The following is a 54591-nucleotide window of genomic DNA, read 5'->3' as shown; positions in this document are numbered from 1 at the left end:
GCGCACGACCGACGAGCGCTCGATCCCGACCGCAAGTTCGACGCCGCGACCGAACAGCGGACGCTCGCGGGCGACGCCGCGACGGGCGCGGGCCGCGATCACGAGTTCAGTTCGCTCCCGCCGCTGCGGGTGCTCGGCCAGTACAGCGACACCTACCTCGTCTGTGAAACCGACGACGGCCTGGTGCTGATCGACCAGCATGCCGCCGACGAGCGGGTAAACTACGAACGCCTGCAGGATGCCGTCGCCGAGGACCCGTCGGCCCAGGCGCTCGCCTCGCCGGTCGAACTCGAACTGACCGCGGCCGAGGCCGAGGCGTTCGCGGCCTATCGCGACGCGCTCGCGCAACTCGGATTCTACGCCGACCGGGTCGACGACCGCACGGTCGCCGTGACCACCGTTCCCGCAGTGTTCGAGGAGACGCTGGACCCGGATCGGTTCCGGGACGTGCTCGCCTCGTTCGTCGAGGGCGACCGCGAGGCGGGTGCCGAGACTGTCGACGCGCTGGCCGACGAGTTCCTCGGCGACCTGGCGTGTTATCCGTCGATCACGGGCAACACCTCGCTGACCGAGGGCTCGGTCATCGATCTGCTCGCCGAACTCGACGACTGCGAGAACCCCTACGCCTGCCCGCACGGCCGGCCGGTGATCGTCCAGTTCGACGAGGGCGAAATCGAGGACCGGTTCGAGCGGGATTACCCGGGCCACGGTGGCTAGCGTGGTCCGCGAACTCGACGGCGCAAGCGCCGGCGGCCAGTTCCTGCGAACGGCGCTCACACTGGCGATTCTCGAGCGCGAGCCCGTTCACATCACGAACGTTCGCGGCGACCGCTCGACGCCCGGACTGCGACACCAGCACCTAGCGGTCCTCGAGACGCTCGCCGAACTCGCGGCTGCCGACGTATCGGGTGCCGAACTCGGATCGGAGACGGTCGAGTTCAGCCCGGGCAGGGAACGGCTCGCGGGCGGCGACTACGCCGTCGACATCGGTACCGCCGGCAGCGTGACGCTGCTGTTCGACGCCGTCCTCCCGCTCGCGACCGAACTCGAGTCGCCGCTGTCATTGACGGCAACCGGCGGGACGGACGTGGCGTGGTCGCCGCCACTCGACTATTTTCGGCGCGTGAAGCTCCCGCTGCTCCGGCAGTTCGGCCTCGCGGCGGCCTGCGAGTGGAGTCGACGCGGCTTCTACCCGGACGGCGGCGGTCAGGCGACGCTCCGCCTCGCGCCCTCGACGCTCGAACCGATCGAGTTGACCGATCGTATACGACCGACCGCGATCCGCGTGCAATCGACGGAAGCCGCCGCGCTGGCCGATCGAAACGTCGCGCGTCGGCAGGCCGAAGGTGCACTCGAACGACTCGACGCGCGCGACCGTGACTGTGACTGTGAACTCGTCGAGCGATCCGCGACGACAGTAGCGAGCGACTGTCCCGGATCGGCCATCGTGCTCAGGATCGACGACGGTGGCCGTGGCGGCGACGAGAGCACCACCTCGCTCGCCGGATTCACCGCCCTTGGCGAGCGCGGCGTGCCAGCCGAGCGCGTCGGCGAGAATGCGGCGGACGCCGCGAACCGGTTTCTCGACGGCACGGCACCTGTCGACCAGCACATGGCGGACCAGTTGCTCGTCTTCCTCGCGATAGCGGGCGGGCGCGTTCGCGTTCCCGCCGTCACCGACCACGTCGAGACGAGTTGCGCCCTCCTCGAATCGTTCAACGTTCCGATCGAGAAGCGCCCCGAGAACGGCGCGGCCGTCATCGCGGTCGACCCGGTCGCACCCGGAATGGCCGCAGACACCTGAGCGCGCTGTCACGCGGCCACGTGACACCGGAACAACTTATACCGGGAGCGTTCGATTGTCCCGATATGGTAGCCACAGACGGTTTCGACCAGCTCGGGAGGGCCGAGCCGTGAGCGAACTCGTCACCTTCGGCGAGACGATGCTCCGGTTCTCCCCGCCCGGCAAGCAGCGACTCGAAAACGCGAGCGAACTCGAGGTTCACGCCGGCGGCGCAGAGAGCAACGTCGCGATCACCGCCCAGCGACTCGGAACGCCCGCGACCTGGCTGTCGAAGGTTCCGGAGACGCCGCTCGGTCGACGCGCCGTCGGCGAACTCAGACAGCATGGCATCGACACGGACGTCGTCTGGAGCCATCGCGGGAGACAGGGGACCTACTACGTCGAGCAAGGCGGCTCCCCGCGCGGGACGAACGTCGTCTACGACCGCGCGGACAGCGCCATCACGACCGCCTCGGCCCACGAGTTCGATCTGGATCGAATCCAGGACGCACAGGTTTTCTTCACGAGCGGGATCACGCCCGCCCTCTCCTCGTCCCTGCGTGATGCGACGGCGAACCTGCTCAAGGCGGCGAGACAGGGCGGGACGACGACCGCCGTGGACTTCAACTACCGGCGCAAGCTCTGGTCGCCCGAGGAGGCCGAGGGAACGATGACGAAGCTGTTCCCGGGCATCGACATCCTCGTGATCGCGGCCCGAGACGCCCGCACCGTCCTCGGCTTCGAGGGCGATCCGCGACAGTTAGCGCACAAACTCGGCTCGCAGTACGACTTCACGACGGTCGTCGTCACCCGCGGCGACGAGGGCGCGATCGCCTGGCACGACAGCGTCGTCCACGATCACGACGCCTACGAGACCGAGACCGTCGACGCGATCGGGACCGGCGATGCGTTCACCGGCGCGTTCATCGCCCGTCGACTCGACGGGGACGACGTGCCGACGGCACTCGAGTACGCGGCCGCAACAGCGGCGCTCAAGCGGACGATTCCGGGCGACGCCGCGCTCGTCACTGCAGAAGAGGTCGAAGCGGTCGTCTCCGAACACGGGCAGGATATCTCTCGGTGATCTCCACTTCCAGCGGGAGATAGCGATCCGGAGACGGCGAGAACGACAGCACCGACGGCGAGTTCAGTCGGCGATCGCGTGCCGGGCTTCGGCGTCGTCACCGGCCTGATTGCGGTGCTCCTCGGCGTCGGCGCACGCGTTCAGGACTAATCGACGACTCAGATTTCGAATTCGAGTCGGCACGCGCCCGACCCGGACGGGCGAACGATTTTATCGAAGAGCGCAGATGGTCGCGCATGGACTGGATCACTCGGCAAGCGACGGCGGCGGCTGCGCCGACCGTTCGCGAAATCGCCCGCGAGAGTTGGCACGCCGCCTACGACGAGTTCCTCGGCTCGGCACAGGTGGAGCGGATGATCGACGAGTGGTACGCACTCGACGAACTCGAGGAGTCGATTGCCACCGCGAGCGACCGGGACGACGAACGCTTCCTGCTGGCCGTGCCCGCCGGCGACGCGCACGCGAGCGACCGCGAGACAGCTGACGCCGTCGGATTCGCTCACGCCGGCAGCCACCCGGACGAGCCCCCAGTCGCGTCCCTGGCCCGACTGTACGCGCGGCCACCCGTCTGGGGCGAGGGCGTCGGAACAGCCCTTCTGGAACGCGTCGAAGCCGACCTGCGGGCGACCTGCGAGCGCCTCCGACTAACCGTTCTCGCGGACAACGATGTCGGCGTCTCGTTTTACGAATCCAGAGGATTCGATCGGGTGGCAACGCAGATGTCGGATCTCGAAGGAGTCGACGGACCTGGTGAACTCGAGGAGTTCGTCTACGAAAAACGGCTGTGAACTCGGAGGTATCGAGTTCGGAGTCGGTTCGGTTTCGGCTGTAGTCTCGGTTTCGGCCTGATCTCGGTCTCGGTCTCGAGTTCGATCTACAGCGTCTTCTCGGCCTCGCTCTCGTCTACAACTTCGATCCCGCGGTTGTTGACCGCCATCGGATCGAGGCTGACTTCCTGGAGGAACTGTTTGTACTCGCGTTCGCACTGTTCGGCGTCTTTTTGTTTGTCGCTCGCGCGGTCGCAGAGTTCGATCAGGTTTTCGGGCACGTCGTTTTGGTAGACGATCCAGTGGTTGATCAGGTCCGAGAGACGACGGATCGGACTGGTGAAGTGGCCGTAGATTTCGAAGTTCAGCGCGTGGTGGCCGCCGAAGGGGTCGTTCATGTACTTCGCGCGCGGCATGACCTTCATCACGGCCCACTGGATCTTATCGAGCTGGCGGCCGGGCGCTTGCTCCAGAGTGGCGTTAACCGCCTTCCGGGGATCATCCCAGGTATCGCCGGGGATCGAAACGCCGTCTAAATCCTGGATCTCGCGGAGGGCTTCGGACCACTCGTCGGGACTGGGCTGGGGGTGGACGCGGTACATCGCCTCGACGCCGCGGTCCCACATCAGCGTGTGCGTCACAGCCTTGTTGGCTTTTAGCATGCACTCCTCGATGATCGTGTGAGCGCGGTCGCGGGAGGGGTTGAGTACCAGCGAGCCGTCTTCCTTGCGCTGTTCGTGCATCCGATCGGCGAGTTCGTGGACGAGTGTGTTTTCCTCGTGCAACGGGGCGTCGGGATCGTCGAGGCGGTTCTCGGCCTGGGAGTAGGTGAGCCGTTCGTCCGACTCGATGACGGACTTGTAGATCTCGATGTTCTCGTAGCCCAGATGCTCCTTGTCCAGGTGCATCTCGACGGTGTGGGCGAGTCGCTCCTCGTTGGGCACGAGCGAGCAAACGGTTTCGGCGAGCACCGGCGGCAGCATGTGGATCGTGTAACCGGGCAGATAGACCGTGTTGCTGCGTTCGACGGCCTCCTCCCACATCGCCGATTCGGGGTGGACGTAGTGGGTCACGTCCGCGATGTGAACCCAGAGGACGTACTCGTCCTCGCGTTCTTCGATCGAGATCGCGTCGTCGAAGTCCTGGGCGTCGATCGGGTCCGTCGTCCAGGTCGTCAGATCGCGTAAATCCGTGCGGTCGTCGATCTCGTCGGAAATTTCGGCCTGAACGTCCTCGGTTCTGGCCTCGGCCTCGTCGAGCACCGCCGACGGGAACTCGTCGCGGATTTCGAACTTCTCGAAGAGTTCGTCGCGCTTGTTGTCGAGATGGCGGGCGAGGTCCTCGGAGATTTCGACGGGACCTTGCCCTTCGGCCGTACCGGCTTCGGCCTGTGCGTCGTCGCTCATGACGTGGCCTACGGACGAGAGGGTGAAAGTCGTGTCGGGATTGACGTCGCGCGAGAATTGCAACAGTGATAGCGACGGCTGCAGTAGCGAAGACGATACAGGGGCATGAGAGGCGAGTTCAGCGCCGGTGTCCTGTCGGCGGCCTTCACGCGGAGTCAGTCACCGCCGGAAGCGTAAAGGAGAACGTCGCTCCCTCGCCGGGTTCGGATTCGACCCAGATGCGCCCGTCGTGTCGCTCGACGATACGCTTACAGAGGGCGAGACCGATGCCGGTTCCGGAGTGCTCCTCGTGGCTGTGGAGCCGTTGGAACACCTCGAAGATCCGCTCTTGATCGTCCAGATCGATTCCGATCCCCTCGTCGTGAACGGAGAGTTTCCATTCTGCACCCTCCGCCGCCTTCTCGGCGGTAATCGTGATCGCCGGGCGTTCCTCGCCGCTGTACTCGATCGCGTTCGATAGCAAATTCTGAAACAGTTGCCGCAGCTGATCGGCATCACCTTGCACCCGAGGCAGCGACTCGGCTTCGATAGTAGCCTCGTGCTCGCCGATCATCATCCGGAGGTCCTGGCGGACGTCTGCGAGCACGTCGTCCAGTTCGGTCGGCGTCAGGGGATTCCCCTCCGTGTCGATGCGGGAGTACTCGAGCAGCGCGTCGATCATGCTCCGCATGCGATCCGCGCCGTCGATGGCGAACTCGAGGAACTCCTCACCGTCCTCGTCGAACGTGTCCCCGTAGCGTTGTTCGATAAGCTGGAGGTAACTCGAGACCATCCGCAGCGGTTCCTGCAAGTCGTGGGAAGCCGCGTAGGCGAACTGCTCGAGGGACTGGTTCGAGGCCTCGAGCTGTGAGATGTAATGGAGCAGATCCTTCGACTGCTCGCGGCGGACGAGCAACGAGTTCAGTCGGCGCACGAGCAGCGACCGGTCGATCGGTGCGTCGACGATGTCGTCGACGAGGTAGGGCGGCTCGCGCTCGTGGAGGTCCGGCAGCGAGGCGTGGTGGTTTCTGTCGGCTCGGCGGATGAGGACGACGGGACAGAAGACGGGATCGCTTCGGTCGACGCGCTCCTGGAGGGCGGTGTGGTACTCGGGAAACGTGTGGTCGTCGACGAGATAGAGGTCGGCCTTGCCGATCGATTGCGTCGTGCGGATCTCGTAGTGATCCTCGAGGAGTTTCCGGAGCGCGGCGCGGTTGCCCGTCTCCTCGATGAGTAACTGGACCGTGCTCGTTGTCGGTTGCTGATCGTGTGGATTCAGCGCCATGCACGATCACCGGTGTGAGAGCCTGGACACACACGACTGGACAGCGTCCGACTGCGACCACAATCGCGGGCGAGTTCCTGTCGTCGTGTCATTCGTATCGGGAGAGATCCGTTGGTCCGCCGGATCGAGGGACGCCCTGAAGAATACCGTGGAGTCCGGTCAGCGGATCGCCGACGCGGATTCCATCGGACGTGATTTCGAACTCGCGGAGGTTGGGCTCGAAGTTGCCGGAGCGTTTCTTCAAGATCCCGATGACTTTCTGGAGGCTGCCGTCCATCTCGACGTAGCTCAGGAACAGGAGATTGTCCGCGACGTAGCTCAGGTTGTTACTCGTCGCGTTCGAGATGCCGGTGATCTGCGAAATTTCGTTCGTCACCAACACCGTTATCCCGCGGTTTTTCAGGTACCGGGTCAGCGCGTGGAGCTTTCTGACCAGATTCTCCTCGTTCCCTTGAATCGAGGTCGTGTAGCCGTCGAGGCCGTCGATCATCACGATGTCGGTTTCCCGCTCGTCGATTTCGTCTTTGACCATGTGGGCGAACTCCTCGCCCGAGAGCGTTCGCGGCTCGATTTCGGTCACCGAAAGGAGACCGTCATCGCGCATCTTGGTGACTGGCATCCCGATCGACTCCGAGCGGTGTTGGTACGTCTCGATGTCCTCTTCGAAGAGATAGACGGCGGAGTTCAGTCCGTTCGCCGCCGCTTGCGTGAGCAATTGTGTGCCGGTCGAGGTCTTGCCGGCACCGGTCGGACCGCTGATGAACGTCACGGTGCGCTGATCGAACCCGCCGCCGGAGAGTTCATCGAGGCCGGGGATACCGAACTCGAGGTGGTTCGATTCGAGGGGGTGTTCGTGGCGGTCGGGGACCAGTTGCGGGAACACTTCGATCCCGTTTCCGCGGATTTCCATCGCGTGGTCGCTCTTTCGCTGCCCGAGCGCTCGGTGTTTTGCGACCTTGATTCGGCGGCCGCCGTCGCCGCGCGTGAGTTCGATGATGCCGTCGCTGAGCGACCGGATTTCGGTATCGTACTCCTGTTCCGTCGAAGGCGTTGCGGTCGTGAGAACGGTGATCTCGCGCTGTTTGAGAAAGCGCATAAACGCGAGAATGCGCTTTCGGAACTGGTAGTCGTTGGCTTCGACGTACCGAAGCTGTGTGATCGGATCGACGACGACCCGATCGGGATCGATTTCGCGGATCGCCTCGTGGATGTCCTGCGTGTAGCGATCCTGTTCGATATCGCTCGGATCGACCAGGTCGTAGGAGTAGTCTTCGGTGAAGAACTCGGAGTCGGGACCCAGATCGAGAAACTCCGCGCCGGAGACATCGATATCGACCGCGTCGCCGTTCATGCGGATCTCGTCTTGGGACTCTTCGCCGTGAATGAAAAGCACCGTTTCGTCGTTGGTCAGCCCCTCCTGAAGAAAGTGCATTCCGAGGAGCGTCTTCCCGGTGCCGGGTTGGCCGTGAACGAGATACATGCGGCCAGGAACGAACCCGCCATGAAGGATATCGTCGAGTCCAGTGACCCCGCTACTCAATGGGGGAGCACGATGTTCCATGTGAGCGTTGAATGCACTTGCCAACCATTAATAACTGGCTTGCGTCACGTTACCGGCCGCTTTATCATGTGGCATGGAAGCAACCAACAACTAGCAGGCGTTACAGCGTGTAGGTCTCGCCGTCGAGTGCCAGTGGCTCCTCGAAGGCCTCGGCTTCCGGATAGAAGTGGGCGAGGTGGACCAGGCGAGTTCGTGTCGCGTTCAGTTCGTCGGCGAGCGCCAGCGCTCCCTCTCGGGTCATGTGTTTCGTCCCGAACGTTCGTGGGACGCCGTCGTCGTTCTCGTGTCTGCCGCCGATCGGATGCGCATCGCAGAGCGCTGCAGGGACGATGGCGTCCGCAAGGAGCAAGTCTGGCTCGGCGAGAACCTCGCGCGAGCGGTCGGGAACGGCGTAACTCGTATCTCCGGACAGTGAAAGTTTCGCACCGGTCTCCGGATCCTCGATGGCGAGTCCGTAACAGATCAGCGGGGGATGGTCCACCGGAACGAGCGTCACGTCGAACCCGCAGATCCGGACGGATTCGAGCGGCGTCGTCGGAACGACCGTGATGGGATCGAGATAGTCGTAGTCGTTGGCCACCGTTTCCGCGACGCTCTCGCCCGTCTGCGGGTCCGTCTCGTTTGCCGCGTACACGTCGAGTGCATCGAGTACGCGAAAGACGTTGCCGAGGCCGTCGAGGTGGTCGAAGTGGATGTGGGTGATGATGGCGGCGTCGGGAAGCGGAACGGACTCGCGAAGGAACTGGTAGCGAAAGTCGGGGCTAAAATCGACGAGCAGCGCCTCGCCGGTGCGCTCGTTCTCGACGTGGACCGAAAAGCGGGTTCGCTCGACACCGCGCTCTCGGGCGGCCTCGCACGTATCACAGTCGCAACCCACGGTCGGCGTGCCGGTGGTATCGCCGGTTCCGAGGAGGGTGACGCGCATCAGCGGTTCCCCTCGGGTGGCACGGATGTGGTCGCGGGCGTGCTTGTCCTTGAGAGCGCGCCGGGACTACAACCGCCGAGGCAACGCGGCGAGTTACCGCTCGTTGCTTTCCGGAGTCGGCGAGATGAACTCGGTCCCCTCCGCGATAGCCCGTTCGATGAACGGATGGTCTTCGTTCGCTTCGAACCGTTCGATCGGCAGAACGTGTACCGTGAGGACGATACCGTGTTCGAGCCCGATGTCGTGTGCGAGTTCAGTGAGTGCGCGCTCGCAGTCCGTCGCCTCGTCTGCTCCTGTCGCCACCTCGTCGTCCTCGATACCGACGAGCAAATCGGCTTCCGTCTGGAGGGTACTGTTACCGCGGACGGCCGGGCCGAACGCGATAAGGCGGCGAATCGACTCGCTGAACTCGGTTCGAACGCGGGCGGCGATGGTTTCGATCGGACCGTCAGTTCGTGCGGATTTCCCGGGCCGTGTGTCTTGTTCGGCCGGTGTCCGTTGGATAGTCTGGATAGTCTGGGCAGTCCGGGACGTTTGGGAAGTCTGAGCAGTCTCGGCGGTCTCGAAAGGCAACCCATCATCGGTCATCGCCTGCACATTCGAAGCCATCGCATAAAGGCTGTTCCCCGCAGCCGTTGGCGACTCTCGGACTCTCACCCGCAGTCGGCGAAACGAATGTCCGACGGCCGGTTAGTGGTCGTGATCGTGGTCGTGGTCGTCGTGGTCGTGGTCATGATCGTGCCCGCCGTCACTCGCCTTTCCGATATCGCCACCCGCGACGAGCGCGTCGTGGTCGCCCTCGATCATGTCCATGTTCTTCAGATTATCCCGCTCTTCGAACTCCTCGACCGCGTTGAGGAGATCCTCCTGGGTCAGCGTCGTCCGGTCCTCGGTCAACGCCTCGAGCACCGCCTCGCGAAGCACCATCCGGAGGTCGCTCCCGGTCAGCCCCTGCGTCGACTCGGCGATGAGTTGCGGATCGAACTCCTCGATGTCCATCGTGCGCGTGATAACCTGGAGGATGTCCGCGCGCATGCCGTAGTCCGGCTTCGGGAAGTTGATGATCTCGTCGAAGCGCCGCCAGGCCGCGTCGTCCAGTTGGTCGGGGTGGTTCGTCGCCCCGATCAACAACACGTCGTCCTCGATCAGCGAAATGTTGTCGATGCTCTTGAGCAACGTGTTGACCGCGCGCTTGAGCGCCGCGTGCTCGTCGCTGCGGCGAGTCTTGGCCACGAAGTCGAACTCGTCGATAAAGAGGATACACGGCGAGAGGCGCTTTGCCACCTCGAAGGTCTTGTCGACGTTTTTGGCCGTCTCGCCCAGGTACTGGGACGTGATCATCGAGAGTTTGACCTCGACGAACGGCAGGTCCATATCCCGCGCGAGCGCCTGTGCAGTCGAGGTCTTGCCGGTCCCCGGCGGGCCGACGAACAGCAACTTGCCGATCTCTCGAAGACCGATCTCGGCGAGGTAATCCCGGTGCTCGATCGCCTTCGAAATCTTGTCGATTTCGGCCTCCTGATCCCCGGTGAGGACCAGGTCGTCGAGCGTCACGTCGACCTCTTCGGGCGCGCGAACGTCGACGAGGTCGAGCATGTCCTCGTCGTCCTCGTCGTCGAAGTACTCCTCGAGGAGACTGTCGATCCAGACCCGATCCGCCTGAATCGGTCGGTTCTGCTCGCGAGCCGCCTCGTGGCTCACCGTCCCGTCGAACGCCTCGTGATCCTCGAAGTGCTTCGCCAGCGTCGGATTCTCTTGCAATCGCTCCGTCTCGACGCGCTCTGCGAACCACGATTCGGCCATCTCCTGCTGAGTGAGCGAAATCGAGCCGGAGAACTCGTCGCGCTCGGTGAACATCAACTCGGAGACGGCATCCCACGGTCGGTCGACGCCCGTCGCCTCGCGCGCGGTACTATTCGTCGCCGAGAGCGGTCGACGAATCCCGGCGTGGCGGCGACCGGCGTTCGCACTCCCGCTCCCGCCAGCGCCGCCGGTACCATCGTCGCCGCTTTCCTCGCCGTCACCGCTCTCATCGACGCCACCGGTCCAGAATACCCGGCGGAACGACGGCGGAAGATCGTTCTCGTCAAGCGTCCTGTCATCCGAATACACGCTCGTCGTGAGCAGAAACTCCACGACATCGAGCGCCGCATTACTCATTCGGTCATCGTATTCACCACACGCTCTTAACAGCGTCGTCACGCAATCGTCACGTACCCGGACACACGACAGTCCCCATCAGAGACTCTCCCCCAGAACGCGACGACCTCTCTCGTCGCAGCGTGCGGCGCTACCGCTCGCCGGGAAACGACCTCACGACAGCCATATCGCCATATCGCCATATCGACTTTCGGCTCTCGGACCACGACACCGGCACAACGACTTTCGTCCCCCGGCCCACACCCATCCGTATGGACGTACTCGTGGGACTCGGCGGCAGCGACGAATCGATCAAAACGCTCCGCCAAACGATCGACCGAACACAGGCCGTCGGCGACGACCTCACCGTCGCCATCCTCGAGAAACCCGAGGCCAAACGCAGTCAGGACGAAATGTACGAGCAGGCCGACACGCTCCTCACCGAGGCCGACATCGACGCCGAACTCGTCCGGCTCGAAGGAGACCCCGGCAGCGCCCTCGTCGACTACACGGAACAGGGCGAGTTCGACCAACTCGTCATCGGCGGCGGCACCCTCAGCCCGATGGGAAAAATTCAACTCGGCCCGATCACCGAGTTCGTCCTGCTGAACTCGCCGACGACGGTCAAACTGGTGCGATAACAATGGAGCCGACGCGAATCTACCCCGACGATCACTCGGGACCGTTTCCGTCGCCACCGACGACGATCGACGACCGAGAGGGCCGCCCGATCGAGATCCGGGCCGCCGACGATCTGACGACTGAACTCGAGGACGTCGTCGCGATGTACGACGAGTTCGATCCGAGCGATCGAGCGCAGGGGATTCCGCCGACGGGAGAAGAGCGGATTCGGGACTGGCTCGAGACGATCGCCGAGGAGAGCGTCAACGTGATTGCGCGCCACGATGGGGCCGTCATTGCCCACGCGACGCTCGTGCCGGACGTAGACGAACCGGCGGCGATCGAAGAGCGAAACGAGATCGAATGGGAACTCGCGATTTTCGTCCTGCAGGCGTACCAGCGGGCGGGGATCGGGACGCAGCTACTGGAGCATCTGCTCGGGCACGCGAGCGACGTGGGTATCGAGCGGGTCTGGTTGACCGTCGAGCGGTGGAACAATCCGGCGATTGCGCTCTACGAGCGGGTCGGATTCGAGGCGACGGGGTCGGAGAGTTTCGAGCAGGAGATGGCAATCGTGCTGGAGGGCGAGGACGGGGACGGGAGCGGATAATCTCTCCTGAAACGTGCGACTCAGACGGAGAGCACCGGCTGGCTCGCGTAGGAAAGGACGTACTCGGCGACTTTTTCGAGCACTTCGGCGGATGCGGTGTCGGTCACGGGTTCGCGCGGCAGGACGATGAAGTCGGCGTCGATATCGTCTGCAGTGTCGAGAACGACGTTCCCCGGGTGTCGCGTCTTCCGGGTCTGTGAGAAGCCGTCGTCGATCGATGTCGAGAGGGGGACGTCGCCATCGGCGGCGATCGACTGGATGTCTTCGAGAAAGCCCTGGCTGCTGTCTGCGACCTCGGTTTCGTCGACGGTGCCGGCGTCCATTCCGCGGATAACCCCCCGACCGAGGATGTACAGGACGTGGACGGAGGCGTCGTAGCGGTTTGCGATGGCGACGGCGTACTCGACGGCGGTCGCGGATTCGTCGCTGCCGTCGACGGGAGCGAGAACGGTATCGACGGCAAACGGCTCGCTGTCGTCCATGCGGGGAGATGTGCGCGCAGTCGACAAAAAGGCTCGGCCCGGTAGCAGGCTGGTAGAACCGATTCGTTTGGCGGGCGATCAGCCGTCTTGCAACTGCTCGATGCGATCGAGTGCGGCCTGTTCGTGTTCCTCGGAGTGGCCTTCGGAAACGGCGTAGAAGACGGCCCCGAGTACGCACCAGAGCAGGACGATCGCCCACTCGTAGGGCCACAGCAGCGCGGATTGACCCCCGGGTAAGTAGAGGTAGACGAAGAAGACGGTCAGTCCCAGTCCGAGGAGCCCGACGGCCGTGCCGCCCGGGACCTCGTACGGGCGGTTCATGTCGGGTTCCCGGAAGCGTAGAACGAGGAAGGAGACGGCGACGAGGAGCCAGGCGACGACGATGCCGAGCCCGCCGGCGTTGACGACCCAGGTGAGCATCTGCTCGCCGAACAGCGGTGCGAGCGCGGAGAGGCCACCGATGAAGAGGATCGCGTTACTCGGCGTGTTGTACTCGGGGTGGATCTTCGCGAACGGTTTCGGGAGCATTCCGCTCTCGGCGAGCGCGAAGATGGCGCGGCTGCCGCCGATGATGAAGGCGTTCCAGCTGGTGAGAATGCCGGCCACACCGGCGAGTGCCATGAGCTGCCCGATCGTCTGACTGTTGAACAAAGCGGCCATTGCTTCGGCAGCCGGGAGCGTACTATCGACGAGTTCAGCGCCGGGAAGGGCGCGGCTGGCACCCCAGATGACGGCGATGTAAAACAGCGTCGCCAGGCCGACGGCGGCGATGACGAGGAGGCCGAGCGAGCGCGGGGAAACGTCGGCTTCTTCGGCCGATTGGGGGATGACATCGAAGCCGACGAACATGAACGGCGTCTGGAGGATGACGGCGAAGATGCCGGCGGTGCCGGCGGTGAACGCGGGGTCGGGGGAGGGAGAGCCGTTGCCGATCGCGCCGGCGATGAGGACGGCACCGGCGAGCGCGATCACGAGGGTCATGATGATCTGGAACTGGACAGCGGGGCGGATGCCGACGTAGTTCAGGGCCGTGATGAAGACGGTGCCGAGAACGCCGACGAGGATCCAGGTGCCGTAGACGGGGTCGCCGGCGACCGACCAGAGTTCGATCGCGTCGAAGCCGGGGACGAGAAAGGCCATCGCGGAGGGCAAGGCGACGGCTTCGAAGGCGACGACGGTGACGTAGCCGAAGACGATCGCCCACGTACAGACGAACGCCCCGAGGGGTCCGAGCGCGCGTAAACTGTAGACGTGTTCGCCGCCGACGAGCGGCATCGCGGAGGCGAGTTCACCGTAGAGGATGGCGACGACGCCGACCATGAGGCCGCCGATGACGAAGGCGACGATCGCGCCGAGGGGGCCGCCCTGGTCGATCCACGTGCCTGAGAGGATGATCCAGCCCCACCCGATCATGGCTCCGAACGCGAGGACTAACGTATCCCGTTTGGACAGCGTACGTGCAAGTCCGGTCTCGGTAGTGTCTGACATACACGTGCTAATACGATCAATTGCATAAAATTCTATCGCTACTGGTGTTATTAGACATCGTTCTACATTCTATGTGGGAAAGAGACCATAGACAATCAAAATCATCAATTCGATCTATCGTGCAGTGAACTTGTTCTGCGTTCATTGCCAGCGAGAGAAACAATTACAGCAGTTGCGCAGACAGAGTAGAAAGAGACCGGTGTCGTCCTCCCGCGGGAGGACGGACACGGGAGGAACCCACAATGAGCGATGACACAGGACGCGATACGGTCGATCTCGACGAAAAGGACGTTCGAATCCTCAAGGCTGTCGCATCGACGGGCGTCACCAGCCCCGACAAGATCCACCAGGAGACTGGCATTCCGAAATCGACGGTCCACTACCGACTCGATCAGTTGCAAGAGGCCGGCGTACTCGAGAACGACCGCTACGACATGAACCTCGAGAAACTGGGGCTGTCGATCACGCTTGTCTCCGAAATCTGGGCGACCTTCGACGAGGGCTATCACCAGACGGTCGGCGAGAAACTCACCGCCATCGAAGGCGTCAACCAGGTCTACTTCACGATGGGCGAGACGGACTTCGTCGTCATCGCCCACGTTCCGAACCGGCAGATGGTCGAGTCGCTCGTCGCCGACTACGAGGCCATCGACGAGATCCGCCGCACGAGTTCGAAGTTCGTCATCACGACGCTCAAAGACGAGCCCCTGGCGGTCAACGACTTCGAGTACGAGACGCTCGTGAACGCGCTCACCGATGCCGAACTCGACGACGATACCGCCGAGTGACCGCAGGGGTGCGAACGGAGAATTGGTCGGGGGCCGTGACTTTATACCGGCCGCCGTCCAACCACCGGCCATGTTCGATACCGTCGTCGTCGCTACGGACGGCTCCGACAGCGTCACGCGGGCCGTCGACGTTGCGCTCGACCTCGCGGACCGGTTTGACGCCAACGTCCACGCCCTCTCGGTCGTCGACGCCAGCGAAGTCGACGCCTCCCCACAGCAACTTCGGGACGAACTCCGGACCGCGCTGGAGACGACCGCCGACGCCGCGCTCGCGACCGTCGAGAACCACGCAGACCACGCGGTCACGACCGCAACTCGGGAGGGACGTCCGGCAGTCGAAATCTGCGAGTACGCCCGCGAGGTCGACGCCGACGTCGTCGCGACCGGCACGCGCGGTCGTCACGGCGAGAACCGACTGTTACTCGGCAGCGTCGCCGAACGAATCGTCCGCACCTCGCCGGTTCCGGTGCTGACGGTGCGACAGCTCGAATCCATGCAACAGCCCGACGAGGACGCGGACGAGTCGACGGCCCCCGTCTGAGCACCCGTCACTGTCACGTCACAATCCGTCTCCGCATCCAGCCCCTGACGGGCCACCGGAGACCAGCGAGTACTTCCCCCTTCACATCCGACTAGTCGCCATGTACGACGAACTCATCGACAGCGGCGACCTCCCGCTCGCCCGCAAGTCGGTCCTGCCGGGCACCGGCTTCTTCCTCCCCGACGAACTCGAGGAGGACATCGAAGACGAACAGATCGAAGCCGTACTCGAGGGAGCCGACGCCGCCGTTATCGCGGACCCCGACGCCGACGGCCTCGCCTGCGTCGCGCTGATTCGAGAAGCCTACGACGACGTGCAGGCCGTCCCGGAACCGGACCCCGGGGGGGATGACGACGGCGAGGTCGCGGACGCGGTCGACGACGCCGACGAAGCAAACATCGCACTCGCCACCGGGGACGCCGACCAACCGCTCGAGGAACCCGAGCCAACACCTCACTCCGTCGCGCTCGTCCCCGCCAGCCCCCACAACGTCGAGGACGCACTCGCCCGCGTCGCCCAGTTCGGCCCCGACGGCATCGACCTCTTCGTCTGCGACCTCTGTCCCGACCGCTACGAGTACGTCGAGGCCGAACTCGATGCCGCGCTCGAAACCGCCGACAGCGTCGCCTGGTACGACCACCACCAGTGGGACGACGAGGTCGCCGCGGCCGTGCGGGAGGCCGGCGCTGAACTCGTCGTCGGCGACTCCGACGAGGAGTGTACCGCCGACGTGGTCTACCGCTCGCTCGAGTTCGAGTTCGACTCGATGTACGAAGAACTCGCGGCGGTGACGCGGGATCACGACCTCTGGCTGCGCGAGGATCCGCGCAGCGACGATCTGGCGGACTATGCTTACTGGACCGATCCGGCGGAGTACGTGGAGGTCGTCCGCGAGTACGGCGTTGACTTGCCCGCGTGGGTCGAGGAGTTCATCGCGGAGCGGCGGATCGAAAAGGAACAACTGATCGAGCAGGCGCTCGGGCGGGCCGAGTTCCGCGAGATCGGCGGCTACACGGTCGGGATCACCTACGGCCGGTGTTCGCAGAACGAGGTAGCCGAGGCGATGCGCGAGGACGGAGCCGATGCGTCGGTGATCGTCAAGCCCGCCGGCTCCGCGTCGATCCGCGGGACGGACGAGTTCGACCGCTGCCACGAGGTTGCGGGGAAGGTAAACGGCGGCGGCCACCCGAAGGCGGCGGGCTGTAAGCCCGATATCTACGACGACATGCTCGATTACGCGACCCACTGGACGTCTCGCGGTGCGGTGACGAAACAGGTGATCCTCGATGCGTTTCGGGCGGTCGTCGCTGAGGAAGCCGACAGGGGAGACGACGAAGACGCGAACCCGGACGAGATCGACGCCGAGTAAACGGAACGAGCAGATACGAACGGAGTTCGTGTGGATCTGCGGCAGTGGCGAGCGTTATGTCTCGCGAGGGTCGAGTTCGCTCGCGTCGAGTTCTTCATCGAGGAATGCGCGTCCAGCGTCAGTAAGCCGATAGAGTCCCTGCGAAATTCGCTCGACGAGCCCGTATTTTTTGAGTGTCGAAAGCCGGACGCTGGCGTGGCTGCGTGAACAGACGCCGAAGTTTTCCACGGCCTGCGGCGTGAGATTGCCTTCGTCGCGCATCGTTTCCATGATGCGTTCGTCGACTGGACGCATCCAGTCGGCCCGTTGTCGTACCACGGTTACAGTGGCTCGATTAATAGCTATATGTCTGCCGATACGTACGATAGCGAGCCTGAATCGTTCGAATATGGATTCTAAGTGTTGTTATACGATTGCGAATCGTTAGGTAACTATTTGTAAGAGTAAGACCAATACTAATTCGATCCGGCCCTTTCAGATCAAAATTCCGACGTGTCCCTAGCACGCCGGGGTCGGGTCATCTCTTCGAGGAATTTCCGACCATGCAAACCGACTCTTCGCGGGGTAAAAGTAATTCCCCAAGAGACCGCGGCACAGTTCGCCGTTTGGACGGCCGAAACACCGACTCGGGGACCGTTTACTCGCGGAAGGCACGACAACGCGAGACGACAACGACACAGCCGAGCGACCGAACCGCCATCGGCATCGATCTCGGCGAACACAACCTCTACACGGCATGTCCAGTATCCGTAACCAATCCAACGGATGCGTATACTGTTCGCGGAACCGCCCTCTGTACCTGTCTCGATGAATTACGGGCACAAACAGCACGCCTGCTCGGAAGCGAGTACGACCGCGACACGATCGCCGCGTACGTCCAGCAGCGCCGTGACGAACTCGTCACCGATATCGACGCCGCCGCTCGCGACATCTGTGAGTACGCACTCACGTGCAAGGATCCGATATTGGTTACCGAAGACACCCACTTCGAACCCGATCTGTGGTTGTGGCTGACTGCCCCAACTGCCCACTGCGGAAGTTCCTGGCTCCTCGCAGCGGCTCATCTCCGCCTTCGAACGATTGCCGCCGAGTACACCCTCGAAGTCCGGACAGTACCCGAAGCCTACTCCTCACAGGAGTGTCACGCCTGCGGCGTTCTCGGAGATCGACACCCGAACGAGACGTTCTGGTGCTCAAATGTGGACTGTCAAATAGACCATATCGATGCAGACTTCAACGCTGCAAAGGTCCTCGCACAACGATACTACGCTGGGAAGCGATGTGCACGTCGGTCTCCTCGCTCGTGAGCGGTGATGTCTCGCCAAGTGAAGCGAACGGTTCGAGAAGACAAACACACGCGATCCGGGAGCCAACCGGCGACACCGACTTCGCAGATTGAGAGCGAGAGGGCAAAGCCGAAACCGGCCTCAGTCTGTGCAACTCCGGTCGTCACTCCTGGGAGAGCACGTACCGCAACACGAGCTGGAGCACGTGGACGAAAACGCCGGCCACGGCGATGTAGACGCCGATCGTTTGCAAGCCGATCGAGGCGTTCCGGTTGTCCCTGACCTGCCAGATTTCGTAGCCGAGCCGAAGCAGAAAGCCCAGGAATACCAGCACGAAGCCGACGAGCAGCAACTCCGGCAGGACGAAGCTCCCGATCGCGATGACGCCGATGCCACCGAGGAACGCGAAGTTGGCGAACTTGCCCCAGTGCTCGAAGGTCGTACTGCGCGCGTAGACGTACCCCGAGATCAGCGCCGTGACGACGGCGACGACGACCGCCGTCAGTCCGAGAATCTGAAGCTGTGCGTCTGCAGGCGCGATCGAGAGGACGCCGGCCCCGAAGACGCCGAACGCGAGTTGCAGGAGGAGCATTCCGACGAACGCGATTCCCGTGTCGCCGTTGGTGACGCCCCGTTCCGCGACGAGCTGGCCGCCGGTGATCGCCGCACCGTAGACGACCACGCCGAGAATCGGCGCGATGCCGAACAGGTAGTCGTTGACGACCGCAAGCGGCGTCGTCACGAAGGCGTACATCAATGCGACGTTGATCGCCATCAGCACGCTCGCACCGCCGATGACGCGCACCTCTCGGCCCGTGAGGCCGAATCCCCGCGCCGTCTCGTGTGGGGTTTCGACGGAACTCATGTGTCGTGCGTACCTCGCCCGCGGGGAAAAGGCTGCACCTTACAGGCGGCCGACGAGCGGACGACAACCGGTCGAGTTCAGCGTCGGTGCCGGCACGACCGACCCGCCAGCCCGACGGTCGCGGCCGAAAGACTGTCGGCACCGCCACGGAAAGACTCGCTATCTGCGATGGCACTCCTAGACGACCTCTCCGGTTACGAGTTCGAGGATCTAATGGTCGACGTGTTCCGTCACCGCGGCTACGAGAACGTCAGCCAGTCGGCACGGACGGCGGACGAAGGACGGGACGTTCTGATGGAGGAGGTCGTCGACGGCCGACGGCGCGCGGTCGTCGTCGAGTGCAAGCACACCGATACCGTCAGCCGCCCCGTCGTCCAAAAACTCCACTCCGCGGTCGCGACCTACGACTACGACGGCCCGAAACGGGGCATGGTCGCGACGACGGGGCGGTTCACCGGCCCGGCCCGAGAGTACGCGCAGGAACTCGGCACCGAGAGCGACGGGGGCGTTGCACTCCTCGACGGCAGCGATCTGCGCGACATCGGCGAGGAGATCGGGATGGACCTCTACAACGGCCGCATCGAAATCCTCTGCGACGAGGCGCTCGCCCCGTTCCCTCCCAACACGGGCCCTGCAGCGCCCGTCTTCGACGTCGTCCGCGAGATCGAGAACATCGATCCCGCCACGATTCCGACGCCCGAGACGAGCGTCACGTTCCAGCCGATGCTCGCCATCTCGGCCAGCACGAGCGCCACCTTCGAAACGTCGGTCGGCGTTATCCACAGTCTGAACGAGACGACCGACCTGGTCGTCCACGCCGCCGACGACAAGCCGCGCGTCGCACACGGCGAGCGCAGCGCCCTCGTCACGAACCGGGCCGCACCGCACATCGATCTCGAGGACCGCCGAACTGAACTCGACGCGACCGTCGCCGCGGTCGAGCGCGAGCGATTCGGCCGAACCGAAACGGCGTACAAGGAGTGGGCGGTCGACCGCCTTCGCCAGGCCCACACGACGACCGTTCACTACACCGGCGACAACAACGTCGACTACGAGAAAACCTGCACGCCCTCGCGATCGGACGTGTCGATCCGGTCGATCGATCCCGTCTACCTCCCGCGAGTGAACTCGCGCGTCGAACTCGGGGAGTACGCGTATCGCTACGCGTTCGACGCAGCCGGGTCGGCACGGTCGACGACCAGGAACGACTTCCGGGAGTGCGTCCACTGCGGGGCGGACGACGTAGACGCGACCTACACGTACTGTGCGAACTGCGGCAGCATCAACTGCGACGACCACATTAAGACGGAGCGAGTCGAGAACGAGCCGGTCTGTACCGGCTGTGCGGTCACCGAACGGTTCGCGCTGCGCCGGAAGTACTTCTACGACGAGGCGAACCGGGAAGCGTTCCGCGAGGAGTACGCGGCGATGGCGGTTCACGAGAAGGCCATGGAGAACGTTCCCCTGGCTGTGGGAAGCGTGCTTGCGCTCTTGGTCGCCTGCATCGTCGTCGCGAGTTCGGTCGGCGTCCTGTGAGTGGGGTCGCCGCGCGGGTCCGGGTTCTCAGGCGTCGGACCAGCACCAGCGGTCGCCGCGTTCGGGGGCGCTCGCATCGAAGCCGTCGGCACGGAGCTCCGCTGCGAAGTCCGCACAGCGGTCGCCGTGATTCACGAGGATCGTCTCATCCCGATAGGACTTGATGAACTCGAGTAAGCCCGCTCGGTCGGCGTGGGCGGAGAAGTCGAACTGTTGGACCCGGGCGCTAACGGGCATCCGTCGGCCGTCGATCTCGGCACTGCCAGTGTCGAGCAGGTCGCGGCCGGGCGTTCCCTCGACCTGGTAGCCGGTCATGGCGATCTTGTTGACGGGATTCGAGCGGATCGCCGGGACGTAGGTCATCGCGGGACCGCCGTGGAGCATCCCGCTGGTCGTTATAATCGCCGTGTTCTGCTCCGCAATGCGCTTGCGCTGGCCGTCGCGGCCAGTGACGAATCGGGCGTGGGATTTCGCCCGCTGAAGCGCGTCTGCGTCGCGGACGAACGTTGGGTGGTGCTGCAGCATCTCCGTGATTCGTTTTCCCATCCCGTCCACGTAGCAGGGAATATCGCGTCGCTCGCAGATCAGTAGCATCTCCTGGGTGCGTCCGATAGCGAAGGCGGGGATCACGACGGTGCCGCCCTCCCAGAGCGTCCGCTCGACGCTTTCGACGAACCGGCTTTCGACCGTCGATCGTTCCTCGTGTTCGACATCGGAATAGGTGCTCTCACAGACCACCACGTCGGCGTCGGGGCGGGCGGTCGTGGCGGACACTAACTGCTGGTCGTCGGTGTGGAAATCACCCGTATAGAGTAGCCGGGTCTCCCCGTCGTCGACGAGCACGTGTGCCGATCCGGGGATGTGGCCAGCGTCGAAAAACGTCACCTCGTGACCGGCAGCCTCGTACGTCTCGCGGTAGCCGTGGGTTTCGGACACCTGCGTGACGCGCTGGATATCGGTCTCAGTGAACGGACACCGAAAGGTGCCGCCGTGGAGTTTCAGCGTATCCCGGGCGAGGGTGAGCGCGAGTTCACGCGTCGGCGGCGTCCAGTGAATCGACGGCCGGGCGTCGCCGCTCAGCAGCGAGGGAACCGCGCCGGCGTGGTCGAGGTGGCCGTGGCTCACGACGACCGCCTCCGGATCGACGTCCTCCGGGAACTGCGGCGGCTGTCCCGACTGTATTCCGTAGTCGAGCAGGAGGCGATCGTTGACGAGAATCGCGCTCCGGCCGACCTCCCGTGCGCCGCCCAGGAACCGAATATTCATTGCGGGCAGCTAGCGAGTCAGGCCGTTTGATACCGTCGGTTAGGTCCAGTTACGGGTACAGCTCCCCTGCTCGTATCGTCCACACCGGGTGGCGAAGTTCCCGACCACGGCACAGCTACAGGTTAGACGTAGTCGACTCCTCGGATGACCGGGCCGTCACGAGCCCGAGCAGATAGACGTCGAGAAGGCAGACCAGTAACACGGCAAGCGGGACTGCAACGTCGGCGTAGGTTACGGCATCGAACTGCAGCGCGGTAACGACGAACGGCTCACCGGGTTCGAACGCACCGGAAACCGTCCGTGCGCTCAAAAATGCGAGTGCGAGCACGTAGAGTCCGAACCAGCTCGCACCGCGTTTCCAGTAGCCCAGATACCAGTGTCCGAGGCCGGCGATAAATACGGACAGCAGGTACGCGGGCCAGTACGGCCGTTTCGACGATTGGTTCTGAATCTGTGGCATCGGTATCGATATCGGTGTGGTTCTCGTCGGAGTCAGTCTCGTCTCTCGTGATTGCTGGCGGTTTCAGTCCCCGATCTCGTTCTCGAGTTCAGTCTCGACATCGGTTTTCCGTCGTGCGGTCACTCCGCATCGTCACGGACAGCCCGTTCCTGCCCGTCGTCCGGCTGTCCCGACCTCCCGCCATCCGTCTCGAACGGAAGGCGTGTCGCCCGATCGAGGCGGGTTCGGAGCCGCTGAACGCCCGACTGCGTCGCAGCCTCGACAGCGATCGCCTCGGCTGCCTCTCGTGCGCGTTCGAGGGTATCAGTATCAGTATCAGTATCAGTATCAGTATCGGTACTCATCGCACGTTCGTCATCGGCGTCCATCTCTCTATCGATTCCCGACGGTTCGGCCCCCGGCCCTGTCGTTGACTCCGGCTCCAGAGACTGACTCACCGGCGGCACCGACTGTGAGACCAACGCTAACGAGGGCCAGACCGACACCTGAGCGGGATCCCCGCTATCGGCGTTTGGCTCCCATGATTCACTGTCCGTGGCGTGGGCTCCATCCGCGTCACGATCGACCCCATCTACCTCCCGCACCCCGTCTCGCTCACTGCCAGAGATGGCGGTGTAGGACACGACAGTGAACTCGTCGGCCACGACGGCCGCTGATCGTCCACGGTCGTGTTGACCCGAGAGTTCTCGGAGCGCGATTTCGAGTGGTCCCTCGTCGTCAGCCGCGACGGAACGGGCGGCGAGCGCAGCGAGAAGCGAGCGACTGTAGGTCGCTACCGAAGTTCTCGTCTCCTCCGGTGCATCGACGGCGGCGGCACCGAGTTCAGCTGCGGTTGCGGCGAGGGTGGATATCGGATGCGCGGACAGGCTGGTGGCAGCGGACGGAGACTGTGGCGGCGTGGGCGTGGAAGGTGTGGCATCTGACCGGGAGCGGGCGCGCGAGGACGGCTGCTGTGATCTGTCGGAGTGGTCCCCCTGGGAGGGTGCGTGAACACCAGACTGTGAACTCGAGCGTGACGCTGTTGGGTGGTCGATAGCGGACGCGGCGTCCTCGCCCGACTGCGGGTCTTGCACGCGATTTTCCACCTGGGTAGGGAGGTGAGAGTCGGTCGAATCGACGAGTGCCAGGAGTTGCCGGGAGAGCGTCGTCGAGGCGGACGTAAGCGTCCGGTACAGATCGAGCGTGCGGGCGTCGGGAATCGGGGCGTCAGCGATCGCTTCGTACGCCCCAGCGTGGAGGTAGTCACTCGCGAGGATAGCAGTATCGCGAGATCGGTCGCCCGCATAGCGGTCACCAGCAAGCAGTTCGAGTCTCAACTGGACATATCCCTCGAAGAGCGAGACGGCGGTCGTCACCGACTCGAGGACGGGATCGGTGGGAGACGAGGAGCCGAGTTCAGCTGCGAGATGACAGAGTGTAACGGGAAGCGAGCGCTCGTGCGGTGGTACTGCATCGGCTACGACGCCCCGCATTGGGGAGGAAAGGTCGGAAAGCAGGTCGTCAGCGGTCCGAATCGGCTCGTCTGTGGAGGGGTGGTCGCTCATAGCTTGCTGGGTACGTGGTGGCTAGTGGGTTGGTCGACCGTCGGTCATTCCGTTGGATCGGTAGTGTCGCGGTCCGGTTCTTGGCCAGTGCTGGTGTCTTGGTTCGGTTCGCGGTCGGTGCTTGTGTCTTGGTTCGGTTCGCGGTCGGTGCTGGTGTCGTCGGTATTGCTTTCCCGCTCGCTCTCTGAAGCGGACTCGATGGAGACGTGAGCGGGAGAGATATCGTCGCGAGATAGTTTGGACGGGAACTCGATATCAGGTGCCAGAATGTCCGCAAAGAGCCGCGTGACCGTGCTGGCACGTACCTGGTCGAGATACCGATCGCGGTCGAGCGTGAGCTGGCGAATGCGTGCGCCGTCGAGGGTTGCGATCAGCAACAGCGCGATCTCTTCCGTATCGTGGTCGACGAACTGTCCCGCCTCGATTCCGTCCGCAAGGATTTCCTCGATCGTCTCTCGAAGGTGGTCGTCACTCCGGCGGAGTTGCTCCAGGTACTGCTCGTTGTGCGGCGCCTGGGTCCGGAGTTCGAGCATGGCCGTGTGAAATGACTGGCGTTCGTTGTCGACGTCGGGTGACCCGTAGAGGAACCAGTCGACGATCATCGCGAGCCGATCGACGGGCGGCTGGCCTGCCGTCTGGGTGACGCGTTCGTCGAACCACTCGGTCAGGTAGCCGATAAAGTCGGCGATGAGGTCCTCCTTTGAGTCGTAGTGATAGAACAAAAGGGACTTGCTCTTGTCCGTTCTGTCGGCGATGTGCTGGGCCGTGAGATCGGTGTAGCCGTGCTCGCACAGCGCCTCGTAAGTTGCGGTCATGATCGCGTCACGAACGTCGGTCTCGGTCACTACTGACCTTTTGGTCAGGAACGCATAAAAGTCGTTTCGTTCCCTCCCACTGTCACGTCCGATACCGCCGGATACTGAACCGTTCGTAGCCGCCAAAGGCGAGTTCGAGCGAGCCGATCCACCAGTTCCATCGGTCGGGGACCGTTCCCGACGGCGCATCGCCGAGTTCAGCCACGACGACGGCAGTAGTCACCGCTGCGCCAACGTCGGCCTCGTACTGGCCCGCTTCCGCCAGATCGATCGCCTGTCGGACGACGACCCGAACCTCCGGTTCCGTCGCGCTGAACTCGTCGTGGAGGCGGTTTTCGAGTTGGTCCGGATCGAGTTGCATGGGCAGTGTAGGGGTTCGAGACATCTACATTTTGGTTGCGCATCGGAGCTTGCCGCGATCGTTGATATCTAACCGTGACCGTGTTGTGTCGACGGTTCTGTGTGGTGGGCGTCGCTGCGTGACCCGTCCCTGTGAGCGAGTCAGCGCGTTCCGGTTGACGGTGCGGTGCCGTCGATTCCGCTCGCACACGCGGGCTCGATCACCGCTATCCCGACGCGATGTGGCTTATGTTTCGATGTGTTTTTGAGCACTGACCGTTTTTTCCCGTGCATGGCAAGTTTCACTGTTGTCGTTGGCGACCCCGACTCCGGGTCGTCCTACCAGCTCGAGGCAGCAGAACAGGATGCAAACCGATTCGTTGGGAAGGCCATCGGCGAGGAAGTCGACGGCAGCGCCGTCGGCCTCGACGGCTACACGCTCGAAATCACGGGCGGCTCCGACGACGCCGGGAGACCGCTCAACGGAGAGGTCGCCGGTGCGAACCTAACGGAAGTCCTGATGGAGGGCCGACAGACGGGTTTCCGCCCGTCCCGTGACGGCGAACGCCGTCGGATTACCGTCCGCGGTAGCGAGGTTTCGGACGCCGTCGCACAGATCAATGCCGCAATCGTCGGCCGCGGCAGCACCGACATCGACGACCTCCTCGGCGACGACGCCGACGAGTAACGACCCGCCGACATTTTTCCGCCAATGGCAGATCGAATTGCGAGCGACCATCCGTCAGTACAGACGGTTCGGTCGACGTGTACGGAGACCACAACGGGCGTCCAACTGGAACTTCCCGCCGACGAACAGGACGCGTTCACGGCGGACGAAGTCGTCAGAATCGTCCTCGACGGCGACGAACTGTTCGCCCGTATCGAGCGCGCGCTAGTCGACGACACCCTCATTGTTACCGGCATCTACGAGACGCCGTCGCTCGCCCGCGACCCGAGCGGCGGCACCGATCGACTCGCCGAGTGGGCCGATAACCACAGCATCGATCCCGGCAGTTCAGTGCTAGTGGATATCGTCGAACCGGACTACCTCTACGGGCTCCGCGAACCCGGCGCAACGGCGTACTACGACGCGTACGAACCGCCAAGCGAGAGCCTCTCGTCTATCGCGGAGAATCTCGACGAATAGCGGACGAGAAAAGACGCACTCGAAAACGAATCACGGACCTCAGTACCGCGCCAGGAACGCGGAGAGCAACAACCCGAACGCCAGTTGTTGGATCATCGTCTCTTCGACCATCGACTGAACGGTCGCGTCCTCGGCGATCGAGTACTCTTTGGTCCGTACCTTCTGCTGCAATGTGAGATACCCCGCCTCCTCCAGGGCGTGTAACGCCGGATACACCGTCCCCGGACTCAACGTCGTATCGAAGTACCGCGACAGATCCGACAGGAGTTCGTCCCCGTGGGTGCCATCGTGGAGTGTGATGAGCACCAGCAGGATCTCATCGAGGTTCTCTTTGATCAGTTCGTCAGTGAACTCGATATCCTCGGTCGGCAAGACTGAAAGCGCCTGTGCCAGTAGGTCGTCGAGTTCACGCTCGACATCGTCAGGTAGGCCGTTGGTTGTGGCGGGAGACGGCGATTGCCCCCCTGCCGTCTCGGCCGCGGCCGTCTTCGAGAGTGCTTCGAAGACGGACTCAGTATTCTGTGTATTCTCACGCATGCACGATCACCCATTTGTGAATGGTATCGCCCGTCACCCAGCCACGCACTGCCGAGAACGGCGAATACCAGTCACGTCGAGTGAAGGTCTGGGTCTACCGGTGTATAAACGACAGGGAACCGACCATACAGAATACAGATAAATCAAGAAATCTGAATTAACATAATAACTGTCTGTTGTCTCCGATAGTGTGGATATAATATTCTATAGAGAGTAGTGTAGTGTATGTTTAGTTATATTCCGAATAGGACTACATACAAGCTTATTTTGGTGGGTTAGTTTTATTTTGATAAGTGTTATGGCCGTCAAGGGAGTAATTACCGCTGACAACCAATGTAGCCACGATACCCCGCGCATCTGGAAGCTACAGCGTTCGTGCTGAATCGACATTCGTACGCTACTAGACAGATCGGAAAAATGAGCCGAGAGTTCGGGTCCGACTCCCTAGTAACGGTCGCAGTATCGCGACTGCGTTGCAGAGTTTTCCCTGCAGTCTCAATCGACTGGTAGTTTTCGAACTGCACACCACACCATGTCGACTGACAACGGCGGCCTTTTCCACGTCCAGAGCCAATTGATGGGCATGACGACCGCACGCGAGGAGTTCCTGGCCGGTGACCGGCCCGACGATATCGCACTGTTTCTGGCCGACTCGTACGTCTCGGACGACCGACTCGAATCGTTCGGCCAGGCGGTCGATAACGGCGTTCTACTCGTCGTCGACGGGGAACGCGGCCGGAACGCGTTCCAGGCAGCGACCGGAAAGCAGGCCATGGAGTTCGCCCAGTCCGCAATGAGTGTCGAAGGGGTCATCGACGGCGATCTCACGGACGGACAGTGTCCGGACGACGGAGCGAATGATGAACCCGAAGCGGAGACCACCGCCTCCGGCGACACCCACGATCCGCAGTTCATTTTCGCTTTCGCCGAGGAGCAAAACGACGACGTTGGCGGCATCTACGCCGAGGGGGATGTCGTCCACGCCTACGCACAGTGTACCTGTGGAACAGCTTACTCCGACCGCTGGGCGCTGCAGAACTAACTCGCCGTCCCTTTTTCCGTTTCACCGCGAACGACTGAATCGCCGCGCTAGACAGTCGATTGAACTCGTGACTCGGAACACGATGCAATCGGCGTTCCGAATCCGGGAGTTGCTCTGGTGCCTCGTTCAGCGAATCCGCCACGTAGGCGTTCGCGTATCGCTTGAGGAGAGCCTCGTCGCCCTGCACGACGAGTTCATACGTCTCCCCGAGATCCGCGAGGGATATCCTGGTCGTATAGGATTCGTGGAGGCAGATGCTGGAATCATTAAGCGGGGACACGAGCCCTCAAAAGCGGTAGCAGTGCTGCGTTCACACGCAGCCGTCGTCTCCGATCCGTTTCAACCCGTTGAAAATTACTCGACAGTCACCGTTGGCTGAGGGTCCGTCTGACGTAAGAACTATACTGGCGGCCCCGGTGGGTAACGCCAATGGGACTTATGAGCAAAATTCTCGGCGGCAGCCAGTCCCGGACCGCCGAGGACTACGTCGAACTGAATCTCGACGACGTTTCGGCGAGTTCAGCCGACGCGGCGGCGATGCAGGTTCACATCGCGGAAGTCGGCAGTCAGGCTGATGCGATCGATATCAAGGACGCGATCTACGACGGCGATATCGTGATTGCGGACATCACCCGACTGCGCACCGAGGATAGTACGGTCGAACACATCGTCGACGAACTCCGGCAGGTCGCACAGGAGGTCGACGGCGACATCGTCCGCAAGGGCGACGATCAGATGATCATCACGCCGACCGGCGTGCGCATTAGTCGCGAGAAGTTGGGACAGCAGTTGTAATCGGTGTCTCTATCTCCGTCGCGATCGATTTCTGTACTGGACTGAACTGGACCCACTTTTACTGCCCGCTTTGTCACCCGCACCCGATACAGCGTCGTGACCGTCGGTAGTGCTTTGCCGCTCGAACACATCACCGAAACGCATGGATGTCATCCACACGGCGCTCTGGGTCTCCGATCTCGACCGAACGCGCGAGTTCTACTGCGACGGCCTCGGGCTGACCGAGAACTGGTCGTTCACGACCGACGACGGCGTCGAAAACGTCTACATCGGCGGCGAGAACGCGGAGTTCCAGTTCAAGTACGATCCCGAGGGCGGCCCCGATATCGACTCGGGAACGATGGCCCACGTCGCCGTCGGCGTCGAGAGCGCGGACGATACCTTCGAACGCCTGCTCGAACGAGCGGACCCGGCCGTGCAGGCGGAGCCGGAGACGATGGCCCATATCGACCGCCGCGTCGCGTTCGTCGAAGACCCGAACGGTTACGTCGTTGAACTCGTCGAGCGACTGGATCGGTGACGATTCGGCCGGTAGCCGCCGTCTGAGCGAGGGTCGCGGCAGCGAATCAGACACGGTATGTCCCCACAAACCATTGTGAGAACCACTCAACGGCCATAAATCGGCCAGTACACCGGATAGCAGCAGATCTGACCGGTAAGAAGGAGAAAACGATAATACTTTTCCATGGGCGACGGAAATTCCAGGGTATGGCAGACGACCTTAAAAAAGGGCTCGAGGGTGTGCTGGTCGCAGAGTCTGACCTGAGCTCGATCGACGGTGACGCGGGACGGCTGATCTACCGCGGCTACACGATCGAGGACCTCGCCCGTGGCGCATCCTACGAGGAAGTCCTCTACCTCCTCTGGCATGGCCACCTCCCGAACGCGGACGAACTCGCGTCGTTCACCGATGCGCTGACCGAGGAGCGGACGGTTAGCGACGACGTGCTCTCGACGATGGAACGCCTCGCCGACGCCGAGGAACGGCCGATGGCCGCGCTCCGAACCGCCGTCTCGATGTTCTCGGCGACCGAACCCGAGTCGGACGCCGATCCCGAGGATCTCGATGCGACGCTCCGGCAGGGGCGGCGCATCACCGCCAAAATCCCGACCGCACTCGCCGCCTTCGAACGCTATCGCCTCGGTGACGAGCCAGTCGATCCCCGCCCCGACCTGGGACTGGCTGCCAACTTCCTCTACATGCTTACGGGCGAGGAACCGGACGACATCGCCGCCGAAACGTTCGACCAGGCGCTCATCCTGCACGCCGACCACGGCCTGAACGCCTCCACCTTCACGTCGATGGTGATCGGTTCGACGATGGCCGACATCTACAGCGCCGTCACCGGCGGCGTCAGCGCGCTCTCCGGCCCGCTCCACGGCGGCGCGAATCAGGACGTCATGGAAGTGCTGATCGAAATCGACGAGAGCGACCTCGATCACCGCGAATGGATCGAACAGGCCACCGAGGAAGGCCGTCGGATTCCTGGCTTCGGCCACCGCGTCTACAACGTCAAGGACCCCCGAGCGAAGATCCTCGCAGAACGCAGCGAAGAACTCGCCGAAAACGGCGAATCCAAGTGGTACAACTACACCACGACCATCGAACAGTACCTCACCGAGGAGAAGGGCTTAGTCGAGAAGGGAATCGCCCCGAACGTCGACTTCTATTCGGGCTCGGTCTACTACCAGCTCGGCATCCCGATCGACATGTACACCCCGATCTTCGCCATGAGTCGCGCCGGAGGCTGGATCGCACACGTCCTCGAATACCAGGAAGATAACCGCCTCATCCGCCCACGTGCCCGCTACACCGGTCCGGACACACGGGAGTTCGTCCCGATCGACGACCGATAACGGGCATCGCGTTCGACCGATCGATCGGTCTTTTTTGGCGAGCATCGAGCACCGATGCAGTGAATTGCACTTCCCTACAGGGAGAGAGACGTATCATGCTCGAAATAGTACACCTCCTTTCAGCCACAGATGACAGCCGTCCGCCGGATGTCTGACACCCCATCTTTCCCGCCGCAGTCCGGCGATTTCACTTTCACTTTGGAGGGGTGGGTTTTATGGTTCCTGCGTTCCCGTCTACACTCGCACGTCACACGCCGTGCATTCCCTGTTCCCTGTCGTGTTGCCGGACCGGCAACACGCTCCTGTCCTGTCGGGGTGGGGGTGGGGCCACCCGCTCGAGTCTTCCCCGACAGTCTTACAGTAGTTGCCCGATAGTCACGCATATGCTCGATCTTACTGCCGTTCTCGAGGCTATCGACCGAGTCCGTGAAACATCCCGACACACACCACTGGAATATTCACACACCTATTCGTCGATGACCGGTGCCGACGTCCACCTGAAACTCGAGACCTTCCAGCGCACTGGCTCGTTCAAGATCCGCGGTGCGACGAACCGCGTCGCGACGCTCTCGGACGCCGAGAAAGACGCCGGTGTCGTTACCGCGAGCGCGGGGAATCACGCCCAGGGCGTCGCCCTCGCCGCGACGCGCTCCGGCGTCGATTCGACGATCGTCATGCCCGAGCACGCCCCCATCTCGAAGGTCAAGGCGACCCGCAATTACGGTGCCGAGGTCGTCCTCGCCGGCACCGACTACAACGAGGCCGCCCAGCGCGCACACGAACTCGAACGCGAGGAGGATCGGACCTATGTCCACGCCTTCGACGACGAGTTCGTCATGGCGGGCCAGGGAACGATCGGCCTCGAGATTCTGGAGGACTGTCCGGACGTCGACACCGTGGTCGTCCCGATCGGCGGCGGGGGACTCATCAGCGGCGTCGCGACCGCAATCAAGGAGCGCAACCCGGACGCCCGCGTTATCGGCGTCCAGGCGGACGGTGCCTCGAGCGCGGCGAAATCGCTCGAGAAGGGAGAGCGGATCGCGCTCGACGGCGTCGACACGATCGCCGACGGAATCGCGACGCGGAGCGTCGGCGAGAAGCCGTTTCGCCACATTCAGGAGTACGTCGACGAGGTCGTCACCGTCTCGGATCCCGAAATCGCCGTCGCGACGGTCTACCTGTTGGAACGGTCGAAGACGCTGGTCGAAGGCGCTGGCGCGGTCCCGCTCGCCGCCCTGCTGTTCGAGAAGTTCGACTACGACGAGGGCGAAACCGTCGTCCCGGTCCTCTCCGGGGGGAACATCGACCTCAACACGCTCACCAACGTCATCGTCCGCGGCCTCGTCGAAACCGGTCGCTACCTGAAGATTCGGACCGTCCTCAAGGACCAACCCGGCGCGCTCGAACAACTGCTCGAAATCTTCACCGAGTACCAGGTCAACATCTACGCGATCCACCACGACCGCACCTCGCGGGAGGTCGAGATGAGCGATACCGAAGTCGAAATCGAACTCGAGATGCGCGGTCCGGACCACGTCGACGCGTTCCTCGAGGCGCTTCGCGAGGAGGGGTACCCGGTCGATACGCTGGCATAACCAGGCCGCTCATCGCGGAGTGAAGCCGTTTCGCTTGCATTTAAGGCCGGTCGGAGAGAGGTGGTGCCTATGAAACGGATCATCGAAACCGACGCGGCACCCGCCGCCGTGGGCGCGTACAGCCAGGCGACGACCAACGACTCGCTGCTGTTTACGGCCGGCCAGATTCCGCTTACGACGGACGGCGAAGTGCTCGACGACGAACCGATCGAAACGCAGGCCGAGCAGGCGCTCGACAACCTCGTCGCGGTACTCGAGGCCGAGGGCGCGGCTCCCTCGGATATCCTCAAGGTCACGGTCTTCCTCGACGACATCGAGTCGTTCGACGCGATGAACGAGACGTACGCGAGTTACTTCGACGACGAGCCGCCGGCCCGGAGCGCGATCGAGGTCGCCGCGCTGCCGAAGGGCGTCGGGATCGAAGTCGAAGCGATTGTGTCGCTCGAGTGACCGGCCAGCGACTCAGTCAGACTCCAGTGAGCGCATGAATCCACGGCTCAAATCAGCCTTCCTGTGGGGTGCGGTCGGCGCGATGGCGTTTCTGACCCTCCTCCAGGGGTACGCCCTGGTCGTCGAGCCGCTGGTGTCGATCGGCGCGGGAGTCGTCATCGCCGTCTGCGTCGGAACCGCGGCGGGTATCGGCGCCTACGTTCTGGAGCACCGTCTCGCAGCGCGGGCGACGGCAAGGTCGGACCCCAACTCGTCGTCCGACGGTAAAAGTAAGAGTTAAACGACGGACGTGGTTACGGATAAGTGAGCCAGGATGGCCGAACGGTAAGGCGCACGCCTGGAAAGCGTGTTCCCTTTGGGATTCAGGGTTCAAATCCCTGTCCTGGCGCTTTCCATTACGTTCTCTCCGAGGGTGTTTGACTCCGAGCGGAGCCACCCGTCAGCCCCACGTCTCGCACGTGTGTCGCTGCGTCGGATACCGGTGCATACGGACCGCTGACAGTCGGTTCCAGCGCATCCGCGCCCGTCTTGGGGTGGCCGGGAAACCGGTACAGCCGACCGTCCGAAGCCTCACCGCTCGAGTTCAGCGGGCGCGTCCGTTGCGATCCAGCAGTTGGCTTCGTCGCGGTCTCTGATCTCGAATAGTCCGTCTTGCCTGACCACGGTTTCGTAGCGGCCGCCCTCGGTCTCGGTTGCGGTCATCCTGTCGCGAACTCCGCCGAGGATCCCTATCGTAACGATGGCCCTACGACCGGCGCTCGTGATGGTAAGGAGGACATACGCGGAACGAAGACCGTCTTTCGCTCGCGATTGTCCCGCACGCAACAGTATCGCACTCGCGAGCGGACAACGCTTTAGCCGTGCCACGCGATGGGGACAGTATGTGCGGTCGCTATACACTCACCCTCGAGCGAGATGAACTCGAGGATCGATTCGGGGCACGGTTCGCGCCCGGGGCCGACGCGACGGCCGACTCGAGTTCGGGTTCGAAAGCCGAGTCGTTCACCCCGCGGTACAACATGGCTCCGAGCCAACAGCTGCCGGTCATCACGAGTGACGCGCCGGAGACGATCCAGCGCTTCGAGTGGGGATTGGTTCCCTCGTGGGCGGACGACGATGCCGGTGGGATCATCAACGCGCGTGCGGAGACGGTGGCCGAGAAGCCGAGTTTCCGGGATGCGTACCGACAGCGGATTCCTGGTGGCGAAACGGCGGAATCCGGAGTCGGGTCCGACGCCGGTTCCGAACCCGAACCCGAACCCGAGACGCCGGCTGCAGGTCGCTGTCTCGTGCCGGCAGACGGGTTCTACGAATGGGTCGAGACCGACGACGGCAAACAGCCTTACAGGGTCGCGTTCGAGGACGACCGGCCGTTCGCTCTGGCCGGCTTGTGGGTCCGCCGCGAGCCGGAGCAGGGGGCCGAGACGACCCAGGCCGGCCTCGACGCGTTCGGCGGCGGCACAGCTGACGCGCCCGAACGCGGTCCGCTCGAGACGTTCACCATCATCACGACCGAACCGAACGAACTCGTGGCGGATCTGCACCACCGGATGGCCGCGATTCTCGATCCGGCTGACGAACGGCGGTGGCTTTCGGACGACGACCCGTCGGACGTTCTCCAGCCCTATCCGGCCGAAGAAATGCACGCCTATCCGGTCTCAACCGCGGTCAACGACCCGAGTGTCGAGTCACCGTCGCTCGTCGAATCGACGCGAGCGTGACTCGGTTATACTTAAATATGGAGGGGTTTTTCGTTCCGTGACCCATCCTCGTGCGTGAACGAGTTCATCGCTGTGGATCGATCACCGGCGCGCACTACTGTGGTTTTCTCGGCTTCGGGTGGGTCTCGTTCGACAGTTGAAATGCGTCGATAGCGATGGATTTATGTAGAATCACAATCAATGGTTCGTCTGACTATGAGCCAGCGAATGCAGCAGGGACAGCCGATGATCGTCATGAGCGAGGACTCCCAGCGCGTCAAGGACAAGGACGCGCAGGATTACAACATCAGCGCCGCTCGCGCGGTCGCTGAATCCGTCAAATCGACACTCGGCCCGAAAGGGATGGACAAGATGCTCGTCGACTCGATGGGGTCGGTCACCATCACCAACGACGGCGTCACCATCCTTCAGGAGATGGACATCGACAACCCGACGGCCGAGATGATCATCGAGGTCGCCGAAACGCAGGAAGACGAGGCTGGAGACGGCACCACGACCGCCGTCTCGATCGCCGGTGAACTCCTGAAAAACGCCGAGGACCTCATCGAGCAGGACATCCACCCGACGGCGATCATCAAGGGCTTCCACATGGCGAGCGAGCAGGCCCGCGAGGAGATCAACGACATCGCGACCGAAGTCGACACCGAGGACGAGGACCTCCTGCGCTCGGTCGCCGAAACCTCGATGACCGGCAAGGGCACCGAGGTCAACAAGGAACACCTCGCCGAACTCATCGTCGAGGCCATCCGCCAGGTCACCGTCGAGGACGACGAGGGCAACAACGTCGTCGACCTCGAGTTCCTGAACATCGAGACCCAGACCGGTCACAGCACCGGCGAATCCGACCTCCTCGAGGGCGGCATCGTCGACAAGGACCCGGTCCACGACAACATGCCCACCGAGGCTCAGGACGCCGACATCCTGCTGCTGAACGAGCCCATCGAGGTCGAAGAGACCGACATCGACACCGAAGTATCGGTTACGGACCCCGATCAGCTCCAGCAGTTCCTCGACCGCGAAGAGAAACAGCTCCAGGAGAAAGTCGAGCAGATCGCCGACCTCGGTGCCGACGTCGTCCTCTGCCAGAAGGGCATCGACGACCTCGCACAGCACTACCTCGCCAAGGAAGGTATCCTCGCCGTCCGCCGCGCGAAAAAGAGCGACCTCGAGTTCCTCTCGGAGGTCGTCAACGCGGCCATCGTCTCCGACCTCGGCAGCGCGACCGCCGCGGACCTCGGCCACGGAGACCTTACCCGCGACGATGAAGACGAACTGTTCTACGTCGAGGGCGAGGACGCCCACGGCGTCACCCTCCTGCTGCGCGGCTCGACCGACCACGTCGTCGACGAACTCGAACGCGGCGTCAACGACGCGCTCGACGTCGTCGCACAGACCGTCTCCGACGGCCGAGTCCTGGCCGGCGGCGGCGCAATCGAAGTCGAACTCGCCTCGCGCCTGCGCGACTACGCTGACTCCGTCTCCGGTCGCGAACAGCTCGCCGTCGAGGCCTTCGCCGACTCGCTCGAACTCGTCCCGCGCGTGCTTGCCGAGAACGCCGGACTGGACTCCATCGACACGCTCGTCGACCTGCGTGCGGCCCACGACGAGGGCGACGTCGAAGCCGGTCTGAACGTCTTCACGGGCGATATCGAAGACACCAACGAGACCGGCGTCGTCGAGCCGGCCCACGCCAAAGAGCAGGCAGTCACGTCCGCCGCCGAAGCGGCGAACCTCGTGCTCAAAATCGACGACATCATCTCCGCCGGCGACCTCTCGACCGACAAGGGAGACGACGAAGGCGGCGCACCGGGTGCCGGCGGCATGGGCGGTATGGGCGGCGGCATGGGCGGCATGATGTAAGTCAGGCCGCGATACTCACTGCCAAAACCCTACCCGCACTCGCAACCGAACTCGACCCGCGTTTCGACCACGCATTATCCGGTCCCGACGTGACATTCACATTTTCGTCCGTACTCCGTACTCCGTCCTGACTGAAGCACACGCTTTGGACTCTTGGGACCCTTTGACCCCTGCAGAGCGAAACCAGACCAGACTACGATAACTACCGAACCGACAACCCCGATCCGTCTTCGGCCTCGCTGAACTCGAGTTCGATTTCGAGTTCGCGCTCGCGCTGTTTCGTGAACTCGATTTCGACTTCGATTGGTTCGCGGTAGTCGAAGGGAATTTCCCAGTCCGAGCCGGCGACGGTGACGGTCGTCTCTGCCTCGAGTTGATCCGCGAGGTCGCGAAGGAACGTGGCGGTCTCCTGTCGGGACAGGTAGATTTCCCGTTCGAAAAAGCCGTCCGTAATCGTTCGGGAGTCGCGGTCAGTGTCGTCGGGGACGTTGACGCGGTCGCTCATACGAACGGAGTACGACGACGACGGGTATAAACCTGGACCGACGTACACGAAATCCGGTAAGTACGAGTTCCGTACCGGCACAACGCTTCTGTGGGCACGCATCAAATGTGAACGTATGTCACTCATCGAGGCGATGGGCAACGGCACTCGACTCGAGATCCTGCGGGAACTCTCTCGGGAACCGAAGTACGTCTCGGAACTGACGGACGCGATCGGGATGGACGGCAAGACGGCGGCACACCACCTCTCGACGTTAGAGGAGGCCGAACTGGTCGATTGGTATATGCGGGGGAATCGGAAGTACTATCAGCTCACGGCGGCCGTGGAGTTGCAACTCGCGCCGCCACCGGAACGGACGTTCGTCCTGCAGGCCGATCCGATCAGCGAGACGGATCACTCCAGTTCACAGCCGTAGGTATCGACGGGTGCTACCGCTCGTCTCGGCAGTGTCTCACCGCCGTGTATAGAATTCCACTGAACTCGTCTATACGGGCTGATAGCTATATGCGCTCTTTCGTCGTGGAATAGGTATGATCGAGGCCGCGCTCGAAGAGCTTATCGAGTCACAGGGGGAGTGGATGGCGTACGTGGTACTACTTCTGGGGGCCATCGTACTGACGTATAGCGTCGAAAAGCTCATCAGCTATCTCACGCGCGCGGCGCTCGGTCTGGGCGTCTCGATCTTCGCACTGGCGATCGTCTTTACGGGCATCGAGTTCGACGACACGGCGATCGCACTGGTGTTCGGGGCGGGAGAACTCGAGCAGGTGGCACTGGGAACGGCGCTCGGGACTGCGCTGGCGATTACGGGGATTACGCTCGCCGGTGCGGCGATCTATCGGCCGTTCCCGGCCGAGATTCCGCGGGATTATCTGCTGTTGCTCGCCGTGTCGCCGCTCGTACTGGTCCCGTTTCTGTTCGTGGAGACGTTAACCGTCGTTCACGGAGTGGCGCTTGTCGGCATCTTCATCGTGTGTTTCGGGTATATCGTGTCCCGAGAGTTCCAGCGCGACGTGCCGGTCTTTCGGGACTCGGAGATCGCAGAGCGCATCGAAGCGGACGGTGGCGTCGCCATAGACGAACTCAAGATCTCGGATGTCAATATCAGGACCGTCTTGGAGGAGATTCCGGAGGATCGGTACGTCGCCGACCGGGCGTACGAGGGGCTGTTCTGGCTCGGACTGGCGATCGTGTCGCTCGTCGGTATCGTCGCAGGGGCGATCCTGCTCGAGACGAGTTCGGAAGTGATCGTCGAGGCGTGGGGGATCGAGGAGACGGTGTTCGGTGCGACCGTCCTGACGCTGGTGTTGACGTTCGAGAACCTCCTGTTGACGATCGAGCCGGTCCGGCGGGGCATTCCGGAGATCGGGATCGGTCACATCGTTGGGAGCGTGATCTTCTCCGTGACGGCGAACGTCGGCGTCATCATGTTCGTCGGAGACGTGGTGATCCCGCGCGCCGTGATCGTCTTTCACCTCCCGGCGGTGATTGCACTGACCGGACTCGCCGCGTATTTCGTTTCGACCGGACGACTCCGCCGGTGGCACGGATACACGCTCGTCGGCCTCTACGTCGCCTACTGGCTCGTCGCGCTGCTCGTCTTCGGCGGGATTCCGGCTCCGGGCTAAGGACGTTTCACGTCGTCTCGAAACGTCTTGCATCGTCTCGAATCGGCTCGCGTCGTCTTGCATCGGCTCGCGGCATCTCACATCGTCTTACAACAGCTCGCAGTATCTCGAATCGGCTCGCAGCGCGTAACCGATTTGCTCACAGACCACCGCTTTCGGACCGGCGTTTCGAATTAAGTGTCTCCCCACGTTTAGACGCGTATGGTCGCCCAGGAAGCAGCCTTCCTCGGTCTATTCCTTCTCGGGGTGGTGACGGTCATCTACTCCGTCGAGGTGTTCATCGACGCCGTCGCCCGAAGCGCGGTCTCGCTCGGCGTCTCCGGGTTCTTCCTCGCGGTCGTTCTCGCCGGTGTCGACCTCGAAAACGGCGTTCTCGGCGTTACGGCAGCCGCGGTCTCCCTGCCCGATCTCGCACTCGGAACCGTCTTCGGTGAGGCGCTGTTCGTCCTCGCCGTCGCCGTCGGTATCGCCGGGCTGCTCGTCCCGTTCCGCATGGACGTTCCGACCGTCTATCTCGCGCTCCTCGTTCTCGCCCCGCTCCCGGCGTTCGTGTTCTCGCTCGGCGGAACGATCGATCGAATCGACGGCGTCGCGCTAACGTTGCTGTTCGTCCCGTTGCTGGTCGGCATCTACTGGTACGAGCGCCGATCCGAGACGACGTACCTGCTCGCGGACGAACTCGAGGACGTTATCACTTACACGGACGAACCGAACGGCCGAACCCCACCGACGGAATCGACCGACGGCGAGACACCCGTCGAGTACGACGGCTCCGGCGACGAAGCGGACGGTCACTCTCCCGTACCCCAGGACACTACCGATGACCGACCGCCGGTGATCGCCGACGAGCAGTCGGAAGCGGGCGAGGCACACGACGGGCGAGACTTCGATCTCGACGAGTTCATCCTCACTCCGACCCTCGACGAGCGCAGTGGCGCGTTCGCCCTCGGCGTCGCCGTCGTCGCGACCGTCGGTCTGACCGCGGGTTCGCTGCTCACCGTCCTCAGCGCCGAGGCCATCTTCGTCGCGTTCGGCATCTCCGAACTCGCCTTCGGCGCGACGGTCCTGAGTTTCGTCGCCTCGATCGAAGAACTCGCACTCACCGTCGAGCCCGTTCGGCGAGGCCGCCCTGAACTCGCGGTCGGGAACATCGTCGGGAGCACAGTCTTCTATGTGACCGCAAACGCGGGCCTCATTGCCGCTCTTCACTCGGTCGAGACGACGGGCGCTGTGATGACAGTTCACTGGCCGGTCTTTCTGGTCTGTTTGTTCATCGTAACGAGCATGCTGGCGCGTGGCCGCGTAACCCGTCTCGGCGGTGCAGTGTTGCTCGTCATTTACGGCGGCTACTGGGCCCTAAATTACACGTTATGAATTATGACCGCGAATACACACGAGAACGATCACAGTTGGAGCGGACTGATACGGACTGCTGTAAGTCATTACCGGCGCAACCGCGCCCGTCCTGCGGTTGCGCCGGTAAATCGTTACAGCAGACCGTCTGAGACAACGCTGTCGAGTCCGCCGACGGTCACGCCGATGATGACCAGTAGCCGAGCCACTTGTCCGGGTGAGCGGCCCGAACGGTTCGTTAGGAGCGGTCGACGTCGAGTTCGAACTGCTCGTTCTCGGAGACGGCGTTGAGGACGACGCTCGTGTTCGAGGCTTTGATGTCCGGATCTGTCAGTAGCTCCTTGATCTGGTCGTTCATGCCGTCCGTGTCTTTGAACTTGCCGATAGCGATCACGTCGTAGTCGCCGGTGACTTCGTAGACGCTGATCATCTGGCGGTGGTCACGGAGCGTGTCTGTAATGTCCGGGAGCGCGTTCCCTTCGACCTGGAGCTGGATGACGGCGGTAACGTCGTAGCCGACCGCATCGTAATCGATTCGAGGGGTGTAGCCCTCGATGACGCCCTGGTCCTCCAGATCCGAGAGGTGGTTCGAGACGGTCGTCACGGAGACGTCGAGTTCTTCGGCGAGGCTGCGGAGGCTCGCGCGCCCGTCGCCCAGAAGGGCATTTACTAATTTTGCATCGAGATTTTCGTACGTCATCACGTCCATCCACTCAGCCTGGCCTTTAGAAATTTACGAATATACAATTCCGACGGAGTGATCGAAGATTTGCTTAGAGCAGTAGGGTTTTAGTCGGCGAGTTACTTGGCTACCACGACGAGAAAGATGACAAGCGGAAACATTACGAGTGCTGAACAGGAGGTTCTCGACGAGATCGAGGCGAACAATATCGACTTTCTTCGTCTCCAGTTTACTGATATTCTTGGAACGGTAAAGAACGTCTCGGTCCCTGCGCGTCAGGCCGAGAAGGCATTTACCGAGGGCATCTACTTCGACGGTTCTTCGATCGAGGGGTTTGTCAGGATTCAGGAATCGGACATGCGACTGACGCCCGATCCGGAGACGTTCGCAATCTTGCCGTGGCGCGATCGCGACGAGGGCGCATCCGCCCGGCTGATCTGCGATGTCGTGAACACCTCGACGGGCGAGCCGTTCGAGGGCGATCCGCGCTACGTGCTCAAGCGGGCTCTCGACCGCGCCGAGGAGATGGGGTACACGGTCAACGCCGCGCCGGAACCGGAGTTCTTCCTGTTCGAGGAGGACGAGGTGGGTCGCGCGACGACGACGACCAACGACGCGGGCGGCTACTTCGACCTCGCGCCGAAGGACCTCGCGAGCGACGTGCGCCGGGACATCATTTACGGCCTCGAGAGCATGGGCTTCGAGGTCGAGGCCAGCCACCACGAGGTCGCGGAGGGCCAGCACGAGATTAACTTCGAATACGACGACGCGCTGACGACGGCGGACAACGTCGCCACCTTCCGCACTGTCGTTCGCGCCATCGCCGCCCAGCACGATTACCACGCGACGTTCATGCCCAAGCCGATCCCGAAGATCAACGGCTCGGGGATGCACACTCACCTCTCGCTCTTTACGGAGGACGGCGAGAACGCGTTCCACGACGGCGACGACGAGTTCGACCTGAGCGACGAGGCTCGCGCCTTCACCGCCGGCATCCTCGAACACGCGCCGGCGATCACGGCGGTCGCGAACCCGACGGTCAACAGCTACAAGCGGCTGGTTCCGGGCTACGAAGCGCCGGTCTACGTCGCCTGGTCCGACCGCAATCGCTCGTCGTTGATCCGCAAGCCGGCCGCGCGCGTTCCCGCCGCCTCGCGCGTCGAACTGCGCTCGCCGGACCCCTCGTGTAATCCGTACCTCGCCATCGCAACGATGATTCACGCGGGCCTCAACGGGATCGAGCAGGACCTCGAGTGTCCCGATCCGGTTCGGGAGAACATCTACGAGTTCGACGAGGAAACGCGCGAGGAGTACGGCATCACGACGCTGCCGTCGAACCTCGGCGAGGCCGTCGACGCCTTGGAAGCGGACGAGGCTATCGTCGACGCACTCGGCGACCACGTCAGTTCGAAGTTCGTCGACGCAAAGCGCCAAGAGTTCGAAGAGTACCTGGTCGACGTCTCCCAGTGGGAACTCGATCGGTACCTCGAAACGTTCTAATCAGCCGATACCGAGCCGTTTTCTACAGCGTTTCCCGCCGATCGGGCGCGTTTCTCTCGCCGTTTTGTGCGATCGGTCCGTTTCGGTCCGTTTTCAACGTTCGAAATCGCCTTCCGACAGAATCAGGACCGCCACTGCCCGATCCGATTTCGCAACCGGCCCGGCAAGCCAAGCAGCGAAACGCCCGCGCCGATCAGGACCATGAGGATGTAGACGCCGAGCGTCGACGTCCAGACGACAAACATCGCGAGGATCGCCCACCCGCCGTCGAGGAACCGAAACGCGGCGATCGCCATGAGCGTCCCGTAGAGCAAGACGAGATACGGCCCCCAGCCGTGTGCGTGGCTGTGTCGAACGCGACTGCGAACGTACCGCTTGAGTTCGCCTTCGAGGGAGTCGCGCTCGACGGTTCGGCGTTCGACGTTCGACTCGAAGGTATCGACGCGGTCGCGCAGGCGCTCGATCTCCTCGCGGAGCGCTTCGGGGTCGTCCGATCGGTCTCGCGTTCGAGCGCTCGCGCGACCCCGCCCGGCGCGACTGAACTCGTCAGTCGGTCCGTCCGGTCCGTCGCTCGCGGTCGTTTCGGTCGGGTCCGAGCGGTCCGCCGGCGTCCCCTCGTCGGCCCCCGTGGCGTCGTCGGTCATCGCTTCTGGTCGAATCTGTCGAGCGCCGGGACTTTGTAGCTGCCGATCCACTTCACGGTCGGCGAGGACCGCGTTACAGACCGCCCCGAAGACGAGTATAATCGCCCCGGCGTACAGCCAGATGAGGACGAGAAAGACAGCTCCGAGGGCCCCATACAGTGCGTAGCCGCCGGCGAACTCGACGTACAGCGAGAAGGCGTGACTCAGCACATACCAGCCGACCGCGGCGAGAAGCGCTCCCGGCGTCGCCTCGCGAACGTCGACGCCCGCGTCGGGAAACACGACGTACAGCGGGAGAAACGTGACGAACAGGCCGAGCACGATAAACAGCGGCCCGATGACGCGAAGCAGTGGGACGAACTCGACCAGTACTTCGAGCGTGCCGACCAGCGTGAGCCCGACCGCGATCACGAGCAGGACGACCATGGCGTCCCAGAACGTATCCAGAAACGACTTCGACGCCACCGTTCCGTACACCGCCGAGAACGCCCGATCGAGTCCGCGGAACACACGACTCGAGCCCCAGAGCACGCCAAGCGCCCCGACGACGGTCGCGCTCTGGCGACCCGTCTCGTCGACGATCGTTTCGGCGAGCAACTCTTGGGCCGCCGGCGTGAGAACGTCGTTCGCTGCGGTCGTTATTCGGTTCGCGAGCGTTTCTCCACCCAGCGTCGCGGCGACGCCGAGTGCGAGCAACATCAGCGGGACGAGCGAGATGAACGCGTAGAAGGCGACGCCGGCCGACAGCAGCGTCAATTGTTGGGTCCGTGCGAGGCTGACGATCCGTCTCGCCGTCTCGAGTTCAGCTTCCCTGCGATCGAGCACGTGCGTCTAGACGCGGGGAGCGACCAAATACGGGTGGGGCGCGGCTTCAGGGCCTCACTCGATCACTCGAGGCTCGCCGCCGTCGCCTCGCGGATCTCCCCGACGCTCGCGTCCGTCTTGAACGTCGTGCCGCCGTAGTGGGCCCGGGAGGCGGCATAGCCCGCGTCCCGCAGGTCGGTCAGGAACTCGTCCATCGCGTTCGCGGGGAGTCCCCAGTTGCGACAGAGTTTGTGCTGGTCGTAGTGGGTCGGCTCGTCGAGTTCAGTTTCGAGCGTCGTGCACAAATCCCGCGCCTTCTCGGCCGTACCGAACGCGTCGGGGACTTCGTCGCGAACCGCGGCGACGAACTCCGAATCGCAGACCGAGCCGAGCCAGACGGGTCCCGCGGTGAGCATACGATTCCCGCCGCAGTGGGGGCACTCCTCGATCGGATCTGCGTGCAGCCCGAACTCGTGTTCGCGGTAGAGGCAGTCCTCGCAGTGGGAGATGTGGCCGAGGGTGTCGATCGCGGCGTCGGCGGCGGTGGCCTTGTGCTCGAGTTCGAGGTAGGTTCGGACGTAGTGGCTGGTCGCGTGGGTGAGGACGGGTTCGACGCCGACGTCGAAGCGGGCGGCGCTGCGGGCGAGCGCGGAGAGGAGGATGCGGACGCCCATTTCGGCGTGGTAGTCGGTGTTTCGGGGTACTGCGGAGTACGACCGGACGCCGCTGTTGAAGTGTGCGCCACACAGCGGGGCGGTGTCGGTCGCGGTGACACAGACCAGGTCGCGGCAGTTCGCGAACGCGGCGTCGGCGAAGGGCATCGGCGTTCCGTAGGGGTCGAGGTCGATCACGTCGAAGACCTGCTCGTGCATGAGGGCGTTGACGTTGCGGTGTTCGACGGTCGCTCGTGACTCGCAGTCGTTGCGAGCGAGATTCGCCCGTGCGAGTTCGACCGCGTCCTCGTTGACGTCACAGCAGGTCACGTCCCAGCCGTCTGCGGCGGCTCGAACACCGCGGATTCCGCTGGCGGTCATCGCGTCGAGATAGGTTTCTGCGCGGTCCTCCCGCTCGCGGTAGGCTCGCAACGTCGCGATCGTCAGATCTCGATTCAGTTCTTGGCGCGGGTTGTAGAACACCGACTCCTCGATACCGTCCGTCTGCTCTCCGGGGACCTCGAGTTCGAGTTCACCCTCGGTGACGCGCATAGTGATTCTCGTCGGTAGCGGACGAAAAGCGACGTGGTCTGGCCTGCCGGTGTCCGTGGCGCGCGGACAACCAAACCGACTTTACAGTCCGGGACACAGTCACGACTGTGCCGGATGCGACGCCCGTCGAGCGCTGGCAGGCCCGACTCGAGGAAACCAGCGAGTTGACGCCCGAACTCGTCGATCAAATTTCGCGTCTCCACGGTGATCGCGGCGTCCGGGCGATCGAGGCCGTCGGCGAGAACCGGGTCAAGACCTACCGCGACTTTACGATCGTCGTCGGCTACGACGACGAGTACATCGTCGAGGACGGCGGCTGTACCTGCAAGGATAGCGAGTTCAATCTCGATGCCGACGACCCGACCGACCTCTGCTGGCACGTTCTCGCGGTTGCGATCGCTCGACGGGTGGGTCACGTCGACTATCACGATATGTGGTATTCGGACGTTCGAGAGCTGCTGTGACTGTGAGTGGGACTGTGGCTGTCCGCTGTCTGCGACCGTGACTGTGAACGTGTGAGAAGCGGGCTGGGGCGGAGTGGGGTGATTTTCCGCGGCGCAGCGTCAGTGGAGACCGAAAAAGAGCTGGACATACAGAACCGAGAAGATCACCAGCACACCGCTGACGATGACCGTCGTCGCCGTTTCGACCGGAAACGGGTCGCCGTCAGCCATTTCCGCTGGCGGCTCTCGAGTGAGTCGAACGGCTCCAAACACCAGCGTCGCAACGGCGACGGCAAGGGCCACGAGCCCGGACATCATCTCCGGTTGAACCGTCGAAAGCAACGGCCCGATCCAGCCGAGCGCCAGCAGGCAGAATCCGACGTTCATCCACTGCCACCAGCCGATCTCTCTGCCCGCGAGCCGTACCGATTCGCGCCACCCGGCGACGAACAGTGAACTCGTCCCAAGGAGGACCAGTACGGCTCCGACGACTGACAGCGGCGCGAGTGGCGCGCCCTCGGGGTGGATCGGTCTGTCGGCCCTCTCATCGACGCCCGGTCCGGGTCCGGGCCCAGTTCCGGTTCCGAGTTCAGGCAGCGGCATGAGACCCCGCTCGACCGCGAGCAAGTCGCCGGTGATGGTGACGCCGAAGACGACGAACAAGACGAGTCCGAGCACGAGGCTGACCTGGCGCTGGAGCCGACTCATGTTGTCGTGTCGTACGCGCGTGAGAAACAAAAGCGATCAGCCATCGTGAGCGCGCCGCCATCGCCTGTCGCCGGGACCGCTCACCGAACAATTATCACCGCTGTCATATAATTGCGGGCCCATGGACGGATTTGGGCCCGCCGTGGACGGGTACGTCGACGTTGCCGACCAACTCCCGCGATACATCTCCACGCGAGCAGCCGTACATTTCGAAGCTGAGCGCGCCGAGAAACGGTCGACTCCCGCGCTACGTTCGAGGAGCGGCGCAACCGGCTACGAACGCTGTTTCGGTCGCGTCTCGGCGGCCTTCCCGACCGCGTCACCGAGCCGACGGTCCGGACGGCTGAACTCGTCCGACGGGACGGCTACCGCATCGAGTCGGTCATGTTCGAGAGCCGACCGAATTTCCACGTCACGGCGAACTGCTACGTTCCGGCCGGCGACGGGCCGCATCCGGCGGTGCGCTTTCTCTGTGGCCACCACGACGCCGCCAAGGCGCCGACGGAGACGGTGTCGACCGGGTCGTGACGCGCGATTTGGGCCCGAGTTTCGCCGAGATGGCCACCAGCCGGCTGCCGCCGTTTCAGCCACAGCTCACCGCGGTCGATATGCTCGGGGCGTGCGATACGCCGCAGGTGGTGGCGGCGCTCGAGCGGTACGGCGTTCGAGTGCAGCAGGAGTCGCGGTGAGACCGCGATCGATCGCTTCGAGTCTCCAGTCCCAGGATTCCCTCTGAGCGAAAACAGCCGCGCTGGTGAATGTTCCTACGAGTCGGTATCGGTGTCGGCGTCAGCGCAAATCTCCACGAAATTCCGTAGAATCTGTAACCCCGTCTCGCCGCTCTTCTCGGGGTGGAACTGCGTCCCGAAGACGGTGCCCGCCTCGTTGGCAACGATCGACGGGAACTCGCGCTCGTAGTCGGTGCTCGCGAGCGCGCTGAACTCGTCGTCCGGTACCGCGTAGTAGGAGTGGACGAAATAGGCGTACTCCCCGTCGATACCCTCGACGAGCGGGTGATCGCGCTCGACGGCGAGTTCGTTCCAGCCCATGTGCGGGACTTTCTGTCCGTCGTCGAATCGGACGTTGGTTCCGGGGATGAGGTCGAGTCCTTCGACGGCGGCCTCGCCGTCGGTTGCGCCCTCCTCGCTCGCGGTCAGGAGCATCTGCATGCCGAGGCAGATGCCAAACAGCGGCTGACCGCGCTCGGCGACCGCGAGGAGGTCCTCGCGGATCGGGGCGGCGTTCTCGACGCCCTCGCGGAACGCGCCGACGCCGGGTAACACGACGCCGTCAGCGTCTTCGAACGCATCCGGATCGTCGGTGATCTCGACGTCGGCACCCGCCCGTTCTAACCCGCGCGTGACGCTTCGCAGGTTCCCCAGTCCGTAGTCGACGACGACGACGGAGGCCAGGGACTGCTCGGTGTCAGCAGCAAGGGTGCTCATACCTGAACTCAACGCGGCGCGTTGAAGTGTATTGCCATTCGCGCAATGTTCGACGCACGATTCGCGGCTCTCGGCTTATAACTCGCAACTCTTCCCCCGCAACTCCGGAAAACACAGCCATTAGGCTTCCCGACAACGATGCTCCCGTATGGCAGATACCGACACTGATGCCGCCGACGCAGACCCGGAAGCCGTCGTCCGCGACTACTACGACGCCGTCGACGCCGAACGCTACGACGAACTCGTCTCGCTCTTCACCGACGACGTTCGATACGAACGCCCCGGCCAGGGCGCGATCACCGGTCGCGAGGAGCTCCGCGAGTTCTATCTGACCGGTCGCCCCCTCGAAGACGGCAGCCACGAAATCCACGACGTCCTCGTCGACGGGACCACTGCAGCGGTTCGGGGTACGTTCTCCGGCGTGCAGGACGGCGAGCGCGTCGAGTTCGACTTCGCCGACGTTCACGAACTCGAGGAGGGGCAAATCGCCCGGCGGTATACGTTTACGGATCGGGACGAAGTCTAGAGCCGTTAGAAGCCGTCGAGTCGCGTCTGTCCACCGGCGCTGCCGTCGACACCGGCGAGGTCGGCGGCGCGTTCGAGCGCCGATTCGAACGTCTCCTCCTGGCTCCGATCGTACAGCGTCGCCGCCGGATGGACGCAGATCAGCAGCCGGCGGGGCGTGCCGCCGAGACGAATCTCCTCGACGGAGCCGGCCTCTTTCGTGACGGCAACCGAGCGGTCGAGCAGGTGTTCGCTCGGGACCTTCCCGAGCGTGACGATTACGTCTGGGTCGAGCAGGTCGATTTCTTGCTCGAGGTAACCTCGACAGTTCTCGAGTTCGTCCGTATTGGGATCGCGGTTCTCAGGCGGGCGACAGCGAACGCAGTTTGTGATGCGAACCGAGTCGCGATCGAGGCCGACGATTCGGAGCTGGTCGTCGAGGACGGAGCCGCTGCGGCCGACGAACGGTTCGCCTTGGCTGTCCTCCTGTGCACCTGGTCCCTCGCCGACGAACAGGATATCGGCATCCTCGGGGCCGGTGCCGTTGACGATTTGGCTGCGTGAGTCGACGAGTGCTGGACAGCGCGTACACTCGGTGACACAGAAGTCCTCCATCTCTCCCATGGGTGTGGGTCCGCGGGCCACCTACTACGTCTTTCGGGTCGCAGCTGCTGTCTCGGTAGCCGAACGCTCGCTCACCGTGGTCACGTCAGCCGCCGACTCTCGCCGCGGCTCCTCGAGGTCGCCGGCCTGTGCGCACTCGCTAACGGCTCGCGGTGACTCATACGGTCTGCTGTAACGATTTGCCGGCGCAACCACAGGACGGGCGCGGTTGCGTCGGAAATGACTGACAGCAGTCCGTATCACTCCTGTCACTTACTCGGCCCGGACCGCATCGACGTACGAATCGCCGGCCCGCGCCGCAAGCCGCGCGACGCGAAGCGGCTCTGGACGCCCGCCGTCCGGCGTAAACGCCCGAAGAACGGAGACGGCCTCGTCGCGATCGCATCCCAGATACCGCGCGTAGACCGTCTCACCGTTGACCGTCAGTTCGGTTCGCGCCGGCAACCGCCGATAGACCGCGAGCCGCTGCCGAAGTTCGGGACCCGAAAACGCGTCACGAAGCCCCGATTCGAGTCCTGAACTCGACTCGAACGTGACGGCGATCACTGGACGAGCCGCGGCCTCGTGAATCCGTTCGAGGTCGAAAAAATTGTACCAGGCCGGGGCGATGGCACCGAGCAGGACGTATTGCACGTCGGGACGACACGCCGTCTCGAGGAGCGAGCCGACGCTATCGGTTGCATCGGTTCCGCCGACGCGACAGTGCTCGTAGGCCAGCCCGTCGACGACGCAGTCGGCCCGAACGACGGCACCTGCGAGCGTACTTCGATCGCGGTCGCTCGTCGAATCGTGACTGTGGTCCCTGCGATACGACTCGGCGATTCCCAGTGCTCGTCCCCCGGGTTTCATCGGCACTGACTGAAATCGAGTTCAGCGTTAGCCGTCGTCGTCCTCGTCTTTGATCTCCTTGAGGCGGTCGAGAAGTTCGTCACTGGACGCGCCGTTTTCGAACTCGATCGTTCCGTCGTGGCTGTTCTCTCCGGATTTGACAGCGTCATCGTCGTCAAAATCAGCATCCACTTCCTGTTGCTCGGATTCGTCGTAGCTCCCGAATCCCATACAGTATCTACTTGGACCTACCGGTTCAAAAGTTCCGGGGGTACACGTTTATATTCGTTTATGAATTCTCGGATATCGAGGGGTATACCGGGAGGAACGGCGAATAAGCCATTTCAGCGGGAAGACGACAGGCGACCGCGGACGGCACGATTTTGATGCCGGGTCTCGACTGGGCACACATGGAGGTCCACCACGTTACGGAAGCCGCAGAAACGTTCACGTGTAACGCGTTCCTCGTCGTCGGCGACCGAACGACGCTCGTCGATGCAGGTGCCTGGGACGGCGTCGTCGACGAGATTCGCACGTACACGGACGATGTCGATACTGTCGTGATGACCCATCAACACGGCGACCACGTCAGTGAACTCGAGGCCGTCTGCGATGCCTTCGACCCCGAGGTGTACGCCTACGATCACCATCCCGAACGGGACTATTCGATTGATGACGGGGAGACCGTTCAGATCGGTGACGACGAGTTCACCGTCGTCTACACGCCGGGTCACGCTGACGACCACGTGTCGTTCGTCTCGGAGACGGCGCTGTTTTCGGGCGACGTGGTCGTCCACGACGACGGCGCGTTCGACTACGGAAGTTTCGGGCGCACCGACATGGCGGGACAGTCCCGCGAGCAACTCATCGAGAGCATCGACCGGCTCCTCGATCGACTACCGGATGGCGTCGAGTACATGTACGCGGGCCACGGCGACGTTTTCCAGGGTGACGTTCGCGATGTCGTCGAGACGGCACTCGACCGAGCGGAGAAACGCGAGCCGAAGTATCCGGACGAGTGACGCTGGCAGTACCTACCGCTGGCACTCCACACCGCTCGTCGCACGCGTTTTGCGGGACGAGCATCCCTCGATAGCGGGAAAATCGACGGTCAGTCGTCAGTCGTCGTCCGAAACCGCCGCTGGATCGGCGCGCGATTCCGGAGACTGGCCAAACCAGTCGTCAGCGTTGGCAGCGACGTATTCTTTGCCACCCCAGCCGAAGGCGATGCCGATCGCCAGGGCGATACCAAGCGCGGCGGCGAACGCAAACGCCTGGCCGAACGTATAGAGGATCGCCACGTTCAGCCCCATCGTATCGAGACCGATAACCGCGGCTACGAAGCAAACGAGTGCCTTCGTCACACCGCCAGCGAGGGGCGCAACTCTGCTCTCCTGAACCGCCTCCGCCTCGCGGACGATCGTCGCAATCGGGTCGGCAATGACGAACCCGACGACGAGGATGGCGAAGCCGGCGACGACCGTCGGCGCGAAGCCGACGATGAACTCGATCCAGTTGCTCACGGACGACAGACCGAGATACGTCGCGGCGGCGAAGGCCGCGAGAAGGACGACGTAGTACTTGGCAAGTGTTCCTGCAGCGTTCGAGACCGCCGTTGACTCGTCGGCAAAGAGTTCACCGAACGGCGTTTCGCGAACGCGGGCGTCGAGTTCGATTCGCTGGCCGAGCCGACGAACGATCGGCTGTAGTTTGCGTCCGGCGAAGACGCCGACGGCGATGAAGATGGCGGCGACGAACGCGGCCATGAGAAACGCGAACGCATCGACAGTGACGGCCTCGAGTTCGGTTTGGAGCGCGTCGACGACGAGCGGCGTCATTAGCGATCACCGTACTGACTGCGGTATTTATCTTCACAGACACTCACGAAATGTGATGTGTACATAGTAGCAAGTTAGTCATAGATAAATTAAATTCTTCGATACGAGCGAGCAGAAAGATGGGGCTGAGCTACCCATAAACTAAAGCGAGACACTATCGGGTGCGAGAGAACGCGGAGAGAGACGGTCAGATTATGCTGCGCGCGGTTCCTTGGCCTTCGGTCGAAGGTTCTTGTAGCCGCACTTGCGGCAGCGGTCGGATTCCGGTGCGTTTCGTGCGTTACAGCGCATGCAGATCAGTTTCTGGAGCATCCGATCTTCGGCCGCGTCGAAACTTGGCATGTCGCTCCGTTTGCTCGTGGTGCATATAACCGCTGTGGTCCTGTCGTGGCGTCGTATCTGCTGTCGCATGGAGCAGGCATTGACCTATGTCACCTCCTCGCCAGATGAGGGGTCGTCGTCGGCCAGATAATCGTCCTGCACCGCGACGACGTCGCTCGAGTTCACACATTCGCTGTATCGGCGCAGCGGCTCTTCGTTGAGCGTCAGGAAGGTGTCGCCCCAGCGGAAGGGTTCGAGAAGGTCCTCGGCCCGGCTTCGGTCACCGAAGATACAGCACGCGCCGGCGAGTGCCTCGACAGTTGTGAGCTGAAACGGCCGGCCGTAGTTGATCGGATTTGCGGCGACGAGAAAGGGAAGGGCCCGGTGGACGCCGTTCATCTTGAAGGAGGCTGCTTCGGCGGACTCCCAGGAGCAGTCGAGGGCGACCAGTGTCCCGAGGCCGTCCTCGGCGTCGGCCGGCGAGAGTGCCCGGTCGGCGTGGGGGTTGAGGACGACGCCGTAGGGAACCTGCCCCATCGTGCGGTGAAGCGTCGCCTCGTCGAACTGCTCGAGGCGGCGGGCGGTGCACTTCTCCGGGTCGTCGTCGCCCTCGTAGTAGATGTGACACTCCACGTGCGTGTCAATGCAGGGGTGAACCAAAAGCGCCGCGACCGACATCGGTGCTGAGGCCGACGCCGATGCTGACGCCGACGCCACTGCTGACGCCGACGCCACTGCTGACGCCGACACTACCGCCGGCGACGCCGTTCGCCGCACTGATCGCCCGATACCGGCTTACGCTTCGTGGATCGTCTCCCCGCGGTTGAGTCGCGCGGCGATCGTAAACGTCTGTTCGGCCTCCCGGCGGGTCGGGAAGTGGGCAGCCATATAGCGGGCGGTCGCGATCAGCGGGACTCGCCGACGCTGCTCACGGCCGGGAACGAACTCGTCGTCACCGTCGCTGTCGTCGTCGCCGTCACCGTCCTCGCCACCCTCGCTGTCGTCTACCAACGCGGGGACCGACGACGATTCGACGAGTTCAGCCTGCCGGAACGCCGCCTCGACGTTCTGGAGCGTGTGGAAACCGGCGTCCTCGCGCAGCAGGCCGTGGCCGAGCGTCCGCTTCAGGTCGGCAGCGTCGCCGCCGCAGTCGAAGAACTCGGCGACCAGCCGTCCCGCTCTATCTACCTCTCCCTCGGCGTCGAACGTCTCGAGCAGGTCGTCGAGTACGGCATCGGGATCGCGGCCGGTGTCGTTCTCACCCACCGTCGGAATCGGCGCGGGCGGCGTGTTGAGGAACCGATCCAGGTAAACCGAGAGCGCGCCGTCGAAGACGCCGCGATAGAGTTCGATCGCGTCCGTTCGGCGCGCGAACCCGTAGACCGCGTTGGCGTAACTGAACGTGTGGTGGACGGTATTCCAGTCGTTGAACTCGTTTGCGGTGCCGAACTGGGCGACGCGCGTCGCGGCGGCGTGGGCAACCTCGGCGGCGAGATGTTCGGGCGTCGCCCCCTGTCTGATTGCATCGGCGAGCGCGTCGACGATGGCCTCGGGGTCGTCGCCGAGGAGCGTTTCCTGGAGGTCGGCGGGTGGGCTCCACGAGCGGTCGTCGCCCGCTGCCGCGAGTTCTTCGAGGTCGCTCGTCTCGGTAACGCTCCCGCCGTAGGCGTCTTCGAGCAGGGAAATGAGATCGACGGGTTGTCGCCAGGACGACTGTTCGTCGCTGCGCGAGGCGGTGACGAGCGGTTCGACGAGGCTCGCGAGCGTCGTATCGGCGTGGTCCCAGCCCGTGTGCTCGAGGCTCTCGAAGGCCTTGTTTGCGAAATCGAGGACGTGGCCGGTCGTGAGGTAGGGGTGGTCGGTCGCGCCGGCGACGACCAGTTCGGCGACCTCGGCGTTCGAATAGCCTGCCGCGACGGCGGTGCGGAGGCAGCGCTCGGCTCCGTCGGCGTCTCGAACCTCGATGCAGTCCCGAAACCAGGATTTCAGGCGGTCGAAGGTGACCTCTGTCGTGTCGAAGGCGGGCTGATCGAAACTCGGTGGTTCGCCCGCGCAGTCGTCTGCAACGTGGCGAACCCCGGTGTACAGCGCCCGCTTTCGGTCGTCGGGGTCGATGTCGTCGATCAGGTTCGCCATACAGCCGAGAATCGTGAGTCCGGGTCCCCAGCCCGAGTCCCGATATTGGGTCCCGAACGCGAGCGTCGTCGCCACCGGTTCCTGGTAGTCGACATCGGCGTCGACCAATCCGATCGCGGACTTTGCGGTGACGAGTCGCAGGTTCTCCTCGAGCCCCGTTTCGAGGCGGTCGGCCCAGTGCTCCGCGGGCGGCAACTCGTGTGTCGGCTTCGGATTCACGTAGACCGTGCCGTCTCTGACCGCGACGGGATAGGTCTGTACGTCGTCCGCCCAGGGATCGAACGTATCGCCGCAGGAGAGTTCGAATCGCGCGTGGTGCCAGTGACAGGTGAGGATGCCGTCGTCGACCGTGCCCTCGACCAGCGGGAACCCCATGTGCGGACAGCGGTTGTTTACGGCTCGGATCTCGCCTTCGTGGTGGAAGATGGCCAGCGGCGTGCCGTCGATACTCGCCAGTTCGCGACCTGCCTCCTCGAGTTCATCGAGTGCGACGACGGGACTGAACTCGTCGTCCGGTCCGTCGCCGTCTTCGTCGGTTGTTGCCATACCGAACACGTCGACGCAGAACCGTGTAAACGTTCGCTGAACGTCGTTTTGGTAGCCTATCTGATGCTATCGTCTTTCTCGGGAGAACGTAGCCGAGTTCGGCCGTTCGAGATCCGGTGAGAAGTGCGGAACGTAGTCATCGCGTTCACTCTTCGGCCGTCTGGTGTAACCCGAATACACACTCCGAACTGAACATGACGAGCGCCATCGTGAGAGCCTGAACGAGGGCGAACTCGGCACTCAACAGTAGATTGACGACGAGAACGCCGGTGCCTGCCGACAGCCCTAAGAAGGCTGCATACGACACACGAGAGAGCCTCTTCGCCCATTCATCAGCGTGATTGTAGAGCCCTTCACAACGTTCATAGTAACGATGGGTTTGATATTGGAAAATATGCGACGGGTGAGCACGCACGTACCGAATCAACTGCCTTAGTTTGAGGCGGGGATTCTACACGAGAAAACCGGTTCTGTTGAAACTCCGTTGTTATCAGGATTAGGGGGCTGTCCGTTAGGTACAGACGGCACATAGAGCAGAAAGCCAACGGACGCATATACTAGTGCGTTTCTCGGACATAGACTTCTTGTGCTTGAATAGCAATTGCAAATATGATGGAGGCTCCGCAGTTCTACATCCGTTTGAGGAGTGGGCACAGGCCAAGTCTCGCAGTGGGTTTGCTCTCCTCGTCGGTGTAGGGTCAGCGGTAGGACTGCTTGTTGTCAGCCCGCTATTCAACGATATCGGGATTCTAAATGCTGTTTCGTTGGGTATTATGATGACTGTGGTGTACTACGCATGTGACCCGTTGAACAAAGGATGAAGCGCTACATTTGTACACCGACGGACCGGCTGTTTCAGTAGTGGGTTTGTCCCACCAATAGGATTTCAACAGAACCGGAAACCAACTCATCAGCACGGTTAGGCATAGAACTG

Annotated in this window: 64 protein-coding genes and 1 tRNA gene (2 of these 65 running past the window's edge); 33 read left to right on the top strand and 32 right to left on the bottom strand. The window is 63.1% G+C overall.

Translation table 11 applies throughout. The features are described from left to right. From mutL to SM755_RS07540, 4 genes are all read left to right on the top strand, one after another. On the top strand, positions 1–717 hold the end of the coding sequence (mutL, locus tag SM755_RS07555; RefSeq protein WP_323172130.1) for a DNA mismatch repair endonuclease MutL. Its footprint begins 1485 nt before the window's first position; 717 of the gene's 2202 nt are visible here — the last part of the coding sequence; its start codon lies beyond the left edge, outside the window; the stop codon is at positions 715–717. Next, complete coding sequence (gene rtcA / locus SM755_RS07550) at positions 710–1804, top strand: RNA 3'-terminal phosphate cyclase (RefSeq protein ID WP_323172129.1); 1095 nt, start codon at positions 710–712, stop codon at positions 1802–1804. The genes mutL and rtcA overlap by 8 nt, the downstream gene beginning before the upstream one ends. A gap of 109 nt (positions 1805–1913) precedes the next feature. Continuing rightward, entirely contained in the window at positions 1914–2867 is a 954-nt protein-coding gene (gene kdgK1, locus SM755_RS07545) for a bifunctional 2-dehydro-3-deoxygluconokinase/2-dehydro-3-deoxygalactonokinase (RefSeq protein WP_323172128.1), read from the top strand. A gap of 236 nt (positions 2868–3103) precedes the next feature. Next, positions 3104–3655: a GNAT family N-acetyltransferase gene (locus SM755_RS07540; RefSeq protein ID WP_323172127.1), complete on the top strand. Its 552-nt coding sequence runs from the start codon at positions 3104–3106 to the stop codon at positions 3653–3655. 86 nt (positions 3656–3741) lie between these two features. On the opposite strand, the gene SM755_RS07535 is transcribed toward SM755_RS07540, so the two are convergent. From SM755_RS07535 to SM755_RS07510, 6 genes are all read right to left on the bottom strand, one after another. Next, entirely contained in the window at positions 3742–5040 is a 1299-nt protein-coding gene (locus SM755_RS07535) for a ribonuclease R family protein (protein WP_323172126.1), read from the bottom strand. Positions 5041–5185: 145 nt separating this feature from the next. Next, on the bottom strand, positions 5186–6304 hold the full coding sequence (locus SM755_RS07530) for an ATP-binding protein (protein WP_323172125.1): 1119 nt from the start codon (positions 6302–6304) through the stop codon (positions 5186–5188). A gap of 88 nt (positions 6305–6392) precedes the next feature. Beyond that, positions 6393–7865 (bottom strand): ATPase domain-containing protein, encoded by a 1473-nt coding sequence (locus tag SM755_RS07525; protein WP_323172124.1) that lies wholly within the window; start codon positions 7863–7865, stop codon positions 6393–6395. Between the two features lie 100 nt (positions 7866–7965). After that, the gene (locus tag SM755_RS07520; protein WP_323172123.1) at positions 7966–8790 is read right to left on the bottom strand and encodes an MBL fold metallo-hydrolase; all 825 of its coding nucleotides are present in this window, start codon (positions 8788–8790) and stop codon (positions 7966–7968) included. A gap of 93 nt (positions 8791–8883) precedes the next feature. Next, on the bottom strand, positions 8884–9378 hold the full coding sequence (locus tag SM755_RS07515; RefSeq protein WP_323172122.1) for a hypothetical protein: 495 nt from the start codon (positions 9376–9378) through the stop codon (positions 8884–8886). 102 nt (positions 9379–9480) lie between these two features. Further along, positions 9481–10950, bottom strand: a complete 1470-nt coding sequence (locus SM755_RS07510) for an ATP-binding protein (RefSeq protein WP_323172121.1) — start codon at positions 10948–10950, stop codon at positions 9481–9483. Between the two features lie 251 nt (positions 10951–11201). Here SM755_RS07510 and SM755_RS07505 point away from each other — a divergent pair, with 251 nt between their 5' ends. Both SM755_RS07505 and SM755_RS07500 read left to right on the top strand, forming a co-directional pair. Beyond that, a complete protein-coding gene (locus SM755_RS07505) occupies positions 11202–11570 on the top strand; it encodes a universal stress protein (protein ID WP_006665769.1) in 369 nt (122 codons plus the stop codon). A gap of 2 nt (positions 11571–11572) precedes the next feature. Beyond that, positions 11573–12160: a GNAT family N-acetyltransferase gene (locus SM755_RS07500; protein ID WP_323172120.1), complete on the top strand. Its 588-nt coding sequence runs from the start codon at positions 11573–11575 to the stop codon at positions 12158–12160. Between the two features lie 20 nt (positions 12161–12180). Here the strand turns inward: SM755_RS07500 and SM755_RS07495 are convergent, their stop codons facing one another. Both SM755_RS07495 and SM755_RS07490 read right to left on the bottom strand, forming a co-directional pair. Next, a complete protein-coding gene (locus tag SM755_RS07495; RefSeq protein WP_006665767.1) occupies positions 12181–12642 on the bottom strand; it encodes a universal stress protein in 462 nt (153 codons plus the stop codon). A gap of 78 nt (positions 12643–12720) precedes the next feature. After that, positions 12721–14130, bottom strand: a complete 1410-nt coding sequence (locus SM755_RS07490) for an APC family permease (protein ID WP_323172119.1) — start codon at positions 14128–14130, stop codon at positions 12721–12723. 242 nt (positions 14131–14372) lie between these two features. Between SM755_RS07490 and SM755_RS07485 the strand changes: the two genes are divergently transcribed. The 3 genes from SM755_RS07485 to SM755_RS07475 all read left to right on the top strand — a co-directional run bounded on the left by SM755_RS07485 (position 14373) and on the right by SM755_RS07475 (position 16828). Continuing rightward, entirely contained in the window at positions 14373–14918 is a 546-nt protein-coding gene (locus SM755_RS07485) for an Lrp/AsnC family transcriptional regulator (RefSeq protein WP_006665765.1), read from the top strand. A 70-nt stretch (positions 14919–14988) separates the two neighbouring features. Then, complete coding sequence (locus tag SM755_RS07480; protein WP_323172118.1) at positions 14989–15459, top strand: universal stress protein; 471 nt, start codon at positions 14989–14991, stop codon at positions 15457–15459. A 100-nt stretch (positions 15460–15559) separates the two neighbouring features. Beyond that, entirely contained in the window at positions 15560–16828 is a 1269-nt protein-coding gene (locus SM755_RS07475) for a phosphohydrolase (protein WP_323172117.1), read from the top strand. Between the two features lie 54 nt (positions 16829–16882). Here SM755_RS07475 and SM755_RS07470 read toward each other — a convergent pair whose 3' ends face one another. Continuing rightward, positions 16883–17122 (bottom strand): ArsR family transcriptional regulator, encoded by a 240-nt coding sequence (locus SM755_RS07470; RefSeq protein ID WP_323172593.1) that lies wholly within the window; start codon positions 17120–17122, stop codon positions 16883–16885. Between the two features lie 311 nt (positions 17123–17433). Here SM755_RS07470 and SM755_RS07465 point away from each other — a divergent pair, with 311 nt between their 5' ends. Beyond that, on the top strand, positions 17434–18135 hold the full coding sequence (locus SM755_RS07465; RefSeq protein ID WP_323172116.1) for a zinc ribbon domain-containing protein: 702 nt from the start codon (positions 17434–17436) through the stop codon (positions 18133–18135). Between the two features lie 142 nt (positions 18136–18277). Here the strand turns inward: SM755_RS07465 and SM755_RS07460 are convergent, their stop codons facing one another. Continuing rightward, positions 18278–18979, bottom strand: coding sequence for a hypothetical protein (locus tag SM755_RS07460; RefSeq protein ID WP_323172115.1), 702 nt, complete (start codon positions 18977–18979; stop codon positions 18278–18280). A 168-nt stretch (positions 18980–19147) separates the two neighbouring features. Here SM755_RS07460 and SM755_RS07455 point away from each other — a divergent pair, with 168 nt between their 5' ends. Then, entirely contained in the window at positions 19148–20515 is a 1368-nt protein-coding gene (locus tag SM755_RS07455; protein WP_323172114.1) for a restriction endonuclease, read from the top strand. 27 nt (positions 20516–20542) lie between these two features. Here the strand turns inward: SM755_RS07455 and SM755_RS07450 are convergent, their stop codons facing one another. The 5 genes from SM755_RS07450 to SM755_RS07430 all read right to left on the bottom strand — a co-directional run bounded on the left by SM755_RS07450 (position 20543) and on the right by SM755_RS07430 (position 24961). Further along, entirely contained in the window at positions 20543–21781 is a 1239-nt protein-coding gene (locus SM755_RS07450) for an MBL fold metallo-hydrolase (protein ID WP_323172113.1), read from the bottom strand. 115 nt (positions 21782–21896) lie between these two features. Further along, a complete protein-coding gene (locus tag SM755_RS07445) occupies positions 21897–22241 on the bottom strand; it encodes a hypothetical protein (protein ID WP_323172112.1) in 345 nt (114 codons plus the stop codon). Between the two features lie 119 nt (positions 22242–22360). Then, positions 22361–23785, bottom strand: coding sequence for a hypothetical protein (locus SM755_RS07440; protein ID WP_323172111.1), 1425 nt, complete (start codon positions 23783–23785; stop codon positions 22361–22363). A 44-nt stretch (positions 23786–23829) separates the two neighbouring features. Continuing rightward, a complete protein-coding gene (locus SM755_RS07435; protein WP_323172110.1) occupies positions 23830–24630 on the bottom strand; it encodes a TetR/AcrR family transcriptional regulator in 801 nt (266 codons plus the stop codon). A 52-nt stretch (positions 24631–24682) separates the two neighbouring features. Further along, complete coding sequence (locus SM755_RS07430; protein WP_323172109.1) at positions 24683–24961, bottom strand: hypothetical protein; 279 nt, start codon at positions 24959–24961, stop codon at positions 24683–24685. 270 nt (positions 24962–25231) lie between these two features. On the opposite strand from SM755_RS07430, the gene SM755_RS07425 reads away from it, so the two are divergent. Beyond that, positions 25232–25627, top strand: a complete 396-nt coding sequence (locus SM755_RS07425; protein WP_323172108.1) for a 30S ribosomal protein S6e — start codon at positions 25232–25234, stop codon at positions 25625–25627. Positions 25628–25651: 24 nt separating this feature from the next. Further along, on the top strand, positions 25652–26086 hold the full coding sequence (locus tag SM755_RS07420; protein ID WP_323172107.1) for a hypothetical protein: 435 nt from the start codon (positions 25652–25654) through the stop codon (positions 26084–26086). A gap of 39 nt (positions 26087–26125) precedes the next feature. On the opposite strand, the gene SM755_RS07415 is transcribed toward SM755_RS07420, so the two are convergent. Then, entirely contained in the window at positions 26126–26623 is a 498-nt protein-coding gene (locus tag SM755_RS07415) for a helix-turn-helix transcriptional regulator (RefSeq protein ID WP_323172106.1), read from the bottom strand. A 583-nt stretch (positions 26624–27206) separates the two neighbouring features. On the opposite strand from SM755_RS07415, the gene SM755_RS07410 reads away from it, so the two are divergent. The 9 genes from SM755_RS07410 to SM755_RS07370 all read left to right on the top strand — a co-directional run bounded on the left by SM755_RS07410 (position 27207) and on the right by SM755_RS07370 (position 32750). Further along, on the top strand, positions 27207–27665 hold the full coding sequence (locus SM755_RS07410) for a DUF5807 family protein (protein ID WP_049903686.1): 459 nt from the start codon (positions 27207–27209) through the stop codon (positions 27663–27665). An 82-nt stretch (positions 27666–27747) separates the two neighbouring features. Then, positions 27748–28044, top strand: coding sequence for a hypothetical protein (locus SM755_RS07405; RefSeq protein ID WP_323172105.1), 297 nt, complete (start codon positions 27748–27750; stop codon positions 28042–28044). Between the two features lie 50 nt (positions 28045–28094). Next, positions 28095–28460 (top strand): cell division protein SepF, encoded by a 366-nt coding sequence (sepF, locus tag SM755_RS07400; protein ID WP_323172104.1) that lies wholly within the window; start codon positions 28095–28097, stop codon positions 28458–28460. A gap of 142 nt (positions 28461–28602) precedes the next feature. Then, complete coding sequence (locus tag SM755_RS07395) at positions 28603–28980, top strand: VOC family protein (protein WP_323172103.1); 378 nt, start codon at positions 28603–28605, stop codon at positions 28978–28980. Between the two features lie 188 nt (positions 28981–29168). Beyond that, entirely contained in the window at positions 29169–30317 is a 1149-nt protein-coding gene (gene citZ / locus SM755_RS07390; protein ID WP_323172102.1) for a citrate synthase, read from the top strand. Positions 30318–30700: 383 nt separating this feature from the next. After that, entirely contained in the window at positions 30701–31912 is a 1212-nt protein-coding gene (gene ilvA, locus SM755_RS07385) for a threonine ammonia-lyase (RefSeq protein ID WP_323172101.1), read from the top strand. A 69-nt stretch (positions 31913–31981) separates the two neighbouring features. Continuing rightward, positions 31982–32362 carry a Rid family detoxifying hydrolase gene (locus SM755_RS07380; protein WP_323172100.1) on the top strand — a complete coding sequence of 127 codons (381 nt, stop codon included), beginning with the start codon at positions 31982–31984 and terminating at the stop codon, positions 32360–32362. 34 nt (positions 32363–32396) lie between these two features. Further along, the gene (locus SM755_RS07375) at positions 32397–32642 is read left to right on the top strand and encodes a hypothetical protein (RefSeq protein WP_323172099.1); all 246 of its coding nucleotides are present in this window, start codon (positions 32397–32399) and stop codon (positions 32640–32642) included. Between the two features lie 27 nt (positions 32643–32669). Further along, positions 32670–32750 (top strand) — tRNA-Ser (locus SM755_RS07370). Positions 32751–32932: 182 nt separating this feature from the next. On the opposite strand, the gene SM755_RS07365 is transcribed toward SM755_RS07370, so the two are convergent. Further along, entirely contained in the window at positions 32933–33064 is a 132-nt protein-coding gene (locus SM755_RS07365; RefSeq protein WP_006107914.1) for a hypothetical protein, read from the bottom strand. Positions 33065–33243: 179 nt separating this feature from the next. Between SM755_RS07365 and SM755_RS07360 the strand changes: the two genes are divergently transcribed. Further along, positions 33244–34083: an SOS response-associated peptidase gene (locus tag SM755_RS07360; protein WP_323172098.1), complete on the top strand. Its 840-nt coding sequence runs from the start codon at positions 33244–33246 to the stop codon at positions 34081–34083. 207 nt (positions 34084–34290) lie between these two features. After that, positions 34291–35943, top strand: coding sequence for a thermosome subunit beta (gene thsB, locus SM755_RS07355; RefSeq protein ID WP_006665736.1), 1653 nt, complete (start codon positions 34291–34293; stop codon positions 35941–35943). Positions 35944–36145: 202 nt separating this feature from the next. On the opposite strand, the gene SM755_RS07350 is transcribed toward thsB, so the two are convergent. Beyond that, a complete protein-coding gene (locus tag SM755_RS07350; RefSeq protein ID WP_323172097.1) occupies positions 36146–36448 on the bottom strand; it encodes an amphi-Trp domain-containing protein in 303 nt (100 codons plus the stop codon). A 115-nt stretch (positions 36449–36563) separates the two neighbouring features. On the opposite strand from SM755_RS07350, the gene SM755_RS07345 reads away from it, so the two are divergent. From SM755_RS07345 to SM755_RS07335, 3 genes are all read left to right on the top strand, one after another. Beyond that, positions 36564–36863 carry a winged helix-turn-helix domain-containing protein gene (locus tag SM755_RS07345; RefSeq protein WP_323172096.1) on the top strand — a complete coding sequence of 100 codons (300 nt, stop codon included), beginning with the start codon at positions 36564–36566 and terminating at the stop codon, positions 36861–36863. Positions 36864–36978: 115 nt separating this feature from the next. Then, on the top strand, positions 36979–38076 hold the full coding sequence (locus SM755_RS07340) for a sodium:proton exchanger (RefSeq protein ID WP_323172095.1): 1098 nt from the start codon (positions 36979–36981) through the stop codon (positions 38074–38076). Between the two features lie 201 nt (positions 38077–38277). Further along, complete coding sequence (locus SM755_RS07335; RefSeq protein WP_323172094.1) at positions 38278–39450, top strand: sodium:calcium antiporter; 1173 nt, start codon at positions 38278–38280, stop codon at positions 39448–39450. A 217-nt stretch (positions 39451–39667) separates the two neighbouring features. Here SM755_RS07335 and lrp read toward each other — a convergent pair whose 3' ends face one another. Beyond that, complete coding sequence (gene lrp / locus SM755_RS07330; RefSeq protein WP_006107903.1) at positions 39668–40129, bottom strand: HTH-type transcriptional regulator Lrp; 462 nt, start codon at positions 40127–40129, stop codon at positions 39668–39670. A 126-nt stretch (positions 40130–40255) separates the two neighbouring features. Here lrp and glnA point away from each other — a divergent pair, with 126 nt between their 5' ends. Beyond that, positions 40256–41611: a type I glutamate--ammonia ligase gene (gene glnA, locus SM755_RS07325; protein ID WP_323172093.1), complete on the top strand. Its 1356-nt coding sequence runs from the start codon at positions 40256–40258 to the stop codon at positions 41609–41611. A 122-nt stretch (positions 41612–41733) separates the two neighbouring features. Here the strand turns inward: glnA and SM755_RS07320 are convergent, their stop codons facing one another. Both SM755_RS07320 and SM755_RS07315 read right to left on the bottom strand, forming a co-directional pair. After that, positions 41734–43080 carry a YihY/virulence factor BrkB family protein gene (locus SM755_RS07320; protein ID WP_323172092.1) on the bottom strand — a complete coding sequence of 449 codons (1347 nt, stop codon included), beginning with the start codon at positions 43078–43080 and terminating at the stop codon, positions 41734–41736. 62 nt (positions 43081–43142) lie between these two features. Next, positions 43143–44264 carry a tRNA (guanine(26)-N(2))-dimethyltransferase gene (locus tag SM755_RS07315; protein ID WP_323172091.1) on the bottom strand — a complete coding sequence of 374 codons (1122 nt, stop codon included), beginning with the start codon at positions 44262–44264 and terminating at the stop codon, positions 43143–43145. Positions 44265–44371: 107 nt separating this feature from the next. On the opposite strand from SM755_RS07315, the gene SM755_RS07310 reads away from it, so the two are divergent. Beyond that, entirely contained in the window at positions 44372–44728 is a 357-nt protein-coding gene (locus tag SM755_RS07310; RefSeq protein ID WP_006665727.1) for a zinc finger SWIM domain-containing protein, read from the top strand. 99 nt (positions 44729–44827) lie between these two features. Here SM755_RS07310 and SM755_RS07305 read toward each other — a convergent pair whose 3' ends face one another. Then, positions 44828–45415, bottom strand: coding sequence for a hypothetical protein (locus tag SM755_RS07305; protein ID WP_323172090.1), 588 nt, complete (start codon positions 45413–45415; stop codon positions 44828–44830). Positions 45416–45799: 384 nt separating this feature from the next. Between SM755_RS07305 and SM755_RS07300 the strand changes: the two genes are divergently transcribed. Together SM755_RS07300 and SM755_RS07295 are read left to right on the top strand one after the other, a co-directional pair. Then, positions 45800–45943 (top strand): hypothetical protein, encoded by a 144-nt coding sequence (locus tag SM755_RS07300; protein WP_323172089.1) that lies wholly within the window; start codon positions 45800–45802, stop codon positions 45941–45943. Beyond that, positions 45940–46104, top strand: a complete 165-nt coding sequence (locus tag SM755_RS07295) for a hypothetical protein (RefSeq protein WP_323172088.1) — start codon at positions 45940–45942, stop codon at positions 46102–46104. The genes SM755_RS07300 and SM755_RS07295 overlap by 4 nt, the downstream gene beginning before the upstream one ends. A gap of 75 nt (positions 46105–46179) precedes the next feature. Here the strand turns inward: SM755_RS07295 and hisH are convergent, their stop codons facing one another. After that, positions 46180–46860, bottom strand: a complete 681-nt coding sequence (hisH, locus tag SM755_RS07290; protein WP_323172087.1) for an imidazole glycerol phosphate synthase subunit HisH — start codon at positions 46858–46860, stop codon at positions 46180–46182. Positions 46861–47008: 148 nt separating this feature from the next. Here hisH and SM755_RS07285 point away from each other — a divergent pair, with 148 nt between their 5' ends. Next, positions 47009–47386 carry a nuclear transport factor 2 family protein gene (locus SM755_RS07285; protein ID WP_323172086.1) on the top strand — a complete coding sequence of 126 codons (378 nt, stop codon included), beginning with the start codon at positions 47009–47011 and terminating at the stop codon, positions 47384–47386. A gap of 5 nt (positions 47387–47391) precedes the next feature. Here SM755_RS07285 and SM755_RS07280 read toward each other — a convergent pair whose 3' ends face one another. From SM755_RS07280 to SM755_RS07270, 3 genes are all read right to left on the bottom strand, one after another. Beyond that, the gene (locus tag SM755_RS07280) at positions 47392–47988 is read right to left on the bottom strand and encodes a uracil-DNA glycosylase (protein WP_323172085.1); all 597 of its coding nucleotides are present in this window, start codon (positions 47986–47988) and stop codon (positions 47392–47394) included. A gap of 252 nt (positions 47989–48240) precedes the next feature. Continuing rightward, the gene (locus SM755_RS07275) at positions 48241–48837 is read right to left on the bottom strand and encodes a DUF99 family protein (protein WP_323172084.1); all 597 of its coding nucleotides are present in this window, start codon (positions 48835–48837) and stop codon (positions 48241–48243) included. Between the two features lie 27 nt (positions 48838–48864). After that, entirely contained in the window at positions 48865–49047 is a 183-nt protein-coding gene (locus SM755_RS07270; protein WP_006665720.1) for a DUF5786 family protein, read from the bottom strand. Positions 49048–49226: 179 nt separating this feature from the next. On the opposite strand from SM755_RS07270, the gene SM755_RS07265 reads away from it, so the two are divergent. Then, the gene (locus SM755_RS07265) at positions 49227–49838 is read left to right on the top strand and encodes an MBL fold metallo-hydrolase (RefSeq protein ID WP_323172083.1); all 612 of its coding nucleotides are present in this window, start codon (positions 49227–49229) and stop codon (positions 49836–49838) included. A 96-nt stretch (positions 49839–49934) separates the two neighbouring features. Here SM755_RS07265 and SM755_RS07260 read toward each other — a convergent pair whose 3' ends face one another. The 6 genes from SM755_RS07260 to SM755_RS07235 form a co-directional block, all read right to left on the bottom strand. Beyond that, on the bottom strand, positions 49935–50654 hold the full coding sequence (locus tag SM755_RS07260; protein ID WP_323172082.1) for a hypothetical protein: 720 nt from the start codon (positions 50652–50654) through the stop codon (positions 49935–49937). A 192-nt stretch (positions 50655–50846) separates the two neighbouring features. Then, positions 50847–50996, bottom strand: a complete 150-nt coding sequence (locus SM755_RS07255) for a 50S ribosomal protein L40e (protein ID WP_006107874.1) — start codon at positions 50994–50996, stop codon at positions 50847–50849. Positions 50997–51080: 84 nt separating this feature from the next. Continuing rightward, complete coding sequence (locus SM755_RS07250; protein WP_323172081.1) at positions 51081–51608, bottom strand: DUF367 family protein; 528 nt, start codon at positions 51606–51608, stop codon at positions 51081–51083. A gap of 162 nt (positions 51609–51770) precedes the next feature. Next, positions 51771–53657: a Rieske (2Fe-2S) protein gene (locus SM755_RS07245; protein WP_323172080.1), complete on the bottom strand. Its 1887-nt coding sequence runs from the start codon at positions 53655–53657 to the stop codon at positions 51771–51773. 145 nt (positions 53658–53802) lie between these two features. Continuing rightward, positions 53803–54051, bottom strand: a complete 249-nt coding sequence (locus SM755_RS07240; protein WP_369335242.1) for a hypothetical protein — start codon at positions 54049–54051, stop codon at positions 53803–53805. A gap of 525 nt (positions 54052–54576) precedes the next feature. Continuing rightward, a protein-coding gene (locus tag SM755_RS07235) for a CPBP family intramembrane glutamic endopeptidase (protein ID WP_323172078.1) crosses the window boundary here: on the bottom strand, positions 54577–54591 show its 3' portion. The gene runs 393 nt beyond the window's last position; 15 of the gene's 408 nt are visible here — the last part of the coding sequence; its start codon lies beyond the right edge, outside the window; the stop codon is at positions 54577–54579.

The sequence above is a fragment of the Natrialba sp. PRR66 genome, assembly GCF_034808065.1.
In the GTDB taxonomy this organism is placed as follows: Archaea; Halobacteriota; Halobacteria; order Halobacteriales; family Natrialbaceae; genus Natrialba; species Natrialba aegyptia.
Note: the sequence above shows the minus strand (reverse complement) of the source record. Positions and strands in the feature narration are given on the sequence as shown.

Excerpts from the sequence above, each read along its gene's own strand:
- SM755_RS07520 (WP_323172123.1), bottom strand. The coding sequence starts at position 8,790 with ATGCGCGTCACCCTCCTCGGAACCGGCGATACCACCGGCACGCCGACC.
- SM755_RS07405 (WP_323172105.1), top strand. The coding sequence starts at position 27,748 with ATGCAATCGGCGTTCCGAATCCGGGAGTTGCTCTGGTGCCTCGTTCAG.
- SM755_RS07395 (WP_323172103.1), top strand. The coding sequence starts at position 28,603 with ATGGATGTCATCCACACGGCGCTCTGGGTCTCCGATCTCGACCGAACG.
- SM755_RS07535 (WP_323172126.1), bottom strand. The coding sequence starts at position 5,040 with ATGAGCGACGACGCACAGGCCGAAGCCGGTACGGCCGAAGGGCAAGGT.
- SM755_RS07275 (WP_323172084.1), bottom strand. The coding sequence starts at position 48,837 with ATGAAACCCGGGGGACGAGCACTGGGAATCGCCGAGTCGTATCGCAGG.
- SM755_RS07450 (WP_323172113.1), bottom strand. The coding sequence starts at position 21,781 with ATGAATATTCGGTTCCTGGGCGGCGCACGGGAGGTCGGCCGGAGCGCG.
- SM755_RS07480 (WP_323172118.1), top strand. The coding sequence starts at position 14,989 with ATGTTCGATACCGTCGTCGTCGCTACGGACGGCTCCGACAGCGTCACG.
- SM755_RS07540 (WP_323172127.1), top strand. The coding sequence starts at position 3,104 with ATGGACTGGATCACTCGGCAAGCGACGGCGGCGGCTGCGCCGACCGTT.
- SM755_RS07425 (WP_323172108.1), top strand. The coding sequence starts at position 25,232 with ATGGCAAGTTTCACTGTTGTCGTTGGCGACCCCGACTCCGGGTCGTCC.
- sepF (WP_323172104.1), top strand. The coding sequence starts at position 28,095 with ATGGGACTTATGAGCAAAATTCTCGGCGGCAGCCAGTCCCGGACCGCC.
- SM755_RS07270 (WP_006665720.1), bottom strand. The coding sequence starts at position 49,047 with ATGGGATTCGGGAGCTACGACGAATCCGAGCAACAGGAAGTGGATGCT.
- SM755_RS07335 (WP_323172094.1), top strand. The coding sequence starts at position 38,278 with ATGGTCGCCCAGGAAGCAGCCTTCCTCGGTCTATTCCTTCTCGGGGTG.
- SM755_RS07280 (WP_323172085.1), bottom strand. The coding sequence starts at position 47,988 with ATGGGAGAGATGGAGGACTTCTGTGTCACCGAGTGTACGCGCTGTCCA.
- SM755_RS07460 (WP_323172115.1), bottom strand. The coding sequence starts at position 18,979 with ATGAGTTCCGTCGAAACCCCACACGAGACGGCGCGGGGATTCGGCCTC.
- SM755_RS07415 (WP_323172106.1), bottom strand. The coding sequence starts at position 26,623 with ATGCGTGAGAATACACAGAATACTGAGTCCGTCTTCGAAGCACTCTCG.
- SM755_RS07350 (WP_323172097.1), bottom strand. The coding sequence starts at position 36,448 with ATGAGCGACCGCGTCAACGTCCCCGACGACACTGACCGCGACTCCCGA.
- SM755_RS07305 (WP_323172090.1), bottom strand. The coding sequence starts at position 45,415 with ATGAGTCGGCTCCAGCGCCAGGTCAGCCTCGTGCTCGGACTCGTCTTG.
- SM755_RS07515 (WP_323172122.1), bottom strand. The coding sequence starts at position 9,378 with ATGACCGATGATGGGTTGCCTTTCGAGACCGCCGAGACTGCTCAGACT.
- SM755_RS07500 (WP_323172120.1), top strand. The coding sequence starts at position 11,573 with ATGGAGCCGACGCGAATCTACCCCGACGATCACTCGGGACCGTTTCCG.
- SM755_RS07470 (WP_323172593.1), bottom strand. The coding sequence starts at position 17,122 with ATGCGTCCAGTCGACGAACGCATCATGGAAACGATGCGCGACGAAGGC.
- SM755_RS07440 (WP_323172111.1), bottom strand. The coding sequence starts at position 23,785 with ATGAGCGACCACCCCTCCACAGACGAGCCGATTCGGACCGCTGACGAC.
- SM755_RS07255 (WP_006107874.1), bottom strand. The coding sequence starts at position 50,996 with ATGCCAAGTTTCGACGCGGCCGAAGATCGGATGCTCCAGAAACTGATC.
- SM755_RS07260 (WP_323172082.1), bottom strand. The coding sequence starts at position 50,654 with ATGACGCCGCTCGTCGTCGACGCGCTCCAAACCGAACTCGAGGCCGTC.
- SM755_RS07410 (WP_049903686.1), top strand. The coding sequence starts at position 27,207 with ATGACGACCGCACGCGAGGAGTTCCTGGCCGGTGACCGGCCCGACGAT.
- SM755_RS07530 (WP_323172125.1), bottom strand. The coding sequence starts at position 6,304 with ATGGCGCTGAATCCACACGATCAGCAACCGACAACGAGCACGGTCCAG.
- ilvA (WP_323172101.1), top strand. The coding sequence starts at position 30,701 with ATGCTCGATCTTACTGCCGTTCTCGAGGCTATCGACCGAGTCCGTGAA.
- SM755_RS07265 (WP_323172083.1), top strand. The coding sequence starts at position 49,227 with ATGGAGGTCCACCACGTTACGGAAGCCGCAGAAACGTTCACGTGTAAC.
- SM755_RS07475 (WP_323172117.1), top strand. The coding sequence starts at position 15,560 with ATGTACGACGAACTCATCGACAGCGGCGACCTCCCGCTCGCCCGCAAG.
- SM755_RS07420 (WP_323172107.1), top strand. The coding sequence starts at position 25,652 with ATGGCAGATCGAATTGCGAGCGACCATCCGTCAGTACAGACGGTTCGG.
- SM755_RS07375 (WP_323172099.1), top strand. The coding sequence starts at position 32,397 with ATGAATCCACGGCTCAAATCAGCCTTCCTGTGGGGTGCGGTCGGCGCG.
- SM755_RS07360 (WP_323172098.1), top strand. The coding sequence starts at position 33,244 with ATGTGCGGTCGCTATACACTCACCCTCGAGCGAGATGAACTCGAGGAT.
- SM755_RS07285 (WP_323172086.1), top strand. The coding sequence starts at position 47,009 with ATGGCAGATACCGACACTGATGCCGCCGACGCAGACCCGGAAGCCGTC.
- citZ (WP_323172102.1), top strand. The coding sequence starts at position 29,169 with ATGGCAGACGACCTTAAAAAAGGGCTCGAGGGTGTGCTGGTCGCAGAG.
- SM755_RS07430 (WP_323172109.1), bottom strand. The coding sequence starts at position 24,961 with ATGCAACTCGATCCGGACCAACTCGAAAACCGCCTCCACGACGAGTTC.
- SM755_RS07380 (WP_323172100.1), top strand. The coding sequence starts at position 31,982 with ATGAAACGGATCATCGAAACCGACGCGGCACCCGCCGCCGTGGGCGCG.
- SM755_RS07445 (WP_323172112.1), bottom strand. The coding sequence starts at position 22,241 with ATGCCACAGATTCAGAACCAATCGTCGAAACGGCCGTACTGGCCCGCG.
- glnA (WP_323172093.1), top strand. The coding sequence starts at position 40,256 with ATGACAAGCGGAAACATTACGAGTGCTGAACAGGAGGTTCTCGACGAG.
- SM755_RS07505 (WP_006665769.1), top strand. The coding sequence starts at position 11,202 with ATGGACGTACTCGTGGGACTCGGCGGCAGCGACGAATCGATCAAAACG.
- lrp (WP_006107903.1), bottom strand. The coding sequence starts at position 40,129 with ATGACGTACGAAAATCTCGATGCAAAATTAGTAAATGCCCTTCTGGGC.
- hisH (WP_323172087.1), bottom strand. The coding sequence starts at position 46,860 with ATGAGCACCCTTGCTGCTGACACCGAGCAGTCCCTGGCCTCCGTCGTC.
- SM755_RS07315 (WP_323172091.1), bottom strand. The coding sequence starts at position 44,264 with ATGCGCGTCACCGAGGGTGAACTCGAACTCGAGGTCCCCGGAGAGCAG.
- thsB (WP_006665736.1), top strand. The coding sequence starts at position 34,291 with ATGCAGCAGGGACAGCCGATGATCGTCATGAGCGAGGACTCCCAGCGC.
- SM755_RS07495 (WP_006665767.1), bottom strand. The coding sequence starts at position 12,642 with ATGGACGACAGCGAGCCGTTTGCCGTCGATACCGTTCTCGCTCCCGTC.
- SM755_RS07345 (WP_323172096.1), top strand. The coding sequence starts at position 36,564 with ATGTCACTCATCGAGGCGATGGGCAACGGCACTCGACTCGAGATCCTG.
- SM755_RS07365 (WP_006107914.1), bottom strand. The coding sequence starts at position 33,064 with ATGACCGCAACCGAGACCGAGGGCGGCCGCTACGAAACCGTGGTCAGG.
- SM755_RS07485 (WP_006665765.1), top strand. The coding sequence starts at position 14,373 with ATGAGCGATGACACAGGACGCGATACGGTCGATCTCGACGAAAAGGAC.
- SM755_RS07340 (WP_323172095.1), top strand. The coding sequence starts at position 36,979 with ATGATCGAGGCCGCGCTCGAAGAGCTTATCGAGTCACAGGGGGAGTGG.
- SM755_RS07245 (WP_323172080.1), bottom strand. The coding sequence starts at position 53,657 with ATGGCAACAACCGACGAAGACGGCGACGGACCGGACGACGAGTTCAGT.
- SM755_RS07490 (WP_323172119.1), bottom strand. The coding sequence starts at position 14,130 with ATGTCAGACACTACCGAGACCGGACTTGCACGTACGCTGTCCAAACGG.
- SM755_RS07525 (WP_323172124.1), bottom strand. The coding sequence starts at position 7,865 with ATGGAACATCGTGCTCCCCCATTGAGTAGCGGGGTCACTGGACTCGAC.
- SM755_RS07455 (WP_323172114.1), top strand. The coding sequence starts at position 19,148 with ATGGCACTCCTAGACGACCTCTCCGGTTACGAGTTCGAGGATCTAATG.
- SM755_RS07510 (WP_323172121.1), bottom strand. The coding sequence starts at position 10,950 with ATGAGTAATGCGGCGCTCGATGTCGTGGAGTTTCTGCTCACGACGAGC.
- SM755_RS07300 (WP_323172089.1), top strand. The coding sequence starts at position 45,800 with ATGTTCGAGAGCCGACCGAATTTCCACGTCACGGCGAACTGCTACGTT.